55 protein-coding genes, 1 rRNA gene and 1 other annotated feature (1 of these 57 running past the window's edge) are annotated in these 57,671 nt (G+C 37.8%); of the genes, 14 read left to right on the top strand and 42 right to left on the bottom strand.

Annotated features, from left to right (window positions below; translation table 11 throughout):
- On the bottom strand, positions 1 to 905 hold the beginning of the coding sequence (dnaE, locus tag BM000_RS15240; RefSeq protein WP_091500037.1) for a DNA polymerase III subunit alpha. 2,395 nt of this gene lie to the left of the window's left edge; 905 of the gene's 3,300 nt are visible here — the first part of the coding sequence; it begins with the start codon at positions 903 to 905; the stop codon falls past the left edge of the window.
- A 133-nt stretch (positions 906 to 1,038) separates the two neighbouring features.
- On the opposite strand from dnaE, the gene ytrH reads away from it, so the two are divergent.
- Positions 1,039 to 1,371 (top strand): sporulation membrane protein YtrH, encoded by a 333-nt coding sequence (gene ytrH / locus BM000_RS15235; protein WP_091500035.1) that lies wholly within the window; start codon positions 1,039 to 1,041, stop codon positions 1,369 to 1,371.
- On the top strand, positions 1,371 to 1,874 hold the full coding sequence (gene ytrI, locus BM000_RS15230; RefSeq protein WP_091500034.1) for a sporulation membrane protein YtrI: 504 nt from the start codon (positions 1,371 to 1,373) through the stop codon (positions 1,872 to 1,874). The genes ytrH and ytrI overlap by 1 nt, the downstream gene beginning before the upstream one ends.
- Before the next feature lie 45 nt (positions 1,875 to 1,919).
- Here the strand turns inward: ytrI and BM000_RS15225 are convergent, their stop codons facing one another.
- Together BM000_RS15225 and BM000_RS15220 are read right to left on the bottom strand one after the other, a co-directional pair.
- Entirely contained in the window at positions 1,920 to 2,873 is a 954-nt protein-coding gene (locus BM000_RS15225) for a DHH family phosphoesterase (protein ID WP_091500032.1), read from the bottom strand.
- A 15-nt stretch (positions 2,874 to 2,888) separates the two neighbouring features.
- Positions 2,889 to 4,202, bottom strand: coding sequence for a DRTGG domain-containing protein (locus tag BM000_RS15220; RefSeq protein WP_091500030.1), 1,314 nt, complete (start codon positions 4,200 to 4,202; stop codon positions 2,889 to 2,891).
- 264 nt (positions 4,203 to 4,466) lie between these two features.
- Between BM000_RS15220 and BM000_RS15215 the strand changes: the two genes are divergently transcribed.
- A complete protein-coding gene (locus BM000_RS15215) occupies positions 4,467 to 4,946 on the top strand; it encodes a universal stress protein (protein WP_091500029.1) in 480 nt (159 codons plus the stop codon).
- A 175-nt stretch (positions 4,947 to 5,121) separates the two neighbouring features.
- Here BM000_RS15215 and BM000_RS15210 read toward each other — a convergent pair whose 3' ends face one another.
- The 11 genes from BM000_RS15210 to BM000_RS15160 form a co-directional block, all read right to left on the bottom strand.
- Positions 5,122 to 5,331 carry a hypothetical protein gene (locus BM000_RS15210; RefSeq protein ID WP_091500027.1) on the bottom strand — a complete coding sequence of 70 codons (210 nt, stop codon included), beginning with the start codon at positions 5,329 to 5,331 and terminating at the stop codon, positions 5,122 to 5,124.
- Positions 5,332 to 5,580: 249 nt separating this feature from the next.
- Positions 5,581 to 6,768: an acetate kinase gene (locus tag BM000_RS15205; protein WP_091500025.1), complete on the bottom strand. Its 1,188-nt coding sequence runs from the start codon at positions 6,766 to 6,768 to the stop codon at positions 5,581 to 5,583.
- A 135-nt stretch (positions 6,769 to 6,903) separates the two neighbouring features.
- Positions 6,904 to 7,881 (bottom strand): class I SAM-dependent methyltransferase, encoded by a 978-nt coding sequence (locus tag BM000_RS15200; RefSeq protein ID WP_091500024.1) that lies wholly within the window; start codon positions 7,879 to 7,881, stop codon positions 6,904 to 6,906.
- A 125-nt stretch (positions 7,882 to 8,006) separates the two neighbouring features.
- Positions 8,007 to 8,444, bottom strand: coding sequence for a GerW family sporulation protein (gene ytfJ, locus BM000_RS15195; RefSeq protein ID WP_425425187.1), 438 nt, complete (start codon positions 8,442 to 8,444; stop codon positions 8,007 to 8,009).
- On the bottom strand, positions 8,419 to 8,970 hold the full coding sequence (locus BM000_RS15190) for a DUF2953 domain-containing protein (protein ID WP_091500022.1): 552 nt from the start codon (positions 8,968 to 8,970) through the stop codon (positions 8,419 to 8,421). Before BM000_RS15190 ends, ytfJ begins: the two co-directional genes overlap by 26 nt.
- 136 nt (positions 8,971 to 9,106) lie before the next feature.
- Positions 9,107 to 10,702, bottom strand: coding sequence for an amidohydrolase (locus BM000_RS15185; protein ID WP_091500020.1), 1,596 nt, complete (start codon positions 10,700 to 10,702; stop codon positions 9,107 to 9,109).
- Positions 10,703 to 10,908: 206 nt separating this feature from the next.
- Entirely contained in the window at positions 10,909 to 11,106 is a 198-nt protein-coding gene (locus BM000_RS15180) for an alpha/beta-type small acid-soluble spore protein (RefSeq protein WP_091500019.1), read from the bottom strand.
- Between the two features lie 166 nt (positions 11,107 to 11,272).
- Entirely contained in the window at positions 11,273 to 12,475 is a 1,203-nt protein-coding gene (gene thiI, locus BM000_RS15175; RefSeq protein WP_091500017.1) for a tRNA uracil 4-sulfurtransferase ThiI, read from the bottom strand.
- 14 nt (positions 12,476 to 12,489) lie between these two features.
- On the bottom strand, positions 12,490 to 13,620 hold the full coding sequence (locus BM000_RS15170) for a cysteine desulfurase family protein (RefSeq protein ID WP_091500016.1): 1,131 nt from the start codon (positions 13,618 to 13,620) through the stop codon (positions 12,490 to 12,492).
- Positions 13,621 to 13,756: 136 nt separating this feature from the next.
- Positions 13,757 to 14,047, bottom strand: a complete 291-nt coding sequence (locus tag BM000_RS15165; RefSeq protein ID WP_091500014.1) for a hypothetical protein — start codon at positions 14,045 to 14,047, stop codon at positions 13,757 to 13,759.
- Between the two features lie 16 nt (positions 14,048 to 14,063).
- The gene (locus tag BM000_RS15160; RefSeq protein ID WP_091500013.1) at positions 14,064 to 15,758 is read right to left on the bottom strand and encodes a septation ring formation regulator EzrA; all 1,695 of its coding nucleotides are present in this window, start codon (positions 15,756 to 15,758) and stop codon (positions 14,064 to 14,066) included.
- A gap of 307 nt (positions 15,759 to 16,065) precedes the next feature.
- Here BM000_RS15160 and BM000_RS15155 point away from each other — a divergent pair, with 307 nt between their 5' ends.
- Positions 16,066 to 16,545, top strand: coding sequence for a GAF domain-containing protein (locus tag BM000_RS15155; protein ID WP_091500011.1), 480 nt, complete (start codon positions 16,066 to 16,068; stop codon positions 16,543 to 16,545).
- A gap of 67 nt (positions 16,546 to 16,612) precedes the next feature.
- On the opposite strand, the gene BM000_RS15150 is transcribed toward BM000_RS15155, so the two are convergent.
- Positions 16,613 to 18,466 carry a sensor domain-containing diguanylate cyclase gene (locus BM000_RS15150; RefSeq protein ID WP_091500010.1) on the bottom strand — a complete coding sequence of 618 codons (1,854 nt, stop codon included), beginning with the start codon at positions 18,464 to 18,466 and terminating at the stop codon, positions 16,613 to 16,615.
- Positions 18,467 to 19,027: 561 nt separating this feature from the next.
- Between BM000_RS15150 and rpsD the strand changes: the two genes are divergently transcribed.
- The gene (gene rpsD, locus BM000_RS15145) at positions 19,028 to 19,630 is read left to right on the top strand and encodes a 30S ribosomal protein S4 (protein ID WP_091500008.1); all 603 of its coding nucleotides are present in this window, start codon (positions 19,028 to 19,030) and stop codon (positions 19,628 to 19,630) included.
- A 399-nt stretch (positions 19,631 to 20,029) separates the two neighbouring features.
- Here the strand turns inward: rpsD and BM000_RS15140 are convergent, their stop codons facing one another.
- On the bottom strand, positions 20,030 to 20,350 hold the full coding sequence (locus tag BM000_RS15140; RefSeq protein WP_091500006.1) for a MazG nucleotide pyrophosphohydrolase domain-containing protein: 321 nt from the start codon (positions 20,348 to 20,350) through the stop codon (positions 20,030 to 20,032).
- 54 nt (positions 20,351 to 20,404) lie between these two features.
- Here BM000_RS15140 and BM000_RS15135 point away from each other — a divergent pair, with 54 nt between their 5' ends.
- A complete protein-coding gene (locus BM000_RS15135) occupies positions 20,405 to 20,965 on the top strand; it encodes an LOG family protein (RefSeq protein ID WP_091500005.1) in 561 nt (186 codons plus the stop codon).
- A gap of 403 nt (positions 20,966 to 21,368) precedes the next feature.
- Here the strand turns inward: BM000_RS15135 and BM000_RS17120 are convergent, their stop codons facing one another.
- Positions 21,369 to 21,500, bottom strand: coding sequence for a hypothetical protein (locus BM000_RS17120; RefSeq protein WP_281246015.1), 132 nt, complete (start codon positions 21,498 to 21,500; stop codon positions 21,369 to 21,371).
- A 334-nt stretch (positions 21,501 to 21,834) separates the two neighbouring features.
- Positions 21,835 to 22,770: an AraC family transcriptional regulator gene (locus BM000_RS15130; RefSeq protein WP_091500004.1), complete on the bottom strand. Its 936-nt coding sequence runs from the start codon at positions 22,768 to 22,770 to the stop codon at positions 21,835 to 21,837.
- A 530-nt stretch (positions 22,771 to 23,300) separates the two neighbouring features.
- On the opposite strand from BM000_RS15130, the gene BM000_RS15125 reads away from it, so the two are divergent.
- Together BM000_RS15125 and BM000_RS15120 are read left to right on the top strand one after the other, a co-directional pair.
- Entirely contained in the window at positions 23,301 to 24,041 is a 741-nt protein-coding gene (locus BM000_RS15125; protein ID WP_091500002.1) for an SDR family oxidoreductase, read from the top strand.
- A 654-nt stretch (positions 24,042 to 24,695) separates the two neighbouring features.
- Positions 24,696 to 25,607 (top strand): cation diffusion facilitator family transporter, encoded by a 912-nt coding sequence (locus BM000_RS15120; protein WP_091500000.1) that lies wholly within the window; start codon positions 24,696 to 24,698, stop codon positions 25,605 to 25,607.
- Between the two features lie 53 nt (positions 25,608 to 25,660).
- Here the strand turns inward: BM000_RS15120 and tyrS are convergent, their stop codons facing one another.
- Positions 25,661 to 26,929: a tyrosine--tRNA ligase gene (gene tyrS / locus BM000_RS15115; protein ID WP_091499999.1), complete on the bottom strand. Its 1,269-nt coding sequence runs from the start codon at positions 26,927 to 26,929 to the stop codon at positions 25,661 to 25,663.
- Positions 26,930 to 26,984: 55 nt separating this feature from the next.
- Positions 26,985 to 27,194 (bottom strand) — a binding site (T-box leader).
- Between the two features lie 133 nt (positions 27,195 to 27,327).
- Here tyrS and BM000_RS15110 point away from each other — a divergent pair.
- A complete protein-coding gene (locus BM000_RS15110) occupies positions 27,328 to 30,291 on the top strand; it encodes a transglycosylase domain-containing protein (protein ID WP_091499997.1) in 2,964 nt (987 codons plus the stop codon).
- A gap of 148 nt (positions 30,292 to 30,439) precedes the next feature.
- On the opposite strand, the gene motS is transcribed toward BM000_RS15110, so the two are convergent.
- From motS to BM000_RS15090, 4 genes are all read right to left on the bottom strand, one after another.
- Positions 30,440 to 31,213: a flagellar motor protein MotS gene (gene motS, locus BM000_RS15105; protein WP_091499996.1), complete on the bottom strand. Its 774-nt coding sequence runs from the start codon at positions 31,211 to 31,213 to the stop codon at positions 30,440 to 30,442.
- Complete coding sequence (motP, locus tag BM000_RS15100; protein WP_091499994.1) at positions 31,200 to 32,024, bottom strand: flagellar motor protein MotP; 825 nt, start codon at positions 32,022 to 32,024, stop codon at positions 31,200 to 31,202. Before motP ends, motS begins: the two co-directional genes overlap by 14 nt.
- Before the next feature lie 94 nt (positions 32,025 to 32,118).
- Complete coding sequence (ccpA, locus tag BM000_RS15095) at positions 32,119 to 33,114, bottom strand: catabolite control protein A (RefSeq protein WP_091499992.1); 996 nt, start codon at positions 33,112 to 33,114, stop codon at positions 32,119 to 32,121.
- 299 nt (positions 33,115 to 33,413) lie between these two features.
- Positions 33,414 to 34,478, bottom strand: a complete 1,065-nt coding sequence (locus BM000_RS15090) for a bifunctional 3-deoxy-7-phosphoheptulonate synthase/chorismate mutase (protein WP_091499991.1) — start codon at positions 34,476 to 34,478, stop codon at positions 33,414 to 33,416.
- Positions 34,479 to 34,929: 451 nt separating this feature from the next.
- Between BM000_RS15090 and BM000_RS15085 the strand changes: the two genes are divergently transcribed.
- On the top strand, positions 34,930 to 37,059 hold the full coding sequence (locus tag BM000_RS15085; RefSeq protein WP_091499989.1) for a cell division protein FtsA: 2,130 nt from the start codon (positions 34,930 to 34,932) through the stop codon (positions 37,057 to 37,059).
- 70 nt (positions 37,060 to 37,129) lie between these two features.
- On the opposite strand, the gene BM000_RS15080 is transcribed toward BM000_RS15085, so the two are convergent.
- The 12 genes from BM000_RS15080 to BM000_RS15025 all read right to left on the bottom strand — a co-directional run bounded on the left by BM000_RS15080 (position 37,130) and on the right by BM000_RS15025 (position 48,533).
- Positions 37,130 to 37,684, bottom strand: a complete 555-nt coding sequence (locus tag BM000_RS15080; protein WP_091499988.1) for a YtxH domain-containing protein — start codon at positions 37,682 to 37,684, stop codon at positions 37,130 to 37,132.
- Positions 37,685 to 37,703: 19 nt separating this feature from the next.
- Positions 37,704 to 38,117 carry a DUF948 domain-containing protein gene (locus BM000_RS15075; RefSeq protein ID WP_091499986.1) on the bottom strand — a complete coding sequence of 138 codons (414 nt, stop codon included), beginning with the start codon at positions 38,115 to 38,117 and terminating at the stop codon, positions 37,704 to 37,706.
- Between the two features lie 187 nt (positions 38,118 to 38,304).
- The gene (gene murC / locus BM000_RS15070) at positions 38,305 to 39,609 is read right to left on the bottom strand and encodes a UDP-N-acetylmuramate--L-alanine ligase (RefSeq protein WP_091499985.1); all 1,305 of its coding nucleotides are present in this window, start codon (positions 39,607 to 39,609) and stop codon (positions 38,305 to 38,307) included.
- 247 nt (positions 39,610 to 39,856) lie between these two features.
- Positions 39,857 to 40,969, bottom strand: coding sequence for a nicotinate phosphoribosyltransferase (locus BM000_RS15065; protein WP_091499983.1), 1,113 nt, complete (start codon positions 40,967 to 40,969; stop codon positions 39,857 to 39,859).
- Between the two features lie 71 nt (positions 40,970 to 41,040).
- Positions 41,041 to 43,140 (bottom strand): DNA translocase FtsK, encoded by a 2,100-nt coding sequence (locus BM000_RS15060; RefSeq protein WP_091499982.1) that lies wholly within the window; start codon positions 43,138 to 43,140, stop codon positions 41,041 to 41,043.
- Positions 43,141 to 43,277: 137 nt separating this feature from the next.
- Entirely contained in the window at positions 43,278 to 43,880 is a 603-nt protein-coding gene (ytpR, locus tag BM000_RS15055) for a YtpR family tRNA-binding protein (RefSeq protein ID WP_091499980.1), read from the bottom strand.
- Positions 43,881 to 43,882: 2 nt separating this feature from the next.
- Positions 43,883 to 44,707 carry a DUF1444 domain-containing protein gene (locus BM000_RS15050; protein ID WP_091499979.1) on the bottom strand — a complete coding sequence of 275 codons (825 nt, stop codon included), beginning with the start codon at positions 44,705 to 44,707 and terminating at the stop codon, positions 43,883 to 43,885.
- A 93-nt stretch (positions 44,708 to 44,800) separates the two neighbouring features.
- Positions 44,801 to 45,121, bottom strand: coding sequence for a thioredoxin family protein (locus BM000_RS15045; protein ID WP_091499977.1), 321 nt, complete (start codon positions 45,119 to 45,121; stop codon positions 44,801 to 44,803).
- Positions 45,122 to 45,134: 13 nt separating this feature from the next.
- On the bottom strand, positions 45,135 to 46,175 hold the full coding sequence (locus tag BM000_RS15040; protein WP_091499975.1) for a PTS sugar transporter subunit IIC: 1,041 nt from the start codon (positions 46,173 to 46,175) through the stop codon (positions 45,135 to 45,137).
- Positions 46,176 to 46,309: 134 nt separating this feature from the next.
- On the bottom strand, positions 46,310 to 46,813 hold the full coding sequence (locus BM000_RS15035) for a lipoprotein (protein WP_091499974.1): 504 nt from the start codon (positions 46,811 to 46,813) through the stop codon (positions 46,310 to 46,312).
- Between the two features lie 112 nt (positions 46,814 to 46,925).
- Positions 46,926 to 47,444, bottom strand: a complete 519-nt coding sequence (locus BM000_RS15030) for a DUF84 family protein (RefSeq protein WP_091499972.1) — start codon at positions 47,442 to 47,444, stop codon at positions 46,926 to 46,928.
- Positions 47,445 to 47,465: 21 nt separating this feature from the next.
- Positions 47,466 to 48,533, bottom strand: coding sequence for a M42 family metallopeptidase (locus tag BM000_RS15025; RefSeq protein WP_091499970.1), 1,068 nt, complete (start codon positions 48,531 to 48,533; stop codon positions 47,466 to 47,468).
- A gap of 202 nt (positions 48,534 to 48,735) precedes the next feature.
- Between BM000_RS15025 and BM000_RS15020 the strand changes: the two genes are divergently transcribed.
- Positions 48,736 to 49,056 carry a PepSY domain-containing protein gene (locus BM000_RS15020; RefSeq protein ID WP_091499968.1) on the top strand — a complete coding sequence of 107 codons (321 nt, stop codon included), beginning with the start codon at positions 48,736 to 48,738 and terminating at the stop codon, positions 49,054 to 49,056.
- Positions 49,057 to 49,406: 350 nt separating this feature from the next.
- On the opposite strand, the gene trmB is transcribed toward BM000_RS15020, so the two are convergent.
- From trmB to thpR, 4 genes are all read right to left on the bottom strand, one after another.
- Positions 49,407 to 50,057: a tRNA (guanosine(46)-N7)-methyltransferase TrmB gene (gene trmB, locus BM000_RS15015; RefSeq protein ID WP_091499967.1), complete on the bottom strand. Its 651-nt coding sequence runs from the start codon at positions 50,055 to 50,057 to the stop codon at positions 49,407 to 49,409.
- Between the two features lie 31 nt (positions 50,058 to 50,088).
- Entirely contained in the window at positions 50,089 to 50,877 is a 789-nt protein-coding gene (locus BM000_RS15010; RefSeq protein ID WP_091499965.1) for a phosphotransferase family protein, read from the bottom strand.
- 115 nt (positions 50,878 to 50,992) lie between these two features.
- Entirely contained in the window at positions 50,993 to 51,916 is a 924-nt protein-coding gene (locus tag BM000_RS15005; protein WP_091499963.1) for an NERD domain-containing protein, read from the bottom strand.
- Between the two features lie 9 nt (positions 51,917 to 51,925).
- Positions 51,926 to 52,501, bottom strand: a complete 576-nt coding sequence (thpR, locus tag BM000_RS15000) for an RNA 2',3'-cyclic phosphodiesterase (RefSeq protein WP_091499961.1) — start codon at positions 52,499 to 52,501, stop codon at positions 51,926 to 51,928.
- A gap of 149 nt (positions 52,502 to 52,650) precedes the next feature.
- On the opposite strand from thpR, the gene BM000_RS14995 reads away from it, so the two are divergent.
- Positions 52,651 to 52,869 carry a DeoR family transcriptional regulator gene (locus BM000_RS14995; RefSeq protein ID WP_091499960.1) on the top strand — a complete coding sequence of 73 codons (219 nt, stop codon included), beginning with the start codon at positions 52,651 to 52,653 and terminating at the stop codon, positions 52,867 to 52,869.
- A gap of 60 nt (positions 52,870 to 52,929) precedes the next feature.
- Here the strand turns inward: BM000_RS14995 and BM000_RS14990 are convergent, their stop codons facing one another.
- Both BM000_RS14990 and BM000_RS14985 read right to left on the bottom strand, forming a co-directional pair.
- Complete coding sequence (locus BM000_RS14990) at positions 52,930 to 53,643, bottom strand: pseudouridine synthase (protein ID WP_091499958.1); 714 nt, start codon at positions 53,641 to 53,643, stop codon at positions 52,930 to 52,932.
- A gap of 13 nt (positions 53,644 to 53,656) precedes the next feature.
- Complete coding sequence (locus BM000_RS14985; RefSeq protein WP_091499956.1) at positions 53,657 to 55,288, bottom strand: putative polysaccharide biosynthesis protein; 1,632 nt, start codon at positions 55,286 to 55,288, stop codon at positions 53,657 to 53,659.
- 153 nt (positions 55,289 to 55,441) lie between these two features.
- Between BM000_RS14985 and BM000_RS14980 the strand changes: the two genes are divergently transcribed.
- Both BM000_RS14980 and BM000_RS14975 read left to right on the top strand, forming a co-directional pair.
- Complete coding sequence (locus tag BM000_RS14980) at positions 55,442 to 56,698, top strand: BaiN/RdsA family NAD(P)/FAD-dependent oxidoreductase (RefSeq protein WP_091499955.1); 1,257 nt, start codon at positions 55,442 to 55,444, stop codon at positions 56,696 to 56,698.
- 26 nt (positions 56,699 to 56,724) lie between these two features.
- Positions 56,725 to 57,120 carry a VOC family protein gene (locus BM000_RS14975; RefSeq protein ID WP_091499953.1) on the top strand — a complete coding sequence of 132 codons (396 nt, stop codon included), beginning with the start codon at positions 56,725 to 56,727 and terminating at the stop codon, positions 57,118 to 57,120.
- Positions 57,121 to 57,286: 166 nt separating this feature from the next.
- Here the strand turns inward: BM000_RS14975 and rrf are convergent.
- Positions 57,287 to 57,401 (bottom strand): 5S ribosomal RNA (gene rrf, locus BM000_RS14970).
- Between the last annotated feature and the right edge of the window lie 270 nt (positions 57,402 to 57,671).

Genomic DNA, 57,671 nt, shown 5'->3' with positions numbered 1-57,671 from the left:
TAGTCACTAAAGTCCATCTTTTCAATAACAGTAAGCTCATGCTCTAATCGTTGACTAGCCTTTCTGTTTGTCCCGTACTTTTCAATCAAAGCTTGCTTGGTTAAGGCAGTGAGCTTAGCTTTGGCTGTTAGTGTCTCCTCGACTGGAAAGCGCGGAATAAGTTGCTGACTCAGGTCAAGTTCCAAGTGACATTGGCTAGCCAGATCAACGGTTGCGTTCAATAACAATTCAGTCTGTTTAAACAACTGCTGAGCCTGCTTATCATTAAATAAAAAGTCAGGAGCAAGCTCTTGGTCCTCAACACTCTGCTTTGCCATTTTAACAAGATAGTGGTAAGCAAGCTGGTCATCATCATTTAGGTAGTGGACATTACCAATGCCGACCATTGGTATAGCTTGCTCATGTAAAAACGGGTAATCGTTAAGCTGACTATAGTGTAAACCGACGTAACAATCCTCCCCCCATGACGTTAAAAAAGCACTTAATGCTCGATCATCTCGCTCCGCAAGCGAAATTGTTAAATAATTTATCGTGGTCGGGAGGATGAGAAAGCATTCTTTTCGTAGCTCTTTTAACTTATCGACGCTAATCTGCTCGTCTTCTGAGAGTTGAATCCATGAGCTTATTTCTAGTAACGCTTGATAGCCCACTTGATTCTTTGCTAGTAGAATAAGCTCTTCTTGATCATCATTAATGGTAACAGTTATTCGCATGCCAATGATAGGGTTTATCTTAGCCCGCTTACATGCTTGATAGAAAGCAATTGCCCCATACATAACATTGCGATCGGTTATTGCTAGAGCAGACATACCTAGTTCACTTGCCTTGGTAACCAAATTATTAATCTTCACCGTACTTTGCATGAAACTATATCCCGTTAACACATTTAGATGAACATATGCCATAGTGCACCTCCTTTTCCCAACGTTTTCTTTCTATTATACCGAGGAAATGGGAAATTGAAAAATAAAACATAGACAAACCTTGCTAAACATAAACTAGCACTAGTCATAATAATCATAAAAGGGGCGCTTTATGATGGAAGAACGTTTTTTTGCCACAATGATTCAATGCTACTTTATCGCCTTAGGTGTCATTATTGGCGGTGCTTTTATTGGTAGCATTGGTGCATTTGCCAGTGGCGAACCTGCATTTACCCTGATGGGACGCATTGCAAAAAGCTTGCGTATTTGGGCAATAGTCGCAGCAATTGGCGGCACCTTTGATGTGATCTCTAATTTTGAGCGTGGCATCATGGAAGGCTCAACCATGGATTTAGTCAAGCAAATCCTGATCATTGTAACCGCAATGGGTGGGGTACAGACAGCCTTGCTGTTAATTGAATGGTTGATTCAGGAGGAGCTAAGCTAATGCATGTGCCCCCCTATTATAAAAGAAAAGACTGGCAGCGTTTTATGGTTGGTGTATTTGTTGGTGGGATGATCGGCTACCTCGTCTTTTTATTTATGTATGGTGAAATTATGGAACGATTTATTGAGGAAAACCTTAGAGTGCGGACGGAAAGACAAGAACTGCAATTAGCCTACGATACGCTTGAGCAAAATCTAACGGACTTAAATCAAAAGTATCAAGAACAACTGACCATTAACTCAATTAAAATCGTTATTAATAATGCTGAAGTGTTTAAGCTCGATCGCTTTATGCTCCATGAACTTGGCGAGTTAATAAAAGCTGAGGTCAATGATATTATTGGCAAAGAGGTGGTTACACTAAACGACTATTATCCTATTTTAATTAGAATGATTGAAAATAAAGCGTATAAGATAGATGGTTTCTCCTACCAAGCCAAGGTTGCACAATTATTTATTAATGAACAGACTGAAATTCATATTGAGCTCGACTTAGATCGATAAGCTTAGAGCTTTACGTTAGCAGCTACCGTAAAGCTCTTTGAATCGCTAGTTATCTTGATATACTTGGCAAGTTTGCTCAAGCTTAGCTGTTAAAGTAGCAGCTTCTGCCCAGCTATATACAGTTGCTCCTGAAGCGAGCGGATGCCCACCACCATTAAATTCCGCTGCGACAGCGTTAATAGCCGGACCTTTTGAGCGTATTCGCACTCGAATTAGCTGCTCTTCTTCGACAAAAAAGACCCATGCCAACACGCCTTTAATGTCACCAAACAAACTAACCAACATGCTCGTTTGATCTGTAGAAACGTCATATTGCCTTAACATTTCCTTCGTTAGCTTGCTTGTTACTACCCCCGCCTCACTAATTAAAAATCCATCAAGGATATGCCCTTTTAAACGCGCAATGGCTGGTTCTACTTCATAAAGCTGATTGTATAACGCCGTGCGATCAAATGTATAACGGACCAGCTCACCTGCTATGTTAAACGTTTCTTCTGTTGTACTTGGGTAAAGAAACCGACCTGTATCGCCAACAATTCCTGCATACAGCAACTCTGCGCCACGATCATTGAGCATTAAGATATTCTGCACATCTGTCTGAATGAGTTTGAAAATCATTTCAGATGTAGAGCTTGCCTGTGGATCGACCCAACTTAAATCGCCGTAGCAGTCAACATCCGGGTGGTGATCAATCTTAATAAGCTCTCGGGCAGATTGGTAGCGCTCATCATCAATCCGCGGACGATTGGCTGTGTCACAAACAATTACCAAGGCATCCTGATAAAGGTCATCTGGCACCAAATCCATTTCTGCTAAGAAACGTAATGACGGATCCATTTCACCGACACAAAAAACCTTTTTAGCTGGATTTTGAGCTAGGATTGCCTGGGCTAACCCTACCTGTGAGCCTAGCGCATCCGGATCTGGCCTGACATGTCGATGAATAATAATCGTTTCATATTGCTTAATCTTATTTATAATTTGAACTTTAATATCCATGCTTTTTTCTCCAATCTAATAACGATCGATCAGCTGACCAATCAGTACGGCTTTTCCAACAATATCTTTCTCATGATGCAATTCAATATCAATTTTAACTGACTTTCGGCCAATCTCCAAAATACGCGGTGAAATCTCAATTTTACTTTCTAGCTGAACGGGCTTAATAAAGTAAACGGAGATATTCTCAACGACCAGATCACCCTTTTTCATATGCGTCATCAAGCGGCTACTTACTTCTGTGATAAAGGAGACAAATACACCGTTTGATAATGTTCCAAGTGAGTTAGTCATTTGGGGCGTGATTTGCGATCTAAAGGAAATATGGTGACCATCCTTTTGCATCGTTAAGCCACTGGTAACGATATCATCAATCGTCTCACCAACTTGGGGCTGTCTTTGTACGTGTTGCAATGCTTTCAACACGTCTTGGCGTGAAATAAGTCCGATTAAGCGATGGTTAGGACTTACCACTGGAACAATTTCAATCCCCTCCCATACCATCATATGGGCAGCATACGCTAACGATGTCTCTTTCAAAACCGTCATTGGGCTCTTGGTCATGATCCGCTCGATTAGTAAATCACTAGCCTTACCAATGACATCCTTGGACGTGACAATGCCAACGACACGCATTTGCTCATCTACGACAGGATAACGTGAATGTGTCGTATGCTCCTTTAAGAAATACCAGCGTTCAAGAGTATCCGTTCGTTTCAAATAATGGGTGTTCTCATAGGGGGTATAAATATCGCCAACAAGAACAATCTCTTTTTTAATTAACTGATCATAGATCGCCCGGTTAATCATAGCTGCCACTGTAAAGGTATCATAGCTTGTTGAGATAATCGGTAATTGCTTTTCATCAGCTAACCGCTTAATATGATCTTCGGTATCAAAGCCACCCGTAATTAACACGGCAGCGCCTTCTTCTAACGCAAGGCGATGCGCCTCAACACGGTTACCAATAATAAGGAGCGAATCCTTTTCAAGGTAGCGCATCATCGCATCTGTTTTCATAGCGCCAATAACAAATTTATGTAATGTCTTATACAAACCTTCACGACCACCTAATACTTGACCATCAACAATCCCAATAATTTCGGCAAAGGTTAAGTGTTCAAAGTTCTCCTTCTTCTTCTGTTCAATCCGAATTGTGCCAACACGCTCAATTGTGCTAACAAGCCCCTGATTTTCTGCTTCTTTAATAGCCCGATAAGCTGTTCCTTCACTGACACTTAAATCTTTTGCAACCTGTCTAACTGATATTTTGTTCCCAACCTTAAGGGATTCAATGTGATTAAGAATCTGTTCATGTTTCGTTGCCAAGGTGTATCACCTTACTTTCTTAACTGTACTATATTTTTTATAATTAGTGTTATTATACAGTTGTTTGCCGAAAGTAGCAATTTAAGAAGCTTAATTTTCCCGACAACTTTTGTGGAATTTTGTCTTAAAATACTTTTTCTTAAACGAACAGAAGTTAGATGAAATATCTTCAATATTTCAGCATAAACTTAACTTAATTAGGTTTGTCCTGAATAGATTAAGGGTATAAATTAATGTATACAAGAGTTATAAGGAGTGATAACCATGCCAGTAGATACTTATAAGAAAATCGTTGTTGCTGTTGACGGATCACAAGCTTCCTTAAAAGCATTTAAGAAAGCGGTTCACGTTGCTAAGCGAAATGAGGCTGAATTAATTATTGCCCACGTTGTTGATACTAAAACAATCTCTACCGCAGAGACTTACGATCAGTCGATGATCAATCGATCTGAAACATACGCAAGTAAATTACTAAATGAGTATAAGGCACAGGCTCAAAAAGCAGGACTTCACAAAGTAGAAACACATATCGATTATGGTTCACCAAAGGTACGTATTCCTAAATATGTAGCAAAATCCTTTGAAGCCGACCTCATTATGTGTGGTGCAACAGGATTAAATGCTGTTGAACGCTTCTTAATTGGTAGTGTTTCAGAGAATATTACCCGTTATGCACCCTGTGATGTATTAGTTGTTCGCTCTGATGATGAAGATGAAGAAGAATCAATTGAGGATATACTATAAATGCAAAAAAACCAATCATTTTTGATTGGTTTTTTACTTCACGTCAAATTTATATATTCAAGATAATATGATCTAACACAGGTAATTCCTGACTAGCACTTAACATAGTCAAAGCTACTATCTAAACAAAAAACGCAGCTAGTTAAGCTGCGTTAAACAATAATTTACCATGCCTTTAATGAAACTCCTCTGTTTTAAAAAACTCACCATCTTTGGTATACAAATATTCCGAACCTGTATTAAAGGTAACTGAAATATCAGTGCCATTATGATGGCATGTATCAATATTATCTAAATCAAATGGTTTACCCTCTTCAAGCTGATGACGTGCGTTTACAAAACGAACGAGCTGCTGACTTTGTTCATCCAATCGTTCAAAATTCATCGTCCTTACCTCCTTTGAAAAATTAAGTCTGTTTTAAAGCAATACTTTTTTAACAAGCTTTAATTGTTCATTAGTCTAAGCATTTACATGCTAGATCATACCTAAAAGGTGAGTCTGAGTTTCTTTTCAACTATCTACAAACAAAATGTTAGCGTTTACACTTATATTGTACTACAGAAAACAACATGAAGTATAGTAAAAGGTGAGGAAAGTTTAAAAACCTTCCTCACCAATTTAATACCCTAATCTTTATTGTGCTAAACGTGCAACATCACGTGCAATCATAACTTCTTCGTTTGTTGGGATGATAATGACTTTTACTGGAGAGTGTGGGTACGTAACAAATGCTTCCTTACCCCTCACGTCATTGCGCGCTGGGTCCCAGTATACGCCCATAAATTCAAGTCCTTCAAGGACACGCTCACGAACAGCTTTACTATTCTCGCCAATTCCAGCTGTGAAGATAATGGCATCAACACCGTGCATTTTACATGCATATGAGCCAATATATTGATGGATTCGTCCAGCAAAGATTTTAAGTGCTAATTCAGCACGCTCATCGCCTTGACTAGCTTTATCCTCAATGTCACGTAAGTCACTTGAAAAGCCAGAAAGTGCTAGCATGCCACTTTCTTTATTTAATACATGTAGGACCTCATTGACATCTTTACCTGTCTTGTCCATGATGTATGGCACTAGAGCAGGGTCAAGGCTTCCAGAACGAGTTCCCATTGTTACTCCTTCAAGTGGTGTGAAGCCCATAGTGGTATCAATTGACTCACCATTCTTAACGGCTGCAACACTGGCACCGTTACCGATATGACACGTAATAAGACGCAGGTTACTTAATGGCTTGTCTAATAGCTCAGCTGCACGTTCAGAGACATACTTATGGCTCGTTCCGTGGAAACCATACTTACGAATACCAAAGTCTTCATAATACTCGTACGGTAAGCTGTACAAATAAGATTCAGGTGGCATAGATTGGTGGAATGCGGTATCGAATACAGCTACTGCAGGAACATTTGGTAAAGCTTCTTTAAAGGCTTTAATTCCCGTCAAGTTAGCTGGATTATGTAGCGGTGCTAACTCTGAAACTTCTTCAATTCCAGCAATGACTTCATCTGTAACAAGAACAGAATCGGTAAAGCGTTCTCCACCATGAACAACACGGTGACCAACACCGTCAATTTCATCAAGTGACTTAATAACACCTGACGCGACTAATTGTTCTAATAACAGCGCTACAGCTTTTTCATGGTTTGGGATATCAGTCGTTAGCTTGTCCTCTTGATCGCCATACTCTAATTTAAAAACAGAATTTTCAATGCCAATTCGTTCAACAAGCCCAACTGCCAACTCAGTTTCTTCTGGCATTTCAATCAACTGGAATTTCAATGAAGAACTACCAGCATTAATTGCGATAATTTTACTCAAAATTATTCAATCCTTTCGGTTTCCCTATTTAGTCTAATTATATACCACTTATATTTTAACGAACAATCGACACAAATTGCAACTTGAAAGTTAAATGGAAGCGATAACAAGTGATTATTCTTATTTTTCTAACTATTAATAGCCTTCCTCTTGAAACCATTGATTCATTTTGTTAACCATATTCTCCGTTGCTCTTCCGTCCTTAAACGATGGAAGTTGAGCCATTAATGCTTGTTTAGGCGCCTTTGTATCGGCTGACTTCTTCCTTAATACAAACAAACTCTTTGCGTTTTTCTCCGATCGGAAGATTGATGCAGGTAAATGAAGCAATGCAATGACATGAGCCTCTTCCTGAATTAAAGCGTGCAATTTGGTTGCTTGGTCACTACTGAATAATTGATTAGGAATAACAAATATTAAATAGCCACTTGGTTTGGTATAATGCAGGCTTTGTTCAATCAACAAATGATGGGCATAAGTATGCTTCCCTTCAACACTAACGCTAAATTGACTTGCTCTTGTGTCGTCAGGATAAAAGCCGACTGGTAAATCTGCTACAACTAAGTCAACTGGATCCAGCAGTAATGGCTGAATACTATCTTGGTGAAAGAACTCAATCTCATTTTGCTGGAGATTGGCATTTAATAACCCAAGCTGGATTAAAGCTGGGTCAATTTCACTACCAAATGCTTTTACGTTTTTCCCTAATTGGTTGATCACGGCTGTTAACAAATTAGCAGTTCCCGAGACAGGGTCAAAAATACTTATATCACTTCTCGTTCCGAACAGCTTCTCTGCTAAATAGCTTATGTAACTGGCAATTGTGTCAGGTGTGATTAAATGCTGTGACTGGGTAGCATCCTTCATACTCTTTAAAATAGCATATTCAATAATTTTTCTTATCTGCTCCTTCTCAAGTGACGCTATCTCTAAGGTAGAAGCCTCCTTGAAAAAAAGAGCATCCGCTTGACTGAGATCGTCTGCATCCTCTTTTTCGACCAGCAATATAGCCATGGTATCTATTAGTGCATCCATATATGATTTATTTAAAGTATCTGAACGACGCTCTACCATCTTATCCAGCTTAGTAAAATACTGTTCAATTATGCTCATACGTTAGTTACCTCCCTCATATCCAAATAATAAGTATATCATAACATCTTTAATGAGGAATGAATAATTTAAAAAAACCGGACGGACAAATGATCCATTTCCTTCATTTGTCGTCCGACTATTATTTAATGATGATGGTGACCATGACCACTCTTTCTTTTCTCAAGCATATCCTTGATCTTCTCGAAAGCCTGTGGAGCGACTTCAATTAGTTTTTCATAAAATTGACTATTTTCATGTAAATGAATTAGCTCATTGCCCTGCTTGCGCATGACGAGAAATGCAATCGGTGTAATGGAAACACCACCGCCGCTTCCACCGCCAAAAGGTAGTAATTCCTCATCCGATGAGGACTGATCATTGCTACCTGAAGACTTTTGCTGGCCAGTAAATTCACTACCTCCAGCCGCAAAGCCAAAGCCAACTTTGGAAACAGTAATGATTGTGCTTCCATCAGCAGTATGAATTGGATCACCGATCACTGTATTAACATCGACAATTTGCTTTAATTGTTCCATCGCAGTCGACATTAATCCTTCAATCGGATGCTGTTGATGCATCATTTTGCTTGCTCCTTTCTCTATTTAGCAGTATACCGATAGCATGTCCTAGCTTTACGGAAAACATGCATTGACAGTCGCTCTTCACGTATAACCCCTGATAACAAGGCGTAACGTGATAGTTTACTCGCTCAGGTTTAGTAGACCACCTTTCAATGAAGAAAGAGGCAATTATGGCTTTACAGCTATAAGCAAGTGCAGCAATTGGCGCTGTATGGGCGGCATTAGCAGTGCCAATGACCGTTGTCCAGCTCAGTTTCTTACATGTTAATGCACTTATCATTGAACGAGATCGGTTATTTAATTTAGCAGATTTCTTTGTTGTAAGCTTAGTAAGTTGATCAAAGATTTCTTCATAATCAAGCGTTATCTCTTTCATATAAACAGGGATAAACAAAAACTTTATTTGTACACTTCCCTCGACCTGCTGCTCAACCTGGAACGACATTTGGATTTTTAAAGGCACAAAAAAAAGTAGACCTACCGTTATCATGATTATTAACGCAACAATTCCAATAATAATTACCATAAAATAACCCCGATTCACGTAAACATGGACAAGTTGGTTTTCTCCTTATACAGTCATTGTCCCCATAACTAACCTTGGCATTCCCTTTTTTTCATAATAAAGACGCATATTCAAGCTATGCGTCTCTATGTTCCTCTTATCCTCTGTACATAACCTCACCATCAACAACAGTCATTGCCACGTTAATCTGGTGGATACAGTCGGCAGCTACTTGAAACGGATCTTCCCGCAAGATGGTAAAATCAGCCTGAAACCCTGTTTTAATTTGTCCAGTCACTTCTTCCTTTCCAATTACAAAAGCACTACCTTTTGTATACAAGGAAATGGCATCATATACACTTAGCTGCTCCGCTTGATTATAGATCTGGTTATCTATGCTTGATTTGCGTAAAACAAAGGATTCAATGCCGTATAAGGGATTGACTGTTTCAATTGGAGCATCTGAACCAGCCGCGCAGGGAATTCCTTCATTTAAAAATGTTTGCCAGGGATAAGCATTCTTAATCCGTTTTTCACCTAACCGTTCAATAACCCACGGGAAGTCCGAAGCAACAAAGGTTGGCTGAATATCTAGCACAACATTAAGTTCCTTGAGCACTTCAATTAATACAGGATTAACAATCATGGCATGAATAATTCGATCTCGTGCTCCCGATTTAAGCGGATACGCTTTTAACAACTCGACGACTAGCTCCATTGCCTGATCGCCAATAGCATGAATAGCTACTGGCAGGTCTAAGCTACGCGCTTGCTTAATTAATGCTGTTAAGCTTGCTTTATTATGAATGGCTAGACCACGATTACTTGGATCATCTGCATATGGCTCCCTTAACCAAGCGGTCCGACCACCCAATGCTCCATCTGAAAAAATCTTCATGGCACCATATTCAATAAATGGCGTGCCTGATTGATATGTTAATTGAGCACGCTGAAAATCATTAATAACATCATGATGAACAAGGAGATGGGCTCTAAACTTATGCGGCCCATCAGTTAAACTATTAAAGTATGCCTGTGATACACGATTGAAACTGTCCTGTCCATAATAGGCTAGATCTTCGGTATGACCACCTACTAATCCTAAACGTAACAAATCAGCAACTGATCGGTCAATAAGCTCCGTTAATTGCGTAACCGATCGATCAGGAATTGCACGTTTAATTAATTCTTGAGCATTATCTAGAAAATAGCCAGTCATCCGACCATCCTGATCACGATCAATCCGCCCACCGATAGGTTCAGCAGTATGACTACTAAGTTCAGCAAGCTGAATGGCTCTTGTATTAGCAATCAATGCATGTCTACATATTCGATTCAATAAGATTGGGTGTGACGTTGAAAGTTGATCAAGCTCTCGACGATCAATAATTCTAACCTCATCCCATTGATTGTCATTCCACCCTTCACCAAATAACCATTGTCCTGGTGCTAATGTAGCTAAACGCTCTCGCACAAGCTGTAAAACTTGTTCAGCACTCGTACATAATGATAAATCTAAATGCTCAAGCTTTTCACCGTGACCAATAATATGCAAATGACTATCGACAAATCCCGGAAACATTGTTTTGCCATCTAATTTAATTATTTCCGCAATTTCGGAACTGTATTTTTCCGTTAAATCCTGATAAGACCCAACTTCAATAATTTTTCCTGATTCGGTATAAACCGCTTCAACTGTAGCGTCTTCTTTTACCATTGTGTAAATTTTACCACCATACCATAGTTTACCCATGCTTTTCCAACTCCCACTTAATATGTATCTACCTTAGTTAACTTGTTACCATAAAAAATAACAAAAAAAGCACAAAAAGAAAAGAGTAGTGCTTTAGTTAGCACTACCCCTTTTATCAATGTGTTTGATTAAATTACTTGGGAAAACTAGAAGGATCGTAAACAGCGTTGACGATTTAATCTATGCTTCCTTTTTTAATCTGGTTATTAGTGTGATTGTCCACCTAATTGTTGTTCTGCCATTTGCACTAGTCGTTTAGTGATCTCACCACCAACAGAACCGTTTGCACGTGAAGTTGTATCTGGGCCAAGATTAACACCAAATTCTTGAGCGATTTCATATTTCATTTGGTCAAGTGCTTGACTTACGCCTGGCACTACTAATTGATTGCTACTGTTTGCCATGTCTGTTTTCACCTCCTCCTTAATACATTACTAGAATGTGCAGAATAGAGGTTATCATACAAAAAAAAAACTGGTAGTTGTTACAAATTGAGCCTTAGTTTACCGGACAAAATTTAAATTAAAATAGCGCTAAAAGCGGTGATCTTATGGCTTTATGCTTATTTAGTTAGAACAAATCTTCAAATTCATCTTGCTTTGATTGTACGCTTGAAACTTTTACCACCAAAGTATTATCTAGTAGTTCTTCTAATTCTCTCGTCAGATCTAGCTGTTGTTCGAGCTGCTCAACCTTCTCTTTTTTTGGTTTTGTCTTTGGCGCTTTAGGTACAAAAACAGTACAGCAATCCTCGAATGGACGAATTGAAATTTCATAAGTATTAATTTCTTGCGCTATTTTAATAATATTGTTTTTATCTAATGTGACTAAAGGTCTTAGCACTGGATAATTTGTTACAGCATTAATGGCGTGCATACTTTCCATCGTTTGGCTGGCAACTTGACCCAAGTTTTCACCAGTTGTAATGGACAAGATTTTATTACGCTCTGCAATTATTTCACTAATTTTAAGCATCATTCTTCGCATGACTGTCATCGAATAACCATTAGGAATTTCACGATGAATCTTTTGTTGCATAGCAGTGAACGGAACGATATGAACATTAACATCATGTCCGAATTGCGCTAGCCTAGCGGCTAGGTCTAACACTTTCTGTTTTGCCGCCTCACTCGTGTACGGTGGTGAATGAAAGTGAATGGCCTCAAGGCGAACACCACGTTGCATTGCTAAATAACCGGCAACTGGACTGTCGATGCCACCCGATAGGAGTAGTAAGCTTTTTCCTGAAGTACCCACTGGTAAGCCCCCAGCACCAGCAATGCGTTCCGAGGTAATGTAGGTGGCATCTTTACGAATATCAATGTGAATTTCGACATCAGGTTCGTGGACATTAACAGTAAATGCCTCAGTATTAACAAGCAAATGTGTCCCAACATGGTGATTGAATTGCTGAGAACCAATTGGAAAGTCTTTATTGGCTCTTCGAGTCGTCACTTTGAAGGTTTTAGCGCCTTTAACATTTGTCAATGTAAATAAAGCAGCTTCCTTAATCGCTTCTTCAGTATTATCGATTTTAATTGCTAAGCTAAGGCTTTGAATACCAAAGATTTGTTGACAGATTGGCATAATTGCATTCGGATCCTCGCCATTAAGCAAGATCGTCATCCGATCGCGCGCACTACTAACTTTAATATTAGTAAAATCTTTGAGCTTCATCTTTACATTTTCATGTAACTGGTAAATAAAAACCTTGCGATTCTTACCTTTAAGTGATAGTTCACCATAACGAATTAAAATGTGATCATATAGCATTATTGTTTACCCCATTACTTTTTTAAGTCTTTTAAAATTTTCTTAAGTACCCGTGCAAATAATTCAACTTCACCCTCATTATTATGATAAGAAAAACTTACGCGAATCGCCGATGTACTTTGAGCTCTTGGCAATTGAATCGCGCTTAAGACAGCACTTTCATCTGGTTTCTTTGATGAACAGGCTGATTTAGTCGAGACAAAAATATTTCGCTCAGTCAATGCATGCAGGATAACTTCTGGTTTAAATCCTGGTATTGAAAAATTAAGAATATGTGGCGCCTGATCCTCAATGGTATTGATAACCACTTCTGGAAAATGACTTAATTCAAGTCTTAGCTTATTATTTAACTGCTGAATGTGCTCAGCATGATGAAGGTGGTATTCTGTTACAACCCGCATTGCTTTAACAAGTGACACAATTCCTGGCAAATTCTCTGTCCCAGAGCGTCGCTCAAATTGCTGACCTCCACCATGAAATAACGGTGCCAGCCTCACCTGTTTTTTCACATAAAGCAAGCCCGTTCCCTTCAAGCCATGAATTTTATGTCCTGAAAGTGTATATAAGTCAATTCCATTGTCTTTTAGTTCAAGCTTTACCTTCCCAAAGCCTTGAACATCATCGACATGAAAGAATGTATATCTACGATCACTTAACAAAGCACCAATTTCTTTAATCGGCTGAATCGTGCCAAGTTCATTATTAACGTGCATGATACTAACTAAAATGGTATCTTCTCTTAAGGCTGCTTTTATATCATCGACTTTAACAACTCCTGTTTGATCAACAGGTAAATAGGTTATCTCAAATCCTTGAGTAGCAAGGAATTCACACGCTACTAACACAGACGGGTGTTCGATCTTAGAGGTAATAATATGTTTTCCTCTACTTTGATAAGCATAAGCAATTCCTTTAATTGCTAAATTATTCCCCTCGGTACCACCAGAGGTAAAAATAATTTCTTCAGGATTCACATTTAATAGTAAACCTGCTTGTTCATGAGCTTTTCTTAATATTCTGCTAGCCTCTAATCCTAATCTGTGCACGGATGATGCATTTCCATAATAGGATTCTGAAACAGTGTGAAAGCTTTCAAGAACCTCTTGTAGCGGTTTTGTTGTCGCACTATTATCAAAGTAGATCATTTCCATGCTCCTCTAAGTTAGTTTTTCACTGCCCTATTTTAACATATTTTTTTGCGAAAAGTTTATTTACCGAGACTTTTTCAGCAGTAAAGTTTTTTTACTCAAATAAAAAATCCCAAACCTTACGTTGGGATTTTTAATCTAAACCAAGAGCGGTTAATAGCTGCTCTATTGAAACTGAGCTTTGATTTCTATATTGGTCAAGTACAAGCTGAGCAGCCCTTATTTTCTCATTGGTAATTCGCTCATCATCACTCGCTACTTCATTTGTTTGCTTTTCAGATAAATGAATGGCTTTGTCAACAGAGTTGTCTACATCTTCTGAAGCCGACAAATCATGATTCTGAACAAGAAAAAAGAATAGTGTTCCCCAGACGATTAAAGCTAAGATTGTCACACTAGCTATTGTAAATAATTTTAATTTCACGAAAAATCCCCCCCTACTAGCTTGGAACTTTAATGCGCAACTCAAGCTTTGACAATGCTCCAGGTTCAACTTCTTCTAAAGTCTCGGCTGCTAATTCTAATGCTTGCTCATAATGATAGTCACGGAATAACTTCTCCGCCTCAAGTAGCTTTCCAGCCAGGACAGGGTATTGACTTCGATAACGATTGCCGTACTGAATAACACGTTCTACTAAATAAGCTTGTTCTATCATCTGTTCTGTTTGTGCTAATAGTGCTTCTACTGATGAAGTTGCTTGCTCTAATGCATGATTAACCTGCCCCATATCTAATGGCTGTTCATTTAATTTCTCATTAACCTTACCACTATTTACCGTAGCCTCATCGAGTTGGTTCCATACAAAAGAAGGGACACCTGGGAGATTACTTTTTTTCAACTGTCGATTTGTCTCTTGTAACTGCTGCTGTAAGACTTGAATCTGCTCTTTCGCTACCAATTCGTCTTTACGAATGGTTCTAACCTGATCCTTAAATTCATGGTGTGATTCCTGTAATTTCTCAATATCCTGGAAGCTGCTTTCTAATTGGTCCTTTAGACCAACGTAAGTTTGCTTACCTTCCTCTAAATTACTGATAATATCCTCTGAATGTCGTTCTAGTTGATGAATCCATTTTTTAAGATTATCGTAAAGCTCTAAATCGCTACCTTCAAGGTAGTAAGTTTTTTGAAGTTCTGTAACCTCAGCATCTGTTTTTTGAAACTCTTTAACTTCAGCTAAGAGTTGATCAGCTAAACGGTCAATGTGCTTCTCAACATAGGCCTTTGCCTTTGCCTCTCTTTCAAGCACGTTATATACCTCCTGAATCCGTTCTTCAACTATCTCAACAAATTCATAAATTGATTGATCATCTTCGCGCTCAAGCTTGGCAACATATCCAGTGACCTGTTCATTAAAATTGTCTAGCTCTCGTAAAAAATCCTGATCATTAATATGAAAACCAGCCGTTTTCATTTCGATAATTCCATTACGGAGCTCATTAATTTTATCAGGCAATTCTTTTTTTACCTTCTTATAAATAACTGGAAAAGCTTCCATTCGAATAGCTAAATCCTTAATCGCCTCTTTGACACGATCAACAATCTTACGCGCTTCATAATAATTGCCTTCATCACTTTCTTGATAAAACAAATCCAGTTCTTCTTGTTGAGCCTGAATTTCTTGTTCAAACCTTTTTACAGCCTTATCAAATAAATGACTACCTTCAAGTAGAAGATGGCGTAACTCCTTAATTTGCGGAATGACAGTATCTAGCTCTTTACGACTTTGTTTTTCTGAGTCAAGTAACTCCTCTAATTCGGCAAACATATCTTTAATCGTCTGCTCTGAGCTATTTAAGGTCGCTTCAACTTGCGCAAGGTTCTTTTTCGCAGAAGGCATTCGAAAGCGATCTGCTGCCTCCTCTGCATCAAAGAGAAATTCTTCAATGTCAGGAAGATCACGCGTCAAGATCCGATCCCAAGTTGATTTCCATGACTCAAACTTCTCCTGGGTTTCTCCAGAAAGGCGTAGCGTCTTAATCCTCTGAAGCTCAGCCGACACATTACGATTCATGATGTCCATCTTCCATGCCTCAAGCTTGTCCACGCGGTCATATATTCTTTTTCTTAGGATTAAACCAATTGTGATCATAACGATGACAACAATAATAAATCCAATAATATAAGCTGCCATGTAAATCCCCCTCAACCTTTTTAATCTATACTTAATCAATAAGTCATTTTTAAATAAAAAACCGTTTTACCCATATGTATTTATTTCATATATATAAAATGTAAAGATTATTCTTATCATACCATGAACCTATGCTTTTTTGCTAAATAAAATCAAATTAATTCGTTCTTTGACATTTTTTATACTTTATACCTAATCAAATGTTACTTTTAGAAACTTTTGTGCTCTTAAGTATCCTTCATTGCATCAACACTTAAACAACGATATAATTATCCAAATACTAAACGCATTATAGGGGGAATAAGTTGTGTTTGAACCAGAACAATATGATACAAATAGAGGCAAAAGTTACTCGCTTTTGTTTAAGCAGCTCAAAGCGTTAATTGAGGACGAATCAGACGTTATTGCTAATCTGTCCAATAGTGCTGCATTACTTAATCAGTTTCTAACTGACGTGAATTGGGTCGGATTCTATTTATTAAAAGATAATCAGCTTGTGCTTGGCCCATTTCAAGGACTCCCTGCTTGTGTCAGAATTGAGGTTGGCAAGGGTGTCTGTGGAACAGCTGTTAGTGAACAGCAAACAAAGCGCGTTGCCGATGTTCATGCCTTCCCTGGACATATTGCATGCGATGCAGCCAGTCAATCGGAAATTGTAATTCCGGTTTTCAAAGATGACCAAGTAATCGGCGTACTCGACATTGATAGTCCTATTAAGAATCGCTTTGATCAAATTGATGAGGAGAACTTACAAGCTTTTGTTAACGTTCTCGAAGGTTATCTATGATAAATTAATAAGAACACAACAAATCACGTGCTCCTTGGGCACGTGATTTATCATTTTATCAACATTTTTAGCTAAGTATACTATATTGTAATTGATTTTTCCCTGCACGCTTGGCTTGATACAAGGCTTGATCAGTCTTGTCGAATAACTTTATTAAACTTATGTCCATCGATTCTTTCCAATGTGTTACTCCAATGGAAGCCGTAACGGATGGTTCTGTAGTATGCTCAATGAGATGGCGTAACCTTTCGGCAAAATGCTCGCCTTGCTCATAGGTAGCTGTGGGTAGATAAATAGCAAGCTCCTCTCCCCCCCACCTTGCTGCAAAGCCTTTCCCATCAATCTCTCGGCGAATGACGTTTGAAACCTGAATTAATATGGTATCTCCAACGTCATGACCATAACTATCATTTACCTTTTTAAAGTCATCTAGGTCAATTAAAATAAAAACCCCCTCGTGATCCCGCCTTAAATGCTCACTGCATTTCTCATCTAAATACTTTCTCGAAAAAAGCTTGGTTAAATAGTCAGTAATAACCGCTTTCTCAAGCTGTTCTTTTAAAATAATATTACTAAAAGCTAAGGTAGCATGCTGAATGAGTGATTTCATTAATTTAAATTGATCAAATGAGAAGTAGTAAGGGTTCTTATGTAGCAAAATAACTAAGCCGATGATTTGATTTGATTGAACCATTGGTAACAGCACAACTGAACGAAAGGAAAAATCGGCTGTCTGACCAACATCTCCAATAAATATCGGCTCCGTCGTCTTACTCACTTCGTGGAGAGGCTCTGTTAGCTCACATGGAATACCCTGTTCTAAAAAAAAGCGAGTTGATTCTGTGTTCACTTCGAAGTTACCGATAGAATTAAACTGTAGAAATCCCAGCTCGTCTGCACTGAATGATTGGATAAATTGATTTTTCATAAATGATGCTACATCTGATAATCGCTTTAGCTTATTAAGCTCATGAACAAAGCTATTAATAAGCTGCAAATCTTGAATAAACTGATTTGATTGCTGATAGAGCTGAGCATTTTCTAAAGCATTTCCACCTGTATTAGCTAAAATCTGAATAAATTCAATATCTTCATTAGGTATCTGTTCAACATCATAGGCCGTCAGCTGTAATACCCCATAAATGCCTTGCTTGCCATTTAACGGCGCATATAAGGTAATCTTGCTCTCTCGCGACTTAACAACAACCTTTACTTCTCCAGTAAGAAAGGCTTGAACACTTGCTTTATCTGCATATTGCTCATTGTAAATTAACTCTCTAACAGGTAAATCCTGATCGCCTTGAAAATCTTTTGACAGAAATAAATAACATTTGAACTTTGGATAAATAGATGCAATTGTATTAATAATTTCACTTAGAACATCCTTTGGGTTCATCGACGAATGAAACTCTTGTGTCACGTTATAAATAAATTCATACTTATTTGCTTGTTCAATCGCATGATAAGTATTTGATAACTCGATTAAAATTTGATTAAGATTATCTGCTTGTTTTAATAGCAATTGTTTTTGCTTATCTGAAGGTTGATAATTAGTTGGTTGAAAAAAAACAAGGACACCGTGCATGAACCCTTGGTTAAACAGCCCAACACAGTGTACACTGCTCGTTCTTCCTTTTACTATAGAAGATGCGGGTTCAGTTATTATGCCCTGATATTGATTTAAACGATTAACAATCTGCTGATCCAAGGACTGAACAGGTAGTATCGATGTCTCACAGACAATCTTTGTGAGCTTATAGCGATCAGTCCAAGAGTCATATAAAAATAAAGCCACTGCCTCCACTTTACATAGCAATTTTAATTGGTTCAGAATAATATCTAATGATTCACTTTTATGATAATACCCACTTTGATCATGGACGAATGAATGACGATTATGATTGAAGATGTATGGCTTCATCAATATTTCCACCTATCATATTAGGATAATTATTAAACGTATTTCTTTTTTATTATAACTGAATTACTTCTAATTGCCTACCAAAACCATAGTAAATTATACTTATAAGACAAATTACATTATCATCACCACAACAATGACTTTTTACTCTTTTTTTCGACAATAATTACTAATTATCATTGTGTGCACTTACAAGGATGACGGAAGTGCAGTATTGTGCTTTTAAATGCTAATTCATTTCCAATTTGGCTTTTCAAGTGCAATTTTAATTCTAACAAGCATGATTATAGTTACCTATATACCACATACACTTTCTTAAACCGTAAATATAGCTAGAATTGTATTGACTTTAAGGCTTGGTAATTATATAATAGACTTTGTGTAAAAAAGGTAGCCTTTGTGAACCACCGATTGTTCATTCTGTTCCTTACAATGTGTAAGGTGTATCGTGTAACTCTCTGCTGCTGGAGCGATGGTACATGAAAACAAAATGGCAAGCGAACACGGAACACGATATCTTGTTTTATGCGAAAATCTTACTTATAAAGGAGAGAATGCACTATGGCTCGCTATACAGGTCCTGTATGGAAAAAGTCTCGTCGTCTCGGTATTTCATTAACTGGTTCAGGTAAGGAATTAGATAAGCGCCCTTACGCTCCTGGACAACATGGTCCAAACCAACGTAGAAAGCTTTCAGAATACGGTTTACAATTACAAGAGAAGCAAAAGCTTCGCTTCATGTATGGTGTAAACGAGCGCCAATTCAGCAACTTATTTGAAAAAGCTGCTAAATTAAAAGGGGTACACGGTGAAAACTTCATGGTTCTTCTTGAATCACGTCTTGATAACCTTGTTTACCGTTTAGGTCTTGCGCGTACTCGTCGTCAAGCACGTCAATTAGTTAACCATGGTCACGTTACTGTGGATGGAAGTCGCGTTGACATCCCTTCATACAGTGTAAAACCAGGTCAATCAATTGGTCTACGCGAAAAGTCACTGAAGCTTACCATCGTTGCAGACGCAATCGAAGCTAACGCTTTTGTACCTGAGTACTTAACTTTTGACGCTGACAAGCTTGAAGGAACTTACTCACGCTACCCAGAGCGTACTGAATTACCTGCTGAAATTAACGAAGCACTTATTGTTGAGTGGTACTCACGTTAAGGAAGTTGGGACGCAAATAATAACATTAAGGGTCTTGAAAGTATTGATTTATCAGTACTTCAAGGCTCTTTTCTATTTTCTCTAACATTAAAAAAACCGCATGAAAATGAACCATTTTGGGGAACATTGAGGAATGACTAGGAGTGCAATTTAGTCTGGGCATATGTATGTAATAGGAAAAATCCTGTCGCTTGCAGCAACTTTCCAAATTGAACTGTCTTCAATTAGCTAATTTAAATAGGTAAGTCTAGAATTGGCCATACCATAGTAGCAGATACGAACCTCAAAATTCTGGATTTTTTTTAATGCACACTAATAAAAAAGTAAACGAGCACAATAAATTGATTTATATTAATTAGGAATATGTATAAAGACCCGAATTAACGGGTCTTGATTTATTTAATTATCATTATACCTTTTAACTAGTTTTTCTTTATGATTTTCTACTATTTGAGTCATACTTATACCATACTTATCGGCCAGAATAAATAAATTATCTAATACGTCCCCTAACTCTTCTTTTAAATTTTCAAGTTTCTTTTGTCTTGATAACTCGTCCTCATCTGGTCGATCACGACCAATCTCTAATGCACGGACAGCTCTTGACACCTCTCCCACCTCTTCAGTTAAGAAATTTATGCGGATAAAAGTATCGAGTTCATACCAGCTTCGCTTTTTGTAAAAATCAGTAACCCAATGTTGATAACTTAAAATATTCAAATAAATCCCCCTCTCTTTATGTTAAAATCAGTATAGCATAAAGGAGGGATTTCAATGAACATCGTTGTTTATTGTGGCGCAAGTATTGGAAATAACACCATTTACAAAAGTGCCGCTGAAGAATTGGCTAAATGGATTGCAGACAATAACCATAGGCTAATCTATGGGGGTGGCAAAGTCGGACTAATGGGTATTCTGGCTAATAAAGTTATTGAATACGGTGGAGAAGTCACTGGAATTATTCCAACATTTTTAGTAGATAGAGAATTAAGTCACGATAATTTAACTAATTTAGTAATTGTGAATTCCATGTCAGAAAGAAAAAATAAAATGATTGAACTAGGTGATTGTTACATAGCTCTACCAGGGGGGCCAGGAACACTTGAAGAAATATCAGAAGTTATTTCATGGGCAAGAATAGGCCAGCATAGTAATCCATGTATTCTATTTAATAAGGGGGGATATTACGATAACCTTCAGAGATTCTTTGATGATATGATTAATAGTGCATTTTTATCAGAATTAGATAGAAAATATACGTTATTTTCTAATTCAACTCAAGAAATTGAAGATTTCATAAATAATTATGTATCCCCTCAACCAAGAAGTTATTAACATAGTTGAGCCTCTCACTAACCAGTGAAAGGCTCAACTATATTATCTAAATGTCCCAGCATAAAAACGCTGTTCCAACATCATAATTCTGCATTTACTTCTCTCCTTAATATTCTGCCAATATAGCCACTTGTAGCGGACTATGTTTTTGAACATGATCAATTTAAAAGACTCGCTGTTCCTTCGACTATCTGCTTAGGTTCCGTCATGATAAAGCTGCCTACTTCCTTATATAATGAAATCACTAAATCTAAAGGGAAATGTAGTACACAACGTTGCACCTTTTTTATTCTTCTAAATCAATTTTCAACTTTTGCAATACTGTTGCTACCGTTTCATGGATCCGTATTTTGCCTTGTTCATCTGTAAAGAAGTGTCAATGTTCAATTTTAATTATGTTTGTTCAGCTAAGGTGAATGTATAAGTACCCATCACTTTGAACCCTAGCCAGCTGAAATGCAGAATAAAGCCCATGCCTAATAGAGATCTTATTGCCATACTTAGGAAGCGTATTACCCTTATCACCTCTTGCCATACAGTTACCCCCTATTATAAGGCCCTCGCACATACTATCCTTGTTAATAAAAAAATTACTCACTAACTCTAAAACCCTTAGAAATACTAATAAATTATCACTTCCAAGGCTAATTCATTGGATTTTTTAAAAAACAACACAATTGTAAAGGAAATTAGCATAACCAACCTTCAAATTACTCCCCCATTTTCCAACAAGAATATCTATTATGTAGCTGTTACGGACACCTTATTCTATAGTTTTCTGAACAAACGAAGGACCTAACTTTTATTATGTTAGGTCCTTTGTTTTAAAACAACTTTTCTTATTCAATTTGTAGAGAATCCTGTTATCCTTATATTAAAGTAGAGTCTGTCGTTAGCGAGTCTTTAAGGCGATTTATATCACTGACTGGTGGTAAGCCGAACAAACGCGCATATTCTCTACTAAACTGAGATGGACTTTCATAACCAACTTGAAAACTAACAGTTGCAGCATCCGTTGATTCAGAAAAAAGTTTGCGGCGTGCTTCTTGCAACCTCATCCGCTTTTGATATTGCAATGGAGTCATTGCGGTTACTTTTTTAAATTGATTATGTAATGAAGATGTACTCATATTCACTTTCTTTGCTAACTCCCCCATTCGCATCTTTTTTGAATAGTCTCTATTAATGCATGCAATTACTTTTGCGACATTATGGGCATGACTTCCAGCTAGAGCAAATTGCTTAATAACATCTCCTTGTTTATCACGCAAAACTCTGTAAAGGATTTCATGAATGATTGAAGGCGAAAGAAAAGGGATATCTTTAGGTGTGTTTAGAAGACGGATAAGTCTTAGTACAGCATCAAGTAACTCATTATTTACCTTATTAATGACTATCCCCCGACTCGAATCCACCTTCGTAGCTCCAACTTCATTTAATTCATTGACGATAGCAAGTATTTGATCCATCGTAAAGTTTATTTGAATACATAAATAAGGGTTATCAGGCGTAGCAGTTATAATTTGTCCTGTTATAGGAAGGTGAACAGATGTAACCAAATATGTTGTTGGATCGTACTGGTAATCTTCTTCTGCAAGTGTAACGATTTTTGAACCTTGAACAATAAGCAATAACGATGGTTCATAAATAGCGTGTAATGGTTCTGAAGCATGCGATGCCCGAAATAACTGTAAAGAAGGGATATCTGTAGCATTAATTCCATCTTTACTAACAAATTCACCAAGTAATAAGCCTAATTCCTTTAAATAAATGTTAATTTTATCATTCATTGTTCCATTAATCATTTTATTCTCCCCTTACACTTAATTGCGGTTAAACTACACTTTAAGTACAACAACGTGGTTTTATTTCGTCACTGATTAATAATGGTAATTCAAGTATGCATCAATTACTAAATCAGCTCTTACCTAATAGAAACTAAATGTGACTTCAAATGCAAGACAATGCCCTTTAAAGGATTAGGCAATGATCCAATAATAATAGGCTACCTAGCTAAAGCGTCCTTTTTATATAATAACATTAGCTTACAAAGCATTTAATAATAGCCGAGGAGGAACAGAAACAGAATCTGAAAGAAACATAGCATGATTATCACCACTACGCAAGTACCATTAACCATTTTTACGTGATCAAGTAAGAGCAGCTCTGAAAAAAGGGTTGGTACTAGGTTCAAACAAATTCAATTCACGATTTACTAGTTTAACTGTACAGTGCATAACGATTAAAACAGATGCCAGATAAATTCATTTGCATCTGTTCTTTAAAAAAAGAGCTACATGGTTTGTTTTAGAATAATTAAGGGAGGCCGTTTATAATGAAAACAAATGAAAAAGAAAGAGTTGCCATTGTCACAGGGGGTTCACGTGGAATTGGGCGCGCAATTGCAGAACGCCTAGCCGCTGATGGACAATCTGTAGTAATTGCATATGCAAATAATGATGCTGAAGCTGATAAGACGGTAAGATTCATTGAAGAAAACGGAGGTAAGGCAAGCGCTATTAAGACAGATATTAGTGACGAAACGGCAGTTAGCACCCTTTTTAAAATGACAGAGAAAATCTATGGTGGTGTGGATGTCGTCGTTAATTCGGCTGGTATTATAAGACTTGATACAGTCGCCAATTTTGACCTAAATACGTTGGATCAAATAATTCGCACCAACATTCGGGGTACCTTTGTCGTTAATCAGCAAGCTGCCCGCCTCGTGAGATCAGGAGGTGCTATTATTAATCTTTCAACCTCAGTCAAGAAACTCGCACTCCCTACTTACGCTGCCTATTCTGCCAGTAAGGGAGCTGTCGATGCAATTAGCCTTGTACTCGCAAAAGAACTCCGTGGTCGAGATATTACCGTAAATGCGGTAGCTCCTGGGCCGACAGCAACCGAATTATTCTTTGAAGGCAAAGATGATGAGACAATTGAACGTATGGCTAAAATGAACCCGATTGAACGCTTAGGGAAACCTGAAGATATTGCTGAGGTCATCTCTTCTCTAGCGGGTCCAGCTAGATGGATTAATGGCCAAACTATCTATGTTAATGGTGGTATGATCTAGCATTGTACAGGTGTAATATCAAACCTGAAACTTCGAGTTACCTCTATCATTTATTGCACGAATCGATTTTTTATAAATAAACGTCGTGCAGTCTTATAAATCTCCTTATAGTTTATATCAATTACAAATTGCGCTATGTGAAAATATTAGCACGGTTTGTAATTGATTACTAATTATCGCTCCTTATCCCATTTTAAATGCAATTAGCACGTTTTTTCTGTCAATCACCTTCTGTTTTTTTAAAAAAATATCAGTGTCTTGCTAATAAAATAAATTTAACCGGATAAATAGAAATTTCACAAAAACAAGTAGAACTCACTTTCTTCACGGGTATCGAATATATAATAAGAAGTGACGAAGAGAAACGGTGAGTAAATAAAATTAATTTGTGCATCAGAGTTGGCTGAATCAACCTATGAAAAGTAATTAAATTTATAAGTAATTTTTACCAACAGAGGCTGATACCATTTACTGACCTCCCACTTTCCAAAAATAACGCTATCCGTTTAGGAAATGTTAGAACCGATAAATAGCAAATGATGAAATGGGCGATAATTAATGATGAAAAGGCTTTGTGGTTGAATTAAGTTGAGAAACATGATAAGAATAACTGTGTATAAATGTTTTTAGAAGCAGAAACGGAGCAATAAAAGTATGAATGACAATTTCTATCAGGAACGTCGCATTTTGAAATTATCTGTGTATGGGGCTTTACTCTTTTCTTTCGCAGGTATTATTGTCGGCTTATTAATTGATGCCCAAATTATTTTATTTGACGGTCTCTATTCATTAATAAGTCTTGGTCTGTCGATTCTATCTTTAATTTCAGCAAAGTTTATGAATAAACATGATATGCACAATTATCCATTTGGTAAAGACAAGATTGAGCCTTTAGTTGTTTTGATTAAGTACTTTGTTATTCTGATTCTCGTTATCGGCTCATTCATATCGGCTGTCGTCAACATTTTTACTGGTGGAACAGCGTTTGCAATTGAAGCAGCTTTGCTGTACACCGTCATATCCACAGTAATCTGTGTTGGTGTTACTGTGTATATTAACAAATGGGCAAACAAGATTCGCTCTGGACTTCTACAGGCAGAGCTTAATCAATGGCGAATGGATACCGTTATTAGCATTGGCATTTTAATCGGTTTCTTGTTGTCATTTTTGTTTAGTCTATTTGAGCGCAGTGAATTTCTAGTCCCCTATATGGACCCAATCATGGTTATTCTAGTATCAGGCTACTTTTTAAAGGTACCCATTACGGAAATGGGCACTGCCTTGCGAGAATTATTGGATATGCCACCAAAAGGGCGAATGCCTGACCAAATTAAGCACTTTGTTAAACAAATCGCAAAGGAACAGCACTTTACGGAATCCTTTATTCGTGTATCTAAAGTTGGGCAAACATTGTGGGTTGAGGTTGATTTTGTCATTGGCAAGCAAGAGGTACCTGTAGCTAAACAAGACGAAATCCGTGAGCAAATTACTGTGTTTCTAGATCAGTATCCCTTTGAGAAATGGCTTACTGTTGCTTTTACTAATGATCGTAAATGGGCTTTGTAGGTTAGTTAAGATTCAGGCGTCCATTCCGCAATGGAATGGACGCCTATTTTAGCTTAATTAAAATCTAGTAAAAAGTATTTCTTCTTTCCTCTACGAATAAGTGTATATTGATCATCAATTCGATCATTCGCTGAAAACTCATATTGGAGCTCCTGCGTGCGCTCGCCATTGATATAAATGGCACCATTCTGAATATCCTCTCGTGCTTGCCGTTTAGAAGGCGAGATACCTGCTTCGACAAGTAAGTCAACCAAAGCATGGGGTGCCTTTTCTAGCTTTACAGTCGGAACATCCTTAAAGCCCTGCTGAATTTCTTCACCATTAAGTGCCTTAATTTCTCCACTAAATAAAGCATTTGAAATGCGTTTCGCTTGAGCAAGTGCTTCTTCACTGTGAACAAGCTTAGTCATCTCCTCAGCTAGACGAATATGAGGCTTACGCTGCTCTGGTGCTTCTTGAAGTGATTGTTCCAGCTGATTAATCTCATTTAATGATAGGAAAGTAAAGTATTTTAAAAATTTAATGACATCACGGTCATCGGCATTAATCCAGAATTGATAGAATTCATAAGGTGTTGTTTTTTCTGGATCTAGCCACACTGCTCCCCCAGCTGTTTTACCAAATTTGGTGCCATCAGCTTTCGTAATCAACGGTACGGTTAAACCAAACACCTTGATTTCATCTCCCTCAGCACGAGAACGACGAATGAGTTCCATCCCAGCAGTGATATTCCCCCACTGATCACTACCACCAATTTGTAACGTACAGTTTTCTTGTTCAAATAAATTCATAAAGTCATAAGACTGCAAAATCATATAAGTGAACTCGGTAAAGCTAATGCCATTCTCCAGACGAGATTGGACAGAATCCTTTGCTAGCATATAATTGATACCAAAGTGCTTGCCAGTATCACGGAGGAAATCGATTAACGATAATGAGCCTAGCCAATCGGCATTATTTCGGGCAACTGCACCATTGTCTTCATTTTCGAAATCAAGAATTTTTGCTAATTGTTTGGTTAACTGCTCACTAAAATACATAACTGTTTTAGTATCGTTAAGCTGACGTTCATCAGAGCGACCACTTGGATCGCCAATCATCCCGGTCCCTCCCCCAATTAATGCAATTGGACGATGACCAGCCTGTTGGAAGCGCTTCAGCATCATTCCCGGTACCAGATGACCAATGTGTAAGCTATCAGCTGTAGGATCAAACCCACAATATAGCGTAACCGTGTTCTCTGCTAAATGTGCCTTTAGATTAGCTTCATCCGTCATTTGCTGGACTAGACCCCGAGCTTGTAAATCTTGAATAATATCCATGCTACCACTCCTTCTTTATGATAAAAAAATGCAATAAAAAAAAGACCTCCATCCCAAAAGGGACGAGCTCTCTCGCGGTACCACCCTCGTTGCAATATAACTATTGCCACTTCGTTTTGGTAACGATACAAGCGTACCGTCCTTCTCTAACAAGAAGGAAGCTCAGGAACGTAATTCACCTCAAAAGCATGCACTGACTTGCACCAACCGTCAGTTCTCTACAGCATTGGCTATTAAAGCTACTTCAAACCTTCATCACTAATCATTTTTACTATTGTGTTCCATTAATATCATAAATTTGTCACAATATCAAGGCTTTTAAGAAAAAACCATAAAAAAACATTCCCATCTTGCTATCTATGTTATAATATAGATTGGAAATTTAGGAGGTATGAATAATGGATTTTCAAGAACGCTTACGGAGCCTCTGGCGAGGAACGAAAGATTTCATTAATAAAGGAATTATTCAGAAGGTATCCCGAATTAGCTATGACATTGTTTGGAATATTTTATTGTTTTTTATTATTTTTGGTGTTGTCGTTGGATTCTTTGTGTCTGGACTTGGTGCGGGCTACTTTGCTGCGTTGGTTAAGGACGAGCCATTACGAGCTGAAGAAGAAATGGTTAGCGCTATTCATAACTATGCAGAAACTTCCGAGGTATACTTTGCTAACGATGTCTATTTAGGCGAAGTTAGCTCTGACCTACATCGTGAAGAAACAACATTAGATCACGTCTCAGAATATATAATTGAAGGCATCATCGCAACAGAGGATGAGTATTTTGAAACACACACTGGGATTGTCCCAAAAGCAACGATTCGGGCTGTTTTTCAAGAGCTGACTGGATCGGCGATGCAAACGGGTGGTAGTACATTAACCCAGCAGATTATTAAGAATCAAATTCTAACGAACGAAGTGTCCTATGATCGTAAGGCTAAAGAAATTATTTTAGCGCTGCGCTTAGAGCAGTTTATGGATAAGGATGAGATTTTAGAAGCTTACTTAAATATTGTACCATTTGGCCGTAACGCTAACGGACGCAATATTGCTGGGATTCAAACAGCAGCTCAAGGGATTTTTGGAATTAATGCTGATGAGGTCAATTTAGCACAAGCAGCGTTCTTAGCTGGTTTGCCACAAAGTCCAATAGCGTATAGTCCGTTTACCAATACCGGTACATTGAAGGATGAAGATGGTCTGCAACCAGGCTTAAATCGGATGCAGATTGTTTTAGCGAGATTGGTTCAGGCTGATTACATTACCGAAGAAGAGCGTCAAGAGGCGCTTGAGTTTGATCTTGTTGACAGCTTTAGTACGCGTACCACCTCGACCTATGAGGAGTATCCATACTTAACCGAAGAAATACGCAGACGTACTGAAGAAATATTTATGGAAAAGTTAGCGTTAGCGGATGGCTACACGCTTGAAGAAATTCAGGATAGTAGCGAGCTTCGCGAACAGTATACCATTGCGGCCTCTAGAGAAATAGCGCAGGGTGGCTATAAGATTCATACGACCATCAATAAAGGGATTTATGATGCTTTTCAAGATGTCGCTGCTAATTTTAATAATTATGGCCGTGACAAAACAGCACGCACAGAAAAAGGTGTTGTTATTCTAACAACTGATCCAGACACAGGAGAAGAAATTCCGCTTGTCTCCCCAGAACAAGTGGGCAGTGTTTTAATTGATAATAATACTGGGGCCATCATTGCTTTTGTTGGTGGACGCGATTTTGAACGTGATAACCAGAATTATGCCACAAGAGTAGAAAGACAGGTAGGTAGTACAGCAAAGCCACTAATGGTCTATGCCCCCGCAATGGATCTAGGCATTATTCAACCTGGTTCAATTATTGGAGATGTTAATTTAGATTATGGACATGGTGGTAAGGGACGCCCAAGCAATTTTACCAGAGGACGCTACTATGGTTTGGTCACAGTAAGAACCGCACTAGCGAACTCATATAATGTCTCAGCAGCAGCAGTATTTCAAGATATACTTAAACAAGGTGATCCTCTCCTTCAATATGGTGAGAAAATGGGACTGACAACTTGGGAAGGATTTAGCGTTCCATCGCATTCCATTGGATCTTTTGATGCTACTATTGAGCAGAATACTAGCGCTTATGCTACTTTTGGCAACGGTGGTCAACATCTTGATGAATACATGATTGATCGTATTGAAACAACAGATGGTGAGGTCATTTATGAGCATGAACGTAATGAAGTAGAAGTCTTTTCTGCTCAGACTAATTATTTAATGCTTGATATGATGCGGGATGTCCTTACACGAGGAACCGCTGGAACGGCTCGGAGTAATTTACGTAATCCTGGTGTTGACTGGGCGGGAAAAACAGGAACGACTAATGACGCACGCGATAACTGGTTTGTCGCGACAAACCCTAATGTTACACTCGGGACATGGATTGGTTATGACTATAGGATGCCTTTAGATGATGGCTACAGTGCACGAACGCAAAGGCTCTGGGCAGCTCTAGTAAATGCAGCAACAGAAATAGACCCTGAATTAATGGCGCCATCAGGCAGATTTGCACAACCCGGCAATATTGTTTCCCGTTCATTCAGCTTAGTATCTGGTCGAGCACCTTCTGAGCTTGCGCGTAAGCTTGGGCTTGTTGGCAGTGACATCTTTAACGCTGCTTATGCGCCATCTGGGGATGATAATAGTCTTATTGATGGTAGCTATGTGATGGTTAATGGTCAAGCTGTTCTTGTCGGCAGCAATACGCCGTCAGAATTCACCCTTGATGATGGCGTTATGCTGAACCCTGAATGGTTAGTAGAAATGGGTTATGATAAACTAGATGATCTAAGTCAGTTAATACCCATTAACAATTCAGCATGGGATAAGGTAGCCGTTCCCCAATCAACCGGTAATCGTGTTGACGACACAGGGTCTGCCCCCAATGCGCCAAGCTCACTCGCTAAATCAAGTAATCGCCTGTCATGGAATGAGCCATCTAGTCGAAATGTGATTGGCTATCGGGTTTACCGCGCAAGTAATCCTGATGCCAACTTTAGTCTCGTTGATTCAGTTATTGAAACTTCGCTTAATGTTGGGCGAGGCGATGCGGTTTATTATGTGGTGGCTGTTGATTACTTTGGACGGGAATCCGAGCCTAGTGATCTGTTAATTGATGGGGATTTTGATGATGATGAACCAGATGATGATAACTCAGATTCAGGAGATTCTGATGATTCCAATCGTAATAACAATAGTAATGATGGGGACAATAACAGCAGTAACAACAATGATAACAGTAACAGCGGCGAAAGTGATGATGAAGATGACGATGAAGAGCCTGATGAAGACGAAGGTGAATCGTCAGATGATTAATTTAAATAAAGCAATTGCTCATAAAGCCGAGCAATTGCTTTATTTTATTATTTGGTTCACGTAACCTTTATGACCAGTTTTAAAAAATCCATTAAATGAAAAGCGCTAATGAGTTTAGACTCACTAGCGCTTTTGCTGTTCATATTCCTTAGTCAAATGACCGTGATAGTTCGAGAATAACAATTTCCACACGACGATTCTTTTGCCAGTTCTCAGGAGAATTATTAGAGGCAACGGGTTGTGTATCTCCATAGCCGACTGCTACAAAACGATCCTCTTCAAAATCGTTATTCGTTAATATGTAACGAATAACACTACTAGCCCTTGCACCTGACAACTCCCAGTTTGACGGAAATTGCGGCGTTGAAATTGGACGGTTATCAGTATGTCCTTCAACACGTACTTTATTAGAGATGCTGGATAATAACACAGCAACCTTATCTAAGAAGGGCTCACCTTCTGACTTAATTATAGCTTCCCCACTGTCGAATAAAATTTGCTCCTGCAAAATAAGGACTACACCTTGATCGGACCGGTTAGCTGAGATTAAATTATTTAAGCCATTATCTGCTAAGTAGGCTTCTACTTCTCTAAGTAGCTCTTCTAAAGATTCACTATCAGACGCTAGCTCATCAACTGTTAAATCATGATCAGCTTCAGGTAAATCGACAATGATGCTCTCATCTGGTTCAACGGTAACATCACCACCAGTTGACTCATTACTAATAGATCCAGAAGAAAAAATATTAAAAGCCGCTTGATTTCTAAAGGATTCTGCTAATGCTTCAAAACGTTGACTATCGATTTGCGACATCGCAAACAAGAGAACGAAAAACGTTAGCATAAGCGACATTAAATCAGAAAAGGTCGTCATCCATTTTGGTGCTCCGCCACTATTCTTGTTCTTATTACGACGCCTCATTTACAACACCCTCGATAACGATATCATCTTGTTCATCCTTTTTACTCTTATCTTCACTAGGTAAAAATGCAACAAGCTTTTCTTTTAAAATTCGAGGATTTTGTCCTGATTGAACACCAATTACGCCCTCTATAATAATTTGTTTAAGAAAGACCTCTTCATCCGTTTTTCCTTCTAACTTACTTGCAATAGGTAGAAAAACAAGATTCGCTAATAATGCTCCATAGAAGGTTGTTAACATTGCGACAGCCATTTGCGGACCTAATGCAGCAGGATCGTCTAAATCCATTAACATTAACACTAAACCAATTAATGTCCCGATCATTCCCCAAGCAGGTGCATATTCGCCAGCTTTTTCAAAAATCAACCGTCCTTTTTGATGGCGTTCTTCCATAGCTGTAATTTCTGCATCCATTATATCGTGAATAACCTCTGGCTCAATACCATCAATTGCTAGTAAAATTCCCTTCTTAATAAAAGCATCATCAATTTCAGTTAATTCATTTTCTAATGATAGTAGGCCTTCACGTCGAGCTCTTTCTGATAAGCCTTCAAACAGGTCAATAAGCTCTTTTAAGTTGTACTCGCCTTGACTAAATGATTCTTTTAGAACACGACCAGTTAGCTTTAAATGATCCTTTTTAAAATTTACCAAAATCGCAGCGATTACTCCACCAAAAACAATAATAATACTTGGAATATTAATAAACGCCAAAAAGCCTGCAAAACTACTCGTATCGACAATTCCATAGCCTACTAAAAGAAACCCCAAAACAATGCCAATAGGTGTTAAAATATCTGTTTTTTTCATATGCCCTCTCCTTAAACCTAGCGTAAAACCCTTGGCTTGGCTTTAATCGTACCAAGGGATTAAAAACTTGATACTTTATATATCGGCACTTAAATTATTTTGTTGAGTTTCTTTCTATAATTTGGTGAGGTAAAATAACATTTGAATCTGAAACCTCTTCTTTGTTCATAAACTTCGTTAAAAGTCGCATCGCTACAGCACCAATATCATACATAGGTTGGACAATTGTAGAGAGCGTTGGTCTGACCATTGTTGCCAATCTAGTATTATCAAAGCCAAAGACTTCAATATCATCAGGTACACTTAAACCTTGATCTTGGATACCATGAATAACGCCTAAAGCCATTTCATCAGATGCCACAAAAATAGCTGTCGGTTTGGTCTCCAAAGCTAATAATTGCTCCGCTGCTTCAATGCCTGACCCGTAAGTGAAGTCGCCACGGATAATAAGCGTATCATTTAGTGTTTGTCCATTTTCCTGAAGCGCTCGCTTAAAGCCATTAAATTTAAGCTCATTTGCAGCTGTTTCTTCAACTCCAGTAACAAATGCAGGATGATGATGGCCATTAGCAATTAATAATTTAGTCGCTTCATATCCCGCTTGCTCATAGTCAATATTAACTGAAGGAATTGATTGAGTCGGATCAACTGTTGCAGCTAACGCAACCGGAACAGGCGATGTTTTAAACTGCTGAATATGCTCATCTGTTATTCGGCCACCCATGAAGACAATGCCGTCTACTTGCTTTTCAAGCATGGTATTAATTAGTTTAACCTCTTTATCAATATTTTGATCAGAGTTACTTAAAATAATATTATACTTGTACATATTTGCAATATCGTCAATTCCACGGGCAAGCTCAGAGAAGAAGATGCTAGAAATATCAGGGATAATCACCCCAACAGTTGTGGTTTTTTTACTTGCTAAACCTCTTGCTACAGCATTCGGACGGTAACCTAAGCGTTCAATCGTTTGTAGTACTTTTTTTCTTGTGGCTGGCTTTACATTAGGGTTACCATTCACCACCCTTGACACTGTTGCCATCGAAACATTTGCTTCTCTCGCTACGTCGTATATTGTTACATTCATAAAAATCATCCTCCAATTCAATTAAATAGTTCTGTTGTATAATATGTACAGTATAGCATAATTCTATATTTTCCATACTTTTTGGTTATTGAAAAGCGCAATCTCCCAATGTATTAACCCATATAAGCTTAGTAAAGATCCTTTTCATTTATCCCCAATCAACAATTCCTCAAACATGGCTAGTGAATATAGTATAACAAATTTTATTGGTCACGTCCTTTCTTTCAGTTTTTTTTGTGAAAATAATAACGAAAGACCCTCAAGTCACCATTTTATGGTTAACGAAGGGTCTTTCGCCTTTATTTTATTTGTAATTGCTCCATAAATTGATCAAATTGAGCAAAATCCATTTGCTGCTGTGCATCAGAAAGAGCAACAGCTGGGTCTGGGTGTACCTCAGCCATAATACCATCAGCACCAATGGCAATCGCTGCTTTTGCTGCTGGAATTAACAGATCTCTTCTTCCCGTTGAATGTGTGACATCGACCATAACAGGTAAATGCGTTTCTTGTTTTAAAATAGGAACAGCTGTAATGTCCAATGTGTTTCGTGTCGATGTTTCATACGTTCTAATACCACGTTCACAAAGAATAATTTGACCATTTCCCTTTGAATTAATGTATTCAGCTGCATTAATAAAATCTGAAACTGTTGCAGACATACCACGTTTTAAAATAATTGGTTTATTTAATTCTCCAGCTGCCTTCAGAATCTCAAAATTTTGCATGTTCCGTGCACCAATTTGAATAACATCCAGGTACTCAGCTGCTTTTTCCATATCAGCAGGACTAACAATTTCGCTTACAACAGCTAGACCGTATTCATCAGCTACCTTCTTGAGAATCTCGAGACCTTCAAAACCTAAACCTTGGAAGTCGTATGGGGAAGTACGCGGTTTAAATGCCCCACCACGAATTATTTTTAGCCCCTTATTTTTAATCTGTTCAGCTACTTGTGCAACTTGCTCATAGCTTTCAACTGCACAGGGTCCGCAAACAAAATGAGGTAGTCCATCGCCAAATAGATCGCCATTAATATTTATAATGGTATCTTCTTGTTTCCTTTTTCTTGAGACAAGTAATTCCTTGCTGTGATCCTTCTCTTGAAGTTCAAGACCAGCCTTAAAAATTTCTTTAAATAAATGAATAATGGTCGCATCTTGAAAAGGGCCGTTATTATTTTTCTTAATCCGCTCAAGCATATCCCGTTCTCTTACGGGATCATACTTTTTGTCAGCCCCATGATTTTCTTTTGCATAGGCTGTTTCTTTTACAAGCTCGCCCCGTTTATTAATTAGCTTAAGAATTTCTAAATTGATCTGATCAAGTTCTTCACGAAGCTGATCCAATTGCTGATTACTCATTGTTATCCCCCTGTTTTTTATTTCATTAGTTATAAATATCTTTTCTGTCCCTTAAAGATATTGGATAATTAGAGATTATTATAGCTAAAATTAATTACGTTGTCACTACAATGTTATAATTTTTTGGATTTTCTTTTTTATTTGCTTAAGCGTGCTAACCAAACGTTACTGCAACTGCAAATTTATTCTTAATCTTTACGGTGCCTAACCGGATGATAAGCTTATTCTACTCAAAAGTTACAGGAATTTCATAATAAATCACTTTATTATGTTCTTTTTCATAAAATTCCAGAAGGCACACTCTTAGTAATACTATTTATCTATTTATACATAAAAATCATATTTAAGACAAACTTCCTACTTATAGTACAAATTATAGGGATACGTTTACGAAAAAATCTGTTAAAATTAGCTTATAAATTGAAAGGTTGATTAGAAAGGATACATAAATATGGATAATACAATCTTTGCCTTAGACATCGGTACACGGTCAGTAATCGGTTTGCTACTTGAAGCAACTGGAAATCAGTACACACTAATTGACTATGTAATAAGAGAGCATGAGGATCGTTCAATGCTTGATGGTCAAATCCATGATGTGATCCGTGTCGCTGAGGTCATCAATCAAGTAAAACAAGATCTTGAAGAACGTCACCAGATCCAACTCAAACAGGTTTGTGTTGCAGCAGCAGGACGCGCTCTAAAAACAAGGCGGACAAAAGTTGAAAAAAATATTAAACAGCATCCTTTAATTAAGCAGGAGGATATCGCTTTTCTTGAGCTTTCTGCCGTTCAACAGGCTCAACATGATTTAGCGCTAGAAGAAGAGAACAGTCAAACCCATTATTACTGTGTTGGCTATTCCATTTTACAGTATAAGCTAGATCATGACATTATTGGATCGCTTATTGACCAACAGGGCGCGGTAGCTGAGGTAGAAATCATTGCAACTTTTCTACCCAAGGTTGTTGTTGAATCTTTGTTATCTGCCTTGCAACGTGCAAATCTAGAAATGGAAGCTCTTACGCTTGAGCCAATTGCAGCAATAAATGTACTAATCCCTGAATCAATGCGCAGACTTAATGTAGCTTTAGTTGATATTGGGGCAGGAACAAGTGATATTGCTCTTACAGATGCTGGAACAATAACAGCATATGGTATGGTGTCGAAAGCAGGAGACGAAATTACTGAAGCAATTAGTGATGCTTATTTATTAGATTTCAATGAGGCAGAACGCGTAAAGCGTGAGGTCACTAATTACGATACAGCGAAAGTTACTGATATATTAGGTTTTGAGCAAAGTGTTAGTATTTCTGATTTAACAAAAGAAATTTCTCCGGCGATAGAAGCACTTGCTCATGCAATTGCTAATGAGGTTTTGGCATTAAACAACCGCTCACCTAAAGCTGTTATGTTAATTGGTGGTGGAAGTCTAACACCTGGCTTAACAAATCATCTAGCAGCCAAGCTTAATTTGCCGAATAACCGTGTTGCTACGCGAGGAACAAGTGCTATTCCTGCATTAGAAACTGCTGTTACGATACCAGAAGGTCCAGAATTCATCACTCCAATCGGAATTGCAATCGCAGCGAAGCAAAGTCCTGTCCATTATATAAGTGTAACCGTTAATCAACGTGCGGTCAGGCTCTTTGATATGAAGCAATTATCTGTCGGTGACTGTTTGCTGGCTGCAGGAATTAATATTGAGAAACTATATGGACGGCCTGGCATGGCAGCAATTATTTCTTTTCAAGATCAAGCCATTACACTACCTGGTTCTCATGGTGAGCCGCCAAGGGTAAGCTTAAATGGACAGGCCATCACAACAGATCATCCAATTCAAAATGGTGATGACTTAATTGTTTCAAAAGGAGCTGATGGTAAGGAGCCTTGTGTGACGATCACTGATGTATTCGGCGAATTAAGTACCTTTAGTCTGTTTTTTAATGGCGTAGCCTACCAGGTTAATCCCGTGCTAATGGTTAATGACAAAACAGTTACCACTGAATACTTATTGCAGGACCACGATAAGGTTTCAATTAAAGAAACGTTTACTTTAACGGAATGGCTTCATGCTATTGGTAAACAGTCTATTTTAGAAGCGTATACTCATTTCGAAGTGAGTCTTGATGAGAAAAAAATTATCCTCCCTGCCTTCTCAGCACGCTTACTCATTAACGGAAAAGAAGCATCGCCACAACAGACTCTTCAACCTAATGATCAAATTTCCTTTGAAGCAGCGAAATATGCTTCTGTACGAGATTTACTAGCAAAAGCTAAGATTGAAGTGGTTAAACGTATTTCTATTTTCTTTAATGGCGATAGCGTCACGTTAGAAAAAGAACAAGTAAAAGTCTTTAAAGATGAACAGCCTATCAAGTTATCGGAGCAGCTTTTGCCTGGGTCATCACTAACAACAAAAAGTACTGATGACGACACCTTTATCTTTCAAGACCTCTTTCGCTTTATTGAGTTAGATTTGAGTAAAGTAAAAGGAAATTTGGCAATCTTAAAAAATGGACAACCGGCAACTTTTCTAGACCCACTAGTTGATGGCGATGAAATAAACATTACGTTTTAACAATGAGGACATAGAAAAAAGGCGAACGATTTGGCTAAACATTTTCGCTCGCCTTTTTTTAGCTGTCAGTTTATTTTTCTTTGACGTCCTCTGCGGCATCTTTAACAGCTTCAGCTACATCCTCCGCTGCTTCCTTTTCAGTCTCTTTGACATCTTTTGCAGCTTTCTTTACAGTGCTTTTAACATTTTCTGCTGCATCACTTGCAACAGCGACCTTATCTTTTGCTGTTTCCTTTAAATCCTCTGCTTTATTTATAGCAGTTTCCTTTTTATCTTCAAATTCATCATAAGCATGATTAATTTTATCCTGCAATGATTTCTTTGTTTCTGTAAATTTATCCTGTAGCTCTTGTGACTTTTCCGCAAAACGTTCTTGAATGTGTGCTTTTTGTTCTATTGCCAAGTCTTTAAGCTCACTTGTTTTTTCAGAAGCGACCTCTTTCCATTCCTCAGCCTTATCCTTTAAATCATGAGCGCCTTTGTTAATATCCTGACGTAATTCTTTGCCAGACTTTGGTGCAAATAAAAGTGCTACTGATGCACCTACAATTGAACCAATTAAAGAACCAATAATAAAATCCTTAGCGTTAATGTTATCATTTGACTTACTTTCTTGATTTGACATATAAATTCCTCCCGTTTTTTTAGATATTATTTTTCTTTCTTCTATTAAACAACTCCATAATTACTGTTCCCCACTTTATTGCTTGAGCTGTCTCTTCTTTACTATCTTCCGCAACTCGTGAAATAGAATCTGCAACATGTTTAATCGACTGATTAAAACCATTTACTGTTGTGCCTAAGCCGCTCACACTTTCTACCACAACATTTAACCGTTTTGATTTTTCATTAATATCATCAGCTAAAGCATTGGTGCGATTTAACAGCAATGTTGTTTCAGTTGTAATACCTTCCATTTGCTTCTCTATACCTTCAAGTGTATTTGCAACACTAGTCATTGTCCTTTCAGTCTCCTTCAAGACTTTAATGACATAAATAACTAAAGCAACAAAGGCAAGTGCAAAGATAAATGCTGCAATGTAAAGAAGATTAATCATAATAGGTTGCACGCTCCTTTTCTATGTAATAATTATATCATTTAGCTTAATTGATATTTACCCTATACATTAAGATTTAAACATACTCTTTTAATAAACTGATCATTTTTCTTAAAAATATACTTACGAATAAAAAATAACCGTTGCAATACTTATTCGACATTGAACGGTTATTTCCTCTAATTGTTTAAATAATATTAATTAAACTATTCTCATAAGCTTTTTGATACTTTTGAATATCTCCAGCTCCCATGAAAACGAGAACACCTTCCTCATTCTCTTGTAAAACTGCTGATTGATCAAGCTTAAGTAATTTACTGTCAGGAATTAGCGTCAATAGATCGTTTATTGATAACTTCCCCACCACTTCTCGTGCTGAGCCAAAAATATCACACAAATAAACCTCATCAGCAAGCTTTAGACTTTCTGCAAATTGATGGAGAAACATTTTTGTTCTTGTATATGTGTGCGGCTGAAAAATAGCAGTGATCTTTCGATTTGGATATTTTCGTCTAACTGCATCCATCGTTACTTCTATTTCCTTAGGGTGATGTGCATAGTCATCAATTAAAACCTGCTTATCAATTACCTTTTCCGAGAAACGACGCTTGACACCAGTAAAAGTAGCAAGGTACTTCATCTGGTCTGCTTGAAGCCCTTCATAATGTGAGAGCGTAATAACAGCTAATGCATTAAGCACATTGTGTTTCCCATACATAGGAATCTCAAACGTATCATAATAGTTGTTTCGCACATGAACCTCAAATTGTGTGCCATTTGCTAATTCAATCAAGTTCTTTGCTTGAAAATCATTAGAATCCTCGAATCCATAGTAAAGCACAGGTACTTTAGCTTGGATTTTCTGTAAATAATCATCATCACCACATGCGACAATACCTTTTTTCACTTGATCAGCCATCTGTTGAAACGCTGAAAAGACATCCTCCACACTTGAAAAATAGTCAGGATGATCAAAATCAATATTTGTCATAATAGCGTAGTCAGGCTGATAAGCTAAGAAATGACGGCGATACTCACATGCCTCAAAGACAAAATACTTGCTGTCTGGTTGACCGTAGCCCGTTCCATCACCAATCAAATAAGAAATTGACTGTGTTTGCTTTAACACATGGGCTAGTAAGCCCGTTGTTGAGGTTTTACCATGAGCTCCGGTAACAGCAATACTTGTTGTTTGTTTCAGCCAATCCCCAAGAAAGTCGTGATACCGATGAATGGGTAATCCTAATTCTCTTGCTTTAGCAATTTCTTCATGATCATCCTTAAAAGCATTTCCAGCAATTATTGTTAAACCCGGGGTAATGTTCTCAGCGGAGAACGGATATATAGGAATATTCTTTTCTAATAATGCAAGTTCAGTAAAAAAAGTCTTTTCAATATCTGATCCTTGTACTTTCATGCCAGTATCATATAGAATTTGAGCAAGCGCACTCATACCAGTACCCTTAATACCAACAAAATGAAAAATTGTCATAACCTTGTACCTCCAAAAGAGCATACACTCTTTTAATTATCCGCACATAAACCAGTACTCACCCCAAATAAGTTGGAAGAAAACGACTTTTAAAGTTTAATAATGGTTAAGTGCACGATTAGTAATTATAACATAAAAACATCATTTTTGCATAAAAATGATTCTCAACCTTTTACCCAAAAAATAATTTTTCAATACTTAGTGTATGCTAGACTTAGGTAATACAACCATTATTAAAATTTTGACTTTATTTTTTTGTCATAGCTACTTGTTCAAGGCGAGGATTTGGTCGATAGATTCGCCCAAACTTTGATTCTGGTTTTCCATTTAAGACCACACTATCACCAGTGAAACCAACTTTTATCTCTAACAGGCTACGCCCCACGCCGTATAAGTCTACAGGCACGTTCAATTGTTCAAATTTGCGAATTTTCTCCTCGGTAAAGCCACCACTTGCAATAATTTTCACATGCTGATAGCCTTCTTTATCAAGGGCATGGCGTAATGCATAAATCAATTCTGGATTAACTCCCCTGGGGTCAAAGCTCCCCATAATATGTTGATTTCTCAGGAAGTATTTATCCACCATATTATTGGATGTATCCAGACGAACCCCCTTAAGTGTTTCTCCGAATTCCCGTGCTACCTTTAGGGCATCGGTAATTACGTCATTGTTATAATCAACAAGAACCATTAAGTTATCTTCTGGATAAACGTCATGATATGCTTTAGCTGCCTCAACAACATCACCTTCAAACAGTTGAATTAGAGCATGAGGCATTGTCCCCATACCTTGCTTGCCCCACCATTCATTCATTGCGTGCGTCGCTTGAGCGGTAGATCCGCCAATAAAAGCCGCATAGCCATCACCTGCCTGTTGGGTATAATGATCATCACGATCGCCCATAAAAATAATTGGTTTTTGCTTACCTGAAGTTCTCCCCGCTTTTACCACGTTATATACGTTTGTGGCAACTGAAGTACGTCTTGATAAGATTCCGTCAATAATTCCCTCGAGATAACCAAATGCTTGGTACGGGCCCTTTATCGTTAACACAGTCTCAAATGGGCTTATCTGATCACCGTCCTTTAACGAGTGGATCTCTAACAATTCCGGATGATCTGCAAAGGTTTGAATTAGGGCAATGGCTTCGTCCGTGCCACAAAGTACCGCATTCTCTTTTTGAAAAAATTGCATGATTACTTCATTATTTGGATGTTTTTTTTCTGCAATTTCTTTTGTTTTTAAAAAGTAGACCGCAGAAAACCACCCCTCTTTAATACGTTCATCGAATTTAAATGTTTTGTTTGTTAAACGCTCAATTTTCCCATCTAGTTTTAAAGCAATTTCTTTATCCATAATGTTAAGCTCCTCATAAATTAAAGCATTATCAGTTAGTGTGGTTAGTGGTAGGTCAACTCAATCTTTTATTAATTAGAATGTGATTGGTTAATTTCATCCGGCGTCACCAATAATGTTCTTGGTTTGCTTCCGTTTTGACCACTTATATAGCCATGTCTCTCTAAATCATCAATTAATCTTGCCGCGCGGTTATAACCAATTTTAAACCGACGCTGTAAGAGCGAGGTACTGATACTATTGTTCTCAACAGTAAAGGCTAACGCTTCCGCAAACAAATCATCCTCTGAATCAGCCTGATCCATTTTTTCAAGCAGCTCTTCCTGTGCAAATAAATAATCTGGCTCGCCTGTTGAACGCATGTAAGCTGTTACCTGTTCGATTTCTTCATCAGAAACATATGCCCCTTGTACCCGTAAAGGTGTTCTTGCCCCATTTTCAACAAAAAGCATATCCCCTTTTCCGAGCAGTCGTTCAGCTCCATTGGTATCAAGCATTGTTCTAGAGTCCACCTGTGAAGCAACACTAAAGGCAATTCGTGTCGGAATATTTGCTTTAATAAGACCAGTGATAACATCAACTGAGGGGCGCTGTGTAGCAAGTAGTAAGTGCATGCCACAAGCTCGTGCTTTCTGAGCAATCCGACAAATAGAATCCTCAACATCCTGTGGTGACATCATCATTAAATCAGCTAATTCATCAATGACAATGACCATATAGGCCATTTTCAAGTCTGGCCGATTTTGAGCTAGCATTTTTTGATTAAAGCGCTCAATATCACGTGTGCCTGATTCAACAAATTTCTGATAGCGTTGCTCCATTTCTTGGACAGCCCACTTTAATGCTTGATTAGCAGCTTTTACATCAGTTATTACTGGTGAAACGAGATGTGGAATATGATTATAAGGCGCAAGTTCAACCATTTTAGGGTCAATTAATAGTAACCGGACATCATTTGGTGTAGCCTTGTATAATAACGAGATAAGAATCGTATTAATACAGACACTTTTACCAGAACCTGTTGCCCCAGCAATTAATCCATGTGGCATTCTATTAATATCGGTTATAACCGATCGACCAGAGATATCAAGGCCTAAACCAACTGTTAACGGTGAGCTGGCTTCACTAAAGGTGGGGTGACTTAAGATTTCCTTCAAGCCCACTGCTCGCGCTTTATTATTTGGAAGTTCAATTCCAATTGCGTGTTTACCAGGTATAGGTGCTTCAATGCGAATATCTTTAGCAGCCATATTTAATTTAATATCATCACTTAAATTTTTCACTTTACTAACCTTTACGCCTGATTCAGGCTGAATCTCAAAGCGCGTTACTGAGGGCCCCTGCATCACATTAACGACTCTTGCTTTAACATTAAATTGTGCTAAAGTTTCAATTAAAGCCTTTGCTTGTTGTTCAAGCCATTGATTATCTTCACCATTCACCCGTGTAATGGTACTAAGTAACGATAAAAAACGGTCTGTTTGAATTGGGTTAGCTGTAACAGGCACAGATACCCTTTCTTCTCTTCTTTTCATGGCTTGTTGGTGTTTATACTTATCACTCGGGCGCATTCGCACATTAAAAGGCTCTTGCTTAGTGCGTAATGTCTGCTTTGTATCAGTGAACTGGTTCGTTTCTTTTGCTAAAACAGGCTGACTATCTGGCAAATCTTGAACGTCTTCAACCTCAGGATTAGCGCCCAAGATTGCTTCTTCTTGTAGCGCTGGTTCAGTTTTTAATTCAATTATTTCTTTTCGTTCTGCTTCTACCATCAAGGTATCCTGTTCCTTTCTTCTCAGAAAGGCAGGTTCATTTATTGGATTTATATCCAAGTCTATTTTTTTTTGATAACCATGAACGGGCGAAGGAACCTCTTGGACTCGAAATGGTGGTCGCTTACTGGCTATTTGTTCTTGTTCTCTAACATGCTCAGCACGGTTTGCTCTCCGTTGGTTATTGGATGCAGGTTGTGAACGTTCCCGTTTCTGTGCTGGCTGATCAATCGGCATAGGAAATTGAAACGAATCCCGCTTCGGATATTGATAAAGCATCTTCGTTTCAATCTTCTCACTGTTATTATTTATCTTATCGTTCGTTTTATAATGAGTTTGCGATGATTCATCATCTACATTAAACCAATTCATTACTTTATTCTTAAAATGTCCCCACATTATTATATCCACACTTCCATTAAAATTGTTTCCTTTTATTTTAACAGTTTCTAAACTAAAGTGAAACTTCTGCCTTTAATTTTAAGTACAGCTACTATTTAATATAGAAGCTCACGGGGACAGCGTATTGTTTATGCTTAAAAACGAAACGGGTCCCCTGCCTTAACATCACCCGCTATTACATAAATCCCTTTTTCAACTGGTGCGTTCGGTAAAGCTAATTCTTTCTGCGAACAAATCATTCCAAATGAATCAACGCCTCTAAGATTTGCTTCCTTAATCTCTAAACCACTTGGCATAATTGCACCAACCTTAGCAACAACAACGTACTGGTCAGCCGCTACATTCGGTGCTCCACAAACAATTTGGACAACCTCATCACCAAGATCAACCTGGCAGACATTTAATTTGTCTGCATTCTCATGCTTCTCGACCTGGTTCACATAACCAATAACAAATTTAGGTGATAAATCAACTTTAAGTGCGTCAGGAACGTTATTCTGCAAAAAAACGTGATTAATCCTTTCAAGCATTCCTTCATCAAGAGTTGTACTTCCAGTATCAATCTCTATGTATTGAGAAATATTGAAAATGTTATAACCTAAAATTTGATTATTTTCTTTATCAAAGATTTCGGTTACATCATTGTATGTTCGATAGTCAATTCGGTCTCGATCACCTTGCTTTAATGGTAAAATCAACACATCACCAATGCCCGCTTTGTTGTAAAATAATTCCATCATTAATCATCCCTTTTCTCATTTTGATTTAGTGGTTTCTTCTTTGCTAAGATAAATACAGGTTCTAATTTATGATCCTCATAAAAAAAGGATAAAGCTGTAATCGGTACACGACCTTCAGCAAAAAATTGCATGGCCATTTGCGCGAGAATATCATAACCCATATCATTTTGTATATCCGCGACAATAAGTGTATCTTGGTGCGGTACTGCTAATGCTAACGCCCCTTTTGCTTCTTTTGCCATTGTCTCTAACCAGGATTCATTTAAGATTCTACTCGCATCGTAGCCATCATTTGCCGAGACAAAGTAAAAGCTATTTCCAGCTACCTTATCTTCTTTAAGATCAACCGTAAGCGACCGCAAATTAAATAGGGCCATTTCAGACACTTGCTGTTTACTTATTTTAGCTTGGTCAAGCATACTTTGGTCAATCAACTGATAGCTATCTGGTAAATCTAAAGCATAGTAAATACGCGTCTCAGCAGTATGCTCCTGCCAAATCAATGGTTGACCTGATTTAGCCTTAGTAGGAAATGAGGTACTGCGAATAACAGGAAGGATCTTCTTTTCATTCCCTAATAGTGAAATGGTTTTTTCCATCAAGTTTAAAGAGGTAACAACATGATGGACTAATTCATCTATTGCTACTTGTCCTCGTTGCTCATACTTTGCGACAACCTTTGCTAAAGTAATCGATACACCTTTATGTGAATTTTTTAGTTCAACCCGATACTTATCCTCTTCACGATTATAAGTTGTCTGATAATGTTCTGACTGAAAAGCATGATCAAGTTTCTTCTTTAACTGCAAACTTGTCATTGCCATAGTTATGCCTCCTTGATGACTTGTTTATATCATTAACAAGAAATAAAAGCACCTAGAGGTACTTTTATTGTCTTTATTATCATGCTTTATCGATTAAGCCTCTCTAACCTTATTCAAGAACGACTCAATTTCCTCACGTGTCTTTCTGTCTTTGCTAACAAATCGATCTACTTCTTCTCCTTGATTAAAGGCAAGAAAGCTTGGAATGCCGAAGATATCATGGTTCACACATAAATCAATAAATTGATCACGATCAACATATAAAAAAGTAATATCCTGATATGCTTCTTCAAGCTCGGGAAGAAAAGGTTCAATAATACGACAATCTGGACACCAGTCTGCAGAGAACATAAACACATGTTTTCCCTTCTGTTTTAATTCCTCAAATTGTGCTTCAGTTTGTAGCTTTTCCATTAATGTACCTCCATTATTCATAGTCTATCTTCATGTCGCCATCTTGAATCCAACCTTTAGCACGCATCCATTCGGAAATTGCTAGACTAATTAGTGCTGGTCCAATAATGTGCGTAACTAATACCATACCAAAAACGGTAATTGAAAAACCCATCGTTTGCAGGGTCATAATTTGTCCAACAAAGCCTGCTGTTCCCATTCCAGCACCAGAAGCATTACTCGTCATATTAAACCATACAACGCCAACTGGCGCCATTAATACGCCTGCAAGTGAGGGTGGGACCACAATTAATGGCTTTTTTATTATATTGGAGATTTGCAGCATTGACGTTCCAATACCTTGGGCTAACAAACCACCCATGCCATTTTCACGATAACTGCTTACAGCGAATCCAATCATTTGGGCCGAACAACCAATGACTGCTGCCCCCGCAGCATAGCCTTCCAGAGAGAGCATGATCGCAATAGCAGCACTAGAGATTGGAGCGGTCAAAGCCCAACCCATTAATAGAGCGACAATCATTCCCATAAATAACGGCTGCTGTGTCGTTGCCCAATTAATAACCTCACCCAGTCCTGTCATAAGTGAATCAATTGTCGGACCGATGAATTTACCTACTACATATCCTACCACAATGGTAAACAAAGGTGTTAATATAATATCTATTTTCGTTTCCTTATAGATGAGTTTTCCAGCCTCAGCGGCACAAACAGCACTAAGATAAGCACCAACTGGTCCGGCAATTATATAACCAAATGCACCAGAATATAGCGTTGAAAACAATACAAGCGGTGGTGCTGACAAGCTATGTGCAATGGCTACACCAATTGCTCCTCCAACAACAATTGGGTTCATGGCAAATTCACCTATTTCTATTAATGCGTGATATACTTCATTCGCCCCAAAACTATTTGAAAGTTGCTCACCTGCTGTTTTAACAATAAGGCCAATTATTAGTGAAGAGAATAACCCGAGCGCCATGTAGCTTAGTGCCCTTATAAAGTAAACACGTGTCGATAATTCAATTTTTTTTCTATGTAAAAAAGCTTTCATGATTCATTCCTCCCCCATAAATTCTTATTTATCTTACATCATGTTAAGACATGTGACAAGACAGATATCAATAAAAAAAAACCTCCTGACCAAATTCCACACTAGATAGAAACTGGTTATAGAGGTAAATCTTTTTATTCAGTGAATTCTATTGAATTAAGCATGGTTACCATATCGGTAAAGTTTGCTTCTAATTTTTTTAAATCTGTCTGAGTCGTTATCCGCACACCACCCACACCTACTTGTAATTCATAATCCTCATCAGCACCTGTTACACTCACATAACTAAACTGCTCATCCGTTTCATATGATTCAAGTAGCGTATAAGTATCGGTAGCTTCAGCAGATAGATAGAAAAAGTCACTTGTTTGATCCTCAAGTGTGTTGTAAAACAGAATAAACATTTGGTTGTTTCCTTCAATAATTAAATTACTTTCTGATTCTTCTACAACAGTAAATTGTTCTGGTAAAAACATTGCAAAACTATTAAAGGTTTGATTTGGCTCCTCATAATTAGTCTCAAAAGTTGTCACAACGGTTTCTTCAATTTCCTGCAGAGCCTCTTCCTCAGTAAGCCCACAACCGCTGAGAATAAACACGCCAACGATAATTACCATAAGTCTTAGTTTCACACGCATATCCAAGCCCCCCTAAAGCATAAATATAGCCTTTAGATATCATACTTTTGAATGTCTTGAATTACAAGTGTTTATAACACAATTGTAAACTAATGAAATATTTTTGTTACATTCACCACGAGATCTGATTTTTTATTTCATACTGACCCTTTAATTGTATAACAACATGTTCAAACATCGCTTGCCGAGATAGCATATTATTAGTAAAAACACCAATTGCACCAGCATTTTGACTAACATTCAGCTCACCAGTGTAACGCCTCATCACAGTACCTAACTCCTCGCCCTTTTCTAACGCCTCCGCTACTTTTTCAGGAACAGGTACACGCGCACCTCCAGCAATATATAGCTGCTCCTCTTGATCAACAAGCGCGCCCCAGTTACATAGGAAGAGCTGATTCTTTAGTCGCATGACACCACCCTCTAGTCCAATACCAATGGCACCTTTATTACTATTTTGACAGTACTTTGCTCTATTAATTGCACCTTGGATTGTTTCTTGATCGGAAAAAGGCTGACTGGCAACATGTGATGGAGCATCCTGTGATTTAATGTGAAAGTCTTTAAAGATCGACGCAACGGCGTTAATCTTCGCTTGATTATATGATCCTACCACGATTTTATTTGTCATAGCGAAATACTTAATTCCTTTCTAACTACTTTGACGAATTGTCGCGAGCGTATTTGAATCAACCTGCTTTACTAGCTTTGCAATAAGCTCTCGAGCTGCTGCATAGTCATCGACATGGATAATTGAGGCGTGGGTATGAATATATCTTGAACAAATACCAACCACTGCTGAAGGGACGCCATCATGAGTAAGGTGAACACGCCCTGCATCCGTTCCACCTTGAGAAATAAAGTACTGATATGGGATATCGTTTGATTCGGCAGTATCTAAGACAAACTCTCGCATTCCTCTGTGCGTTATCATTGAGCGATCAAATATTCTTAATAGCGCGCCTTTGCCAATATGACCAAATTCACTTTCACTTCCTGACATATCATTTGCCGGAGAAGCATCTAAAGCAAAGAAAATATCAGGCTTAATCATATTAGCTGCTACCTGTGCACCTCTTAAGCCAACTTCTTCTTGAACTGTTGCTCCTGAATAGAGCTGATTAGGTAATTCTTCTCCTTGAAGATCCTTTAACAATTCTATGGCTAAGCCACACCCATAGCGATTATCCCAAGCCTTTGCTAACACCTTCTTCTCATTTGCCATTGGCGTGAACGGTGTAACAGGTACAATGCTGTGTCCTGGTTTAATTCCCATTGCTTGCGCATCTTCAGCATCATCTGCGCCGACATCAATTAGCATGTTTTTAATCTCCATTGGTTTTGCCCGAAGTTCTGGCGTTAAGTTGTGTGGTGGGATTGATCCGATTACACCTACTACTGGACCAGCATCTGTCATTACCTGAACACGCTGTGCAAGCATGACTTGATTCCACCAGCCTCCAAGTGGCTGAAAGCGTAACATTCCATTTTTGGTAATTTGGGTAACCATGAAGCCCACTTCATCCATATGACCAGCAACCATCACTCTCGGGCCAGTTCCATTCTTCACACCAAAAACACCACCAAGATTATCGTGGATAACCTCATCAGCGTATTTACTAAGTTCTTCTCTCATAAATTTACGGACTAACTGCTCATCACCAGGAGCACCCTGTAACTCAGTTAATACTTTAAACATTTTAAGTGTTTCTTGATTCATTATGTATAACCTCCAGATTTTTTTCTTCTCTTATTATATACATAGATCGTGTTACTGAACAAGAAGAGCGTTTTAAATGGTCATTTTCAGGGAAATAATCACTATTAATCTGCACTGTAAAATTAAATAGCCTTGTATTTGCTTTTCTAAATTGCATCAAATGAGGTATACTAACATTAATAATCTAACTGAGGTGACCTGAATGAATTGGAAAAAGTCAATTATTGCACTAACAGTTGGAGTAGCAATTGGTTACTCCATTAAAGCACAACTTAATCAAATGCCGATTCGGCCCGAAGTGGCTTTGAAGCAAGCCAAAAATATGTTTAAGGAAAGAGGGACAGTTAGTGGATCATGGATCTATATGAAGACTGAATCAGTTTCTTTACATGGCTTGGATTATACCGTCTATCGTGGCGGCATATCACGAAGTATTAATGAAGTGAATAAACAGTATGAATTTTTTGTTGATGCTTTTACTGGAACGGTAATTGCAACAAAAGAAACAAATACCGTTATTTAATTTTCCAGTGATTAAGTAAATTATAATGGTTAAGTGAATAATTGGATATACAAAGTAGCAGGAGTCGCTTAATCTTGCGAAAGTAGCTCGCCAACGCATCATGACTATACAACCGTCGTTCTAACAAGCCACTATCGAATAACAAAGAAGGAACGCCTAACAATTAGGCGTTCCTTCTTTGCAAACCATATTGTTTTAGTTAAAGCAGTTCTTCATCAAGAGCGCTGGTTAAGCAAATTTTTGTATTACTTCAGCAATACAAAATCCTCTTCCTCGGACACGTGCTATTCCTGCACGAGTCGGCTCTTTTTTTCTTCTGCCTAACCTTAGGAAGTCATTTTACCAACGCTTTATGATATACAACCATTAAAACGCGCACGACAGCGGTAGATAGGTTGACCTTTGGCAGAGAATTTCTCTTCATATTCGGTCATCACGTTTGTCGGATCATTTAATTCATGTAAATCAAGGGTAACCTCTTCTATGATCATGCCATATTGTGAGAAGCTCGTTAAACTATATTCAAACAGGCCCCTATTATCCGTTTTAAAAATTATTTCTCCACCTGGTTTTAAAATATCTTGATATTGCTGTAAAAAAGTACGGTAAGTTAACCGTCTTTTAGCATGTCTTGCTTTGGGCCACGGATCAGAAAAATTTAAATAAATACAATCAATCTCGTTAGTGGCAAAAATCTCCCGTAAATCATTCGCATCGTAATTAATTAGTTTTACATTATCAAGCTGTTCATCTGCTACTTTTTGGACAGCACTGACAATGATACTTTTTACTAATTCAATGGCAATAAAGTTAATACGCTGATTCTGTTTAGCCATTCCAGTAATAAACTGACCCTTTCCAGCCCCAATTTCTAATTGAATAGGCTGTGGAGACTGAAAAACTGTTGACCATTCTTCTTTATTTAATTCTGGATTTAATTCTACATATTGCTTGTGTTCTTGTAAAAAATCATCAGCCCATGGCTTATGTCTTGCTCGCACATTCACTACCCCTTAATCTGCTTAGTTACCTTTATAAATACCGCTCTGCTTGTCGGACAATCATTTGTAAGGCTTCTATTTTATCAGCTAATGCAGCGGCTGACTGAATTCGATTAATCTTAATTAAAGCTTCATAAATAATATACCAATACATTCTTAAATACAATGATTGGCTGCTTTCAATCCCGTAATAAGCTAACCAATTAGTCCACTCATCGTTAGGAATATAATGATTAAACATCATAGCTAAATCAATCGCCGGATCCCCAATTTCAGCATTGTCCCAATCAATTAAATATAACTGACCATCATTAGTAAATAACCAATTATTATGATTTAAATCACCATGACAGACAGCAGGCTTAAAGTTAGTAACCTCATGAAGCGATGCTTGCATAAAATTCAACGCACGCTTACCAACTAGAGGAAGGACGGTGTGTTCACTTCTAAGATCATTCAAAAGCCTATCGAATTGTTGAGCTGGATTTAACGGTTCTTTCCCCATTCGCGTCAACATATCCAATAGTTCAGTTGAGTGATGGATTCTACCTAATAATTCAGCAACCTTTGGGTGCTGTAAAACCTCAGGCTTTAATTCTTTCCCATCTAACCATTGTTGCGCCGTAATCACATCACCATTTTCAAGCCTTTTCGTCCAAACAAGCTTGGGGACAATGCCTTGTGCAGATAAAACGGCAAGAAATGGTGAAGAGTTTCTTTTTAAGAATAGACGTTTGTCGTCAGAATACGCCAAATAGGCTTCCCCTGTTGAACCACCAGCTGATTTAATTATCCACTCGTCACCTAGCATATGTAACACAAGACCTGCCCCCTTTCAAACAACACTTTTACAAAAATAGTGACAATTCACCATTATATTTTAAATTAACTAGTTTAAGATTACCGCATTATAGGCTAAAAGATCAAGAGAAAATTTACTCAAAATTAAAATTTTCATTATCTTGACGCTCCCATTCAGGACGAGAGACTGACAAAGTATCCGAACAAGCAACTAAAGCTTCAGCCACCTTTAATTGCTTATGCTTTAACGGCGAAATAAACTGACGCTGCTTAGTTAGCCATGCTTCATGCCGATCACGATCAATAAATTGAGTCTGATAAGGCTCAATATTAAAGTCAATTTGATTGGTTCTTGAAAGCACCACTCTATGAACTGGTATATCAAGCTCTGCATGATTTAGGACACTTTGAATAACTTTATAAGTGCGTTTTAGTGAAAGTAATGGACTTAACAGTTTAGAACGGACGTTCTGATCTTCGGTGAACCAAGTCCGCTCATCACCTGCAATGATCACCTGTGAAGAAGGTAATTCTAAGAGCTTTATCACATATATTTCTACTGGTGTAATCATAATGATATCCGTATCAATACTTGCTTTCTTCAATTTAAAAACTGGATTATACATAAATAAATAAGTATCAGGAAACCTTTGTAAAAAGTACTTTAAAACTAAATTATGTTGGTACTGCTGATCAATAAATGACATTTCCCGCATGGTTGTTGAAGCCCATTTTAACTGAAATTGCAGTAAAGAATCAAGAAAGAATTGCTTCAATTGTACTTCAGTCTGAGGGAGATTGTGATTATTAATGTCGACAGTTCCATCTTCTTCTTCAGTGCTGGATCTATTGAAAAAACGGGTCCACCGTTTTGCCTTCACCTCATTAGCTGCTAGACTTTCTTCTGTTTCAATCATAATGGGAGCCTGCTTATTTTCCCAATCATACTTAAGCTTATCCCAGTTTGTTCTTTTAAGTCGAACATACTGTGCGGGGTAATGGAACATATCTTGCTCATATCTAGACACATAATTCTCTAATTTAATTAATTGACCCATAAACTCACCTCACTTTAATGGTAGTCGATAAACGCACTTATATTTCGGTACGCTCATCATATCAATGCTGTATAGACAAATGGCCTTTAGATGCTCAGAATAGCAATCTGAAAAATGATCATCTAACTTTCTTAAAACGAGCGGTGTAAGCCACTTCTTCTGGCATTTCTTAGCGATCGTAATATGTGGTTGAAAAGATTGATTAATAGGAGGAGATTTAAGGTTAGACAACCATTTTTGAACAATAGAATAAAAAGTCATTATTTTCTGTTCTTCAGCTATACCAAACCAAACAACCCGGGGACCTGTGGCGTTACCAAAAAAATGAAGGTCTGCTATGCAAACTGTGTCACTTAGTAGACTTTCTTGCTTTCTCATACAAGTCATTAATTGCTCTATTTGCTGTGCAGGTAGCGCCCCCAAAAAAGCTAAAGTAATATGAAAATCAGCTTCGGCTGTCCAGCTTTTATAGGTGTTATGGCCAATGGTTAGTTGCAATTTACTTTGTTGCAGAGCTAGCCATTTTTTTAATCCTTCACTTAATTCAACTGCAATGAAATAGTGAGGTAAATGACCATTTTCCATACATTCCACTCCTTATGCACTTTATATATCGGTTTTTCGTTAAGAAAGTGTAAAAAAACTAGCCTTTTCAATAAAAAAGGTGTAGAATAACGGTAAAAGAGATTCAGCAACACCACAAGTCTAATGCAATTCATTAAGGAGTGGTTTTTTTGAGTCAATCTACAACAAGGATGCTAACTCGCGTAAAGGCTGTCTATATGTTTATAAGAGAAAACGGTCCAGTTACAACGACTGACATTGCTAACGAATTTGAAATTACCGAACGCACCGTACAACGCGATTTAAATGTTCTAGCTTATAACGGCCTGGTGAGAAGCCTAAGTAAAGGTACTTGGGACATTACAAAAAAGAAAGTAAAAATTTTATAATGTCGCATAGATTATTACCATGCTGACAGTTTTATGGTCAGCTTATTTTTTTGTCCAATTTTAAGATAACCCCTTTAAATAGTTAATTTCTTCTATCGTTAAGCGACGATAAGCTCCTGTTTCAAGCTGTTCATCTAACAACCATTCACCGATAGCGACCCTTTTTAAATAAACGACTCTCTTTCCAACTGCTTCAAACATTCTTTTAACTTGATGATATTTTCCTTCTGTAATTGTTAAGTTAACTTGAGAAATCTGATCACTCTGTAGAATTTCTAGCAACGCTGGCTTTGTTAGGTAGTCATCATCTAAATAAACGCCTACATTAAATTGCTTGACATCAGCCATGGTCACAACTCCTTCAATATCAGCATAATAGGTTTTTCCTACATTTTTGTTTGGCGAAAGAAGTTGGTGCGCTAGTTTCCCATCGTTTGTAATTAAGAGCAAACCTTCAGTATCCTTATCAAGTCGCCCAACCGGAAAAGGTTGCTTAATGCGATCGCTTGCGGCAAGTAAATCAAGTACAGTACGATCACGATTATCTTCTGTAGCACTAATAACACCCGCAGGCTTATTAAGGACAAAATAAACAAATTCCTCATATTCGACAGCCGTCTGACCAATATAAACTTGGTCAGTTGTTATAGAGACTTGATATTTCCCATCTTTAATTATTTCATTATTCACTGCTACCGCACCGGACTTTAGCAACTGCTTAACTTCTTTACGGCTGCCAAAGCCTGAGTTTGAAATAAGCTTATCTAAGCGCATATAACCTGCCTCCCTACCTTCTAAACAAACGATCTAACACACGAATTCTAGAGCCTAATACCCGTTCTAGTAATGTTGAGTGGTAACAAAACCATAAATAGACGAATGCTCCGACTGATACCGTTATTGCCAATATGAGCGCACTTACCCAGCGACCATCTGTATAATCTAACACGAATTGAACAAGATAATTTGTTAATAACACGGCAAAGCTCATAAATAAACTAAAAATGAGCATGAGCAAGCTTCGTTTAATTAGTGGCTTTAATGAAAAACCAATTGCTGTTTTTACTCGCCATAGATTACTTAAGACTGTCGCCAGTGATGCAATCCAAGTTGCCATTACCGCACCCTCTGGTCCTAATAAGCGCAGTAAAGGAACGTTAAGCACACTCTTTAGAACGAGACCAATAAACAGGCTATAAATTGCAAATCGCTGTTGGTTGATCCCTTGTAGGATTGATGATGTCACTGTAAACAAAGCAAAGAACAAAGCAACAGGAGCATACCAACCCAAGAGATCACCATTTAACTGGATATAATCATTCACACCATAGAAAAACCCCCAGATTTCTCTAGATAATAACGACATGCCAATTACGGCTGGTAAAACAAGCAACATGACAATTTGTAACGATTGATTAATTTGTTGAAATAATAGCGGTTTGTTCCGATCAATAAATGACTTTGTTAAGGTCGGCAAAGTAGCAAGTGACATACCTGTTGCTAGCGTGATAGGGATCATAATGAGCTTATGCCCGTATAAATTAATATTGGAGAAGGTATGATCAATAATAATTTGTTGGTAACCTAAATCAGTTAGCGTGCGAGCAAACGTAATCGCATCAATCTGCTGATACAATGGAATTGCGAGACCAACAAATACAAACGGGCCAGCATAACTAAATAGCTCACTAAATAATGCCTTTTTTGACATTGTGGATTGTCTTGTTTTTTGCTGAGACATATATCCTTCAATATAGCTCTTACGTTTTTTCCAGTACCATAATAATATTAATGCAGAAGCAATGGCGCCGATAAAAGCTGAAAAGGTGGCAAACCCAACTGCTGTTGTAATTGATCCACTAAATAAGTGAATAATGACAAAAACTGATACCAAAAGAAAACCAATTCTAGCAATTTGTTCGACTACCTGCGAAATAGCCGTTGGCCCCATTGATTGATAGCCTTGAAAGAAACCTCTTGTAATACTCATTGGCGGAATAATAATTAGCGCAAAACTAACCATTCTAATGACCATCGCGACATCCTCAATGGTAATACCTTGAGAATTAGCTGGTATGTAGATCCGGGCAATAACATTAGCCCCCGCAAATAATATAAAAAAGGTGACTATCCCAGTCACAATCATCAATTTAAGCGCAAGTTTATACATGCGATAGCTGGTACGGTAATCTCCCAAAGAATTGTACTTAGCCACAAATTTGGAAACGGCTAGTGGTATACCAACGGTTGATAAACTAATAAAAATGGTATAGGGTCCATAAGCAAGTCCATACAACATCCCACCTGATGCGCCGACTAAGCTTTCAAACGGCATCGTATAGATCATTCCAATAAATCTGGATATAAATGTCGCACTTGTTAATAAAACTGTGCCACGAACAATCGTATTTTTTGACATATATTCACCTTAATTCTTTCTATTATTACAAATTCACTACTCACCATTTTAACACATCTTTTTAAAATTCTAAGTGAAAAACGATAATTATACAAAATTCACTTAAATATAGTATACTTAACCGAGTACTTGACAAGCGAGAGGATGAAACCTGTGATTTATGATGTCGCAATAATTGGTGGCGGACCTTCTGGCCTTATGGCTGCTATTGCAGCTGCAGAGCATGGAGCAAAGACAATTTTAATCGAAAAAGGTAATAAACTTGGAAAAAAACTAGAGATTTCCGGCGGGGGACGGTGCAATGTCACCAGTCGACTTCCTAAAGACGAAATAATCAAACACATACCTGGAAATGGACGTTTTCTATATAGTGCCTTTTCTGTTTTTGATAATGAGGATATTATTGCTTTTTTTGAAAACTTAGGGGTTAAGCTTAAAGAAGAAGATCATGGGCGAATGTTTCCAGTTAGTAATTCTGCAAAAGATGTCGTTAACGCCTTGATTACTAGGCTGCAAGATTTAGATGTTAAACTATTACTAAACAGCCCCGTTGCTGCTATAAACTACAGTACAGAAAAACATACTATTATATTAGGAAACAAAGGGAAAATCGCAGCCACAAGTATTGTCGTAGCCGTAGGGGGAAAAGCGGTACCACACACTGGCTCAAATGGTGAAGGGTATCCTTGGGCTAAGAAGGCGGGGCATTCTATAACTGATTTGTACCCTACTGAAGTTCCCCTACTTTCCAACCAACGCTTTATTCAAGATAAAAGTTTACAAGGGTTAGCCTTAAGGGATATTAAATTATCTGTTATAGATGATAAGCAAAAGCAGATCGTCAGTCATCGTATGGATATGTTATTTACCCATTTTGGTATTTCTGGTCCTGCTACATTACGCTGCTCACAGTATGTCGTTAAACTGCTCAAAAACGGACAAAAAAATGTCCAACTTCATATTGATGCATTGCCTGATCAGCATGAAGAACAAATTCTGCAAACGATTCTAAGCACATTTAACCATGCGCCTAAAAAATCGATTAAAAACCATTTAAAAGGACTTGTTCCAGAACGTTATTTACTCTTTTTGCTTAATCAAGAAAAGATAAATCCAGAAGCAAAGCCAGCAAATATTTCCCGGGAAAAGTTACGCATGTTAATCACTAGCTTTAAACAGTTTGAAATCATTATTTATGATAGTCTTCCCATTGAAAAAGCATTCGTTACAGGAGGCGGTGTTTCAATTAAAGAAATTGAACCCACTTCAATGGCTTCAAAATTAATGTCTGGGCTATTCTTCTGTGGTGAAATTCTTGATATTCACGGCTACACCGGTGGCTATAACATTACAGCCGCATTAGTTACTGGTAGACTAGCTGGCCAAAATGCTGCCTGGCAAAGTCTATAATACCTGATATGAAAAGGAGATAAAGAATGGCTTATGGATCTATTCATCATCTAGAAGTGTATGTATCAAACTTACAAGCTTCAAAGCAATTTTGGGAATGGCTGCTAACAGAATTAAATTACACTGCTTATCAATCTTGGGATAAGGGCTTTAGCTTTAAGCTTGGTGAAACTTATCTAGTTTTTGTTCAAATACAAGAAAAATATAATGACTTGCTTTATCATCGTTGTGGTGTTGGTCTTAACCACATAGCATTTCATGCTCACTCACGCCAGCATGTTGATCAATTAACCAAAAAACTTCGACAAAAGAATATTGAAATTCTTTATCCAGACAAGCATCCATTTGCCGGCGGACAACAGCACTATGCTTTATATTTTGAGGATCCAGATCGAATTAAAGTTGAAATAGTTGCACCCTAACTGTCTGTTTAGTTACCAATTTTGAAAAATGATTTATTCAATAAAATTTGAATAAATCATTTTTCATTACTTTTAGTATACAAGGTAAATAATCTTTCCTTTATATAGTAAATTTTATTGCTGTACTTAAAAAAGCTTCTAGATAAATCTAGAAGCTTTACAAGTTGCTTAGCGACGTCCTACTCTCGCGGGGCTTAGACCCAACTACCATCGGTGCTGAAGAGCTTAACTACTGTGTTCGGCATGGGAACAGGTGTGACCTCTTCGCTATCGTCACTAAACCATTATTGAGGCCCACAGGCTGTGGGTCAGTTCAGGATTCTGAACGTACTACTTGAAGTCATGTACCCTCAAAACTAGATAAGACGTGACAAGTGTCATACAAACGGTTAATTTTTAGATCTAGCTCAAGCTCCTAATAGCTAGCATCTCGTTCATCCTTCCTTTTGCACAGAAAAACCCTGTGCGACAGTCTGGCTGATCTAGCTGTACGCTATTGAACAGTCGCTTTCACTTTTTGTTTTTAGTTAAGTCCTCGATCGATTAGTATT

It is taken from the genome of Amphibacillus marinus (genome assembly GCF_900110345.1).
GTDB classification, from domain to species: domain Bacteria; phylum Bacillota; class Bacilli; order Bacillales; family Amphibacillaceae; genus Amphibacillus_D; species Amphibacillus_D marinus.
Note: the sequence above shows the minus strand (reverse complement) of the source record. Positions and strands in the feature narration are given on the sequence as shown.

Coding starts and splice junctions, on each gene's coding strand:
- ytrH (WP_091500035.1), top strand. CDS start 1,039: ATGGAAGAACGTTTTTTTGCCACAATGATTCAATGCTACTTTATCGCC.
- ytrI (WP_091500034.1), top strand. CDS start 1,371: ATGCATGTGCCCCCCTATTATAAAAGAAAAGACTGGCAGCGTTTTATG.
- BM000_RS15225 (WP_091500032.1), bottom strand. CDS start 2,873: ATGGATATTAAAGTTCAAATTATAAATAAGATTAAGCAATATGAAACG.
- BM000_RS15215 (WP_091500029.1), top strand. CDS start 4,467: ATGCCAGTAGATACTTATAAGAAAATCGTTGTTGCTGTTGACGGATCA.
- BM000_RS15210 (WP_091500027.1), bottom strand. CDS start 5,331: ATGAATTTTGAACGATTGGATGAACAAAGTCAGCAGCTCGTTCGTTTT.
- BM000_RS15200 (WP_091500024.1), bottom strand. CDS start 7,881: ATGAGCATAATTGAACAGTATTTTACTAAGCTGGATAAGATGGTAGAG.
- ytfJ (WP_425425187.1), bottom strand. CDS start 8,444: ATGATGCATCAACAGCATCCGATTGAAGGATTAATGTCGACTGCGATG.
- BM000_RS15190 (WP_091500022.1), bottom strand. CDS start 8,970: ATGGTAATTATTATTGGAATTGTTGCGTTAATAATCATGATAACGGTA.
- BM000_RS15185 (WP_091500020.1), bottom strand. CDS start 10,702: ATGGGTAAACTATGGTATGGTGGTAAAATTTACACAATGGTAAAAGAA.
- BM000_RS15180 (WP_091500019.1), bottom strand. CDS start 11,106: ATGGCAAACAGTAGCAATCAATTAGTAGTGCCAGGCGTAAGTCAAGCA.
- thiI (WP_091500017.1), bottom strand. CDS start 12,475: ATGCTATATGATCACATTTTAATTCGTTATGGTGAACTATCACTTAAA.
- BM000_RS15170 (WP_091500016.1), bottom strand. CDS start 13,620: ATGATCTACTTTGATAATAGTGCGACAACAAAACCGCTACAAGAGGTT.
- BM000_RS15160 (WP_091500013.1), bottom strand. CDS start 15,758: ATGGCAGCTTATATTATTGGATTTATTATTGTTGTCATCGTTATGATC.
- BM000_RS15150 (WP_091500010.1), bottom strand. CDS start 18,466: ATGAAGCCATACATCTTCAATCATAATCGTCATTCATTCGTCCATGAT.
- rpsD (WP_091500008.1), top strand. CDS start 19,028: ATGGCTCGCTATACAGGTCCTGTATGGAAAAAGTCTCGTCGTCTCGGT.
- BM000_RS15135 (WP_091500005.1), top strand. CDS start 20,405: ATGAACATCGTTGTTTATTGTGGCGCAAGTATTGGAAATAACACCATT.
- BM000_RS17120 (WP_281246015.1), bottom strand. CDS start 21,500: ATGGCAAGAGGTGATAAGGGTAATACGCTTCCTAAGTATGGCAATAAG.
- BM000_RS15130 (WP_091500004.1), bottom strand. CDS start 22,770: ATGATTAATGGAACAATGAATGATAAAATTAACATTTATTTAAAGGAA.
- BM000_RS15125 (WP_091500002.1), top strand. CDS start 23,301: ATGAAAACAAATGAAAAAGAAAGAGTTGCCATTGTCACAGGGGGTTCA.
- BM000_RS15120 (WP_091500000.1), top strand. CDS start 24,696: ATGAATGACAATTTCTATCAGGAACGTCGCATTTTGAAATTATCTGTG.
- tyrS (WP_091499999.1), bottom strand. CDS start 26,929: ATGGATATTATTCAAGATTTACAAGCTCGGGGTCTAGTCCAGCAAATG.
- BM000_RS15110 (WP_091499997.1), top strand. CDS start 27,328: ATGGATTTTCAAGAACGCTTACGGAGCCTCTGGCGAGGAACGAAAGAT.
- motS (WP_091499996.1), bottom strand. CDS start 31,213: ATGAGGCGTCGTAATAAGAACAAGAATAGTGGCGGAGCACCAAAATGG.
- motP (WP_091499994.1), bottom strand. CDS start 32,024: ATGAAAAAAACAGATATTTTAACACCTATTGGCATTGTTTTGGGGTTT.
- ccpA (WP_091499992.1), bottom strand. CDS start 33,114: ATGAATGTAACAATATACGACGTAGCGAGAGAAGCAAATGTTTCGATG.
- BM000_RS15090 (WP_091499991.1), bottom strand. CDS start 34,478: ATGAGTAATCAGCAATTGGATCAGCTTCGTGAAGAACTTGATCAGATC.
- BM000_RS15085 (WP_091499989.1), top strand. CDS start 34,930: ATGGATAATACAATCTTTGCCTTAGACATCGGTACACGGTCAGTAATC.
- BM000_RS15080 (WP_091499988.1), bottom strand. CDS start 37,684: ATGTCAAATCAAGAAAGTAAGTCAAATGATAACATTAACGCTAAGGAT.
- BM000_RS15075 (WP_091499986.1), bottom strand. CDS start 38,117: ATGATTAATCTTCTTTACATTGCAGCATTTATCTTTGCACTTGCCTTT.
- murC (WP_091499985.1), bottom strand. CDS start 39,609: ATGACAATTTTTCATTTTGTTGGTATTAAGGGTACTGGTATGAGTGCG.
- BM000_RS15065 (WP_091499983.1), bottom strand. CDS start 40,969: ATGGATAAAGAAATTGCTTTAAAACTAGATGGGAAAATTGAGCGTTTA.
- BM000_RS15060 (WP_091499982.1), bottom strand. CDS start 43,140: ATGTGGGGACATTTTAAGAATAAAGTAATGAATTGGTTTAATGTAGAT.
- ytpR (WP_091499980.1), bottom strand. CDS start 43,880: ATGGAATTATTTTACAACAAAGCGGGCATTGGTGATGTGTTGATTTTA.
- BM000_RS15050 (WP_091499979.1), bottom strand. CDS start 44,707: ATGGCAATGACAAGTTTGCAGTTAAAGAAGAAACTTGATCATGCTTTT.
- BM000_RS15045 (WP_091499977.1), bottom strand. CDS start 45,121: ATGGAAAAGCTACAAACTGAAGCACAATTTGAGGAATTAAAACAGAAG.
- BM000_RS15040 (WP_091499975.1), bottom strand. CDS start 46,175: ATGAAAGCTTTTTTACATAGAAAAAAAATTGAATTATCGACACGTGTT.
- BM000_RS15035 (WP_091499974.1), bottom strand. CDS start 46,813: ATGCGTGTGAAACTAAGACTTATGGTAATTATCGTTGGCGTGTTTATT.
- BM000_RS15030 (WP_091499972.1), bottom strand. CDS start 47,444: ATGACAAATAAAATCGTGGTAGGATCATATAATCAAGCGAAGATTAAC.
- BM000_RS15025 (WP_091499970.1), bottom strand. CDS start 48,533: ATGAATCAAGAAACACTTAAAATGTTTAAAGTATTAACTGAGTTACAG.
- BM000_RS15020 (WP_091499968.1), top strand. CDS start 48,736: ATGAATTGGAAAAAGTCAATTATTGCACTAACAGTTGGAGTAGCAATT.
- BM000_RS15005 (WP_091499963.1), bottom strand. CDS start 51,916: ATGGGTCAATTAATTAAATTAGAGAATTATGTGTCTAGATATGAGCAA.
- thpR (WP_091499961.1), bottom strand. CDS start 52,501: ATGGAAAATGGTCATTTACCTCACTATTTCATTGCAGTTGAATTAAGT.
- BM000_RS14990 (WP_091499958.1), bottom strand. CDS start 53,643: ATGCGCTTAGATAAGCTTATTTCAAACTCAGGCTTTGGCAGCCGTAAA.
- BM000_RS14985 (WP_091499956.1), bottom strand. CDS start 55,288: ATGTCAAAAAATACGATTGTTCGTGGCACAGTTTTATTAACAAGTGCG.
- BM000_RS14975 (WP_091499953.1), top strand. CDS start 56,725: ATGGCTTATGGATCTATTCATCATCTAGAAGTGTATGTATCAAACTTA.